The sequence below is a fragment of the Bacillus xiamenensis genome, from assembly GCF_000300535.1.
GTDB lineage: Bacteria > Bacillota > Bacilli > Bacillales > Bacillaceae > Bacillus > Bacillus xiamenensis.
The window spans coordinates 1-54,729 of sequence record NZ_AMSH01000018.1 but is presented as its reverse complement, the minus strand read 5'-3'; the positions used below and the strand labels follow the sequence as shown (position 1 = coordinate 54,729).

General features: G+C 42.8%; 34 protein-coding genes and 1 riboswitch. Of the genes, 27 read left to right on the top strand and 7 right to left on the bottom strand.

The window, feature by feature from the left end:
- The 5 genes from BA1_RS08210 to BA1_RS08190 form a co-directional block, all read left to right on the top strand.
- Positions 1–1,463: condensation domain-containing protein (locus tag BA1_RS08210; RefSeq protein WP_008357662.1), on the top strand; the 1,463-nt coding region annotated here is incomplete at its 5' end.
- A gap of 45 nt (positions 1,464–1,508) precedes the next feature.
- A complete protein-coding gene (locus BA1_RS08205) occupies positions 1,509–5,342 on the top strand; it encodes a non-ribosomal peptide synthetase (RefSeq protein WP_008357659.1) in 3,834 nt (1,277 codons plus the stop codon).
- A 62-nt stretch (positions 5,343–5,404) separates the two neighbouring features.
- The gene (locus tag BA1_RS08200; protein ID WP_008357658.1) at positions 5,405–15,541 is read left to right on the top strand and encodes a non-ribosomal peptide synthetase; all 10,137 of its coding nucleotides are present in this window, start codon (positions 5,405–5,407) and stop codon (positions 15,539–15,541) included.
- Between the two features lie 14 nt (positions 15,542–15,555).
- The gene (locus BA1_RS08195; RefSeq protein WP_008357656.1) at positions 15,556–23,754 is read left to right on the top strand and encodes a non-ribosomal peptide synthetase; all 8,199 of its coding nucleotides are present in this window, start codon (positions 15,556–15,558) and stop codon (positions 23,752–23,754) included.
- Positions 23,755–23,760: 6 nt separating this feature from the next.
- Complete coding sequence (locus BA1_RS08190) at positions 23,761–24,501, top strand: thioesterase II family protein (protein WP_008357654.1); 741 nt, start codon at positions 23,761–23,763, stop codon at positions 24,499–24,501.
- Positions 24,502–24,689: 188 nt separating this feature from the next.
- Here the strand turns inward: BA1_RS08190 and BA1_RS08185 are convergent, their stop codons facing one another.
- Positions 24,690–25,391, bottom strand: coding sequence for a 4'-phosphopantetheinyl transferase family protein (locus BA1_RS08185; RefSeq protein ID WP_008357652.1), 702 nt, complete (start codon positions 25,389–25,391; stop codon positions 24,690–24,692).
- Positions 25,392–25,482: 91 nt separating this feature from the next.
- Here BA1_RS08185 and BA1_RS19465 point away from each other — a divergent pair, with 91 nt between their 5' ends.
- Both BA1_RS19465 and BA1_RS19460 read left to right on the top strand, forming a co-directional pair.
- The gene (locus BA1_RS19465; protein WP_237739202.1) at positions 25,483–25,638 is read left to right on the top strand and encodes a hypothetical protein; all 156 of its coding nucleotides are present in this window, start codon (positions 25,483–25,485) and stop codon (positions 25,636–25,638) included.
- Between the two features lie 73 nt (positions 25,639–25,711).
- On the top strand, positions 25,712–25,870 hold the full coding sequence (locus BA1_RS19460) for a GyrI-like domain-containing protein (RefSeq protein WP_237739201.1): 159 nt from the start codon (positions 25,712–25,714) through the stop codon (positions 25,868–25,870).
- Here the strand turns inward: BA1_RS19460 and BA1_RS08180 are convergent.
- Entirely contained in the window at positions 25,857–26,447 is a 591-nt protein-coding gene (locus BA1_RS08180; protein WP_008357650.1) for a hypothetical protein, read from the bottom strand. The two genes, BA1_RS19460 and BA1_RS08180, sit on opposite strands and share 14 nt — an antisense overlap.
- An 85-nt stretch (positions 26,448–26,532) precedes the next feature.
- Entirely contained in the window at positions 26,533–27,177 is a 645-nt protein-coding gene (locus tag BA1_RS08175; RefSeq protein ID WP_008357646.1) for a YczE/YyaS/YitT family protein, read from the bottom strand.
- A 545-nt stretch (positions 27,178–27,722) separates the two neighbouring features.
- On the opposite strand from BA1_RS08175, the gene BA1_RS08170 reads away from it, so the two are divergent.
- The 3 genes from BA1_RS08170 to BA1_RS08160 all read left to right on the top strand — a co-directional run bounded on the left by BA1_RS08170 (position 27,723) and on the right by BA1_RS08160 (position 32,720).
- Positions 27,723–31,760 carry an isopeptide-forming domain-containing fimbrial protein gene (locus BA1_RS08170; RefSeq protein ID WP_008357644.1) on the top strand — a complete coding sequence of 1,346 codons (4,038 nt, stop codon included), beginning with the start codon at positions 27,723–27,725 and terminating at the stop codon, positions 31,758–31,760.
- Positions 31,761–31,766: 6 nt separating this feature from the next.
- Entirely contained in the window at positions 31,767–32,327 is a 561-nt protein-coding gene (locus BA1_RS08165; protein ID WP_008357642.1) for a class D sortase, read from the top strand.
- A 108-nt stretch (positions 32,328–32,435) separates the two neighbouring features.
- Positions 32,436–32,720 (top strand): AbrB/MazE/SpoVT family DNA-binding domain-containing protein, encoded by a 285-nt coding sequence (locus BA1_RS08160; RefSeq protein WP_008357640.1) that lies wholly within the window; start codon positions 32,436–32,438, stop codon positions 32,718–32,720.
- Between the two features lie 39 nt (positions 32,721–32,759).
- Here the strand turns inward: BA1_RS08160 and BA1_RS08155 are convergent, their stop codons facing one another.
- From BA1_RS08155 to tcyA, 3 genes are read right to left on the bottom strand one after another with little or no spacing between them, the layout of a single operon-like run.
- Positions 32,760–33,503 (bottom strand): amino acid ABC transporter ATP-binding protein, encoded by a 744-nt coding sequence (locus BA1_RS08155; protein WP_008357638.1) that lies wholly within the window; start codon positions 33,501–33,503, stop codon positions 32,760–32,762.
- Positions 33,504–33,515: 12 nt separating this feature from the next.
- Positions 33,516–34,208 (bottom strand): amino acid ABC transporter permease, encoded by a 693-nt coding sequence (locus tag BA1_RS08150; protein ID WP_008357636.1) that lies wholly within the window; start codon positions 34,206–34,208, stop codon positions 33,516–33,518.
- Positions 34,195–35,010 (bottom strand): cystine ABC transporter substrate-binding lipoprotein TcyA, encoded by an 816-nt coding sequence (tcyA, locus tag BA1_RS08145; protein WP_008357634.1) that lies wholly within the window; start codon positions 35,008–35,010, stop codon positions 34,195–34,197. Before tcyA ends, BA1_RS08150 begins: the two co-directional genes overlap by 14 nt.
- 328 nt (positions 35,011–35,338) lie before the next feature.
- A riboswitch (purine riboswitch) is annotated at positions 35,339–35,440 on the top strand.
- A 262-nt stretch (positions 35,441–35,702) separates the two neighbouring features.
- On the opposite strand from tcyA, the gene BA1_RS08140 reads away from it, so the two are divergent.
- From BA1_RS08140 to BA1_RS19855, 9 genes are all read left to right on the top strand, one after another.
- The gene (locus BA1_RS08140; protein ID WP_034738804.1) at positions 35,703–36,971 is read left to right on the top strand and encodes a cytochrome P450; all 1,269 of its coding nucleotides are present in this window, start codon (positions 35,703–35,705) and stop codon (positions 36,969–36,971) included.
- 52 nt (positions 36,972–37,023) lie between these two features.
- Positions 37,024–37,653 (top strand): dienelactone hydrolase family protein, encoded by a 630-nt coding sequence (locus BA1_RS08135; RefSeq protein ID WP_008357629.1) that lies wholly within the window; start codon positions 37,024–37,026, stop codon positions 37,651–37,653.
- A complete protein-coding gene (locus tag BA1_RS08130) occupies positions 37,650–38,837 on the top strand; it encodes an MFS transporter (RefSeq protein WP_008357628.1) in 1,188 nt (395 codons plus the stop codon). Before BA1_RS08135 ends, BA1_RS08130 begins: the two co-directional genes overlap by 4 nt.
- Complete coding sequence (locus tag BA1_RS08125; RefSeq protein ID WP_008357626.1) at positions 38,827–39,273, top strand: hypothetical protein; 447 nt, start codon at positions 38,827–38,829, stop codon at positions 39,271–39,273. Before BA1_RS08130 ends, BA1_RS08125 begins: the two co-directional genes overlap by 11 nt.
- Positions 39,274–39,545: 272 nt before the next feature.
- Complete coding sequence (locus BA1_RS08120; protein ID WP_008357623.1) at positions 39,546–40,979, top strand: amino acid permease; 1,434 nt, start codon at positions 39,546–39,548, stop codon at positions 40,977–40,979.
- Between the two features lie 278 nt (positions 40,980–41,257).
- On the top strand, positions 41,258–41,506 hold the full coding sequence (locus BA1_RS08115) for a hypothetical protein (protein ID WP_008357622.1): 249 nt from the start codon (positions 41,258–41,260) through the stop codon (positions 41,504–41,506).
- A 57-nt stretch (positions 41,507–41,563) separates the two neighbouring features.
- Complete coding sequence (locus BA1_RS08110) at positions 41,564–42,292, top strand: ATP-binding cassette domain-containing protein (RefSeq protein WP_008357620.1); 729 nt, start codon at positions 41,564–41,566, stop codon at positions 42,290–42,292.
- A 640-nt stretch (positions 42,293–42,932) separates the two neighbouring features.
- On the top strand, positions 42,933–43,613 hold the full coding sequence (locus tag BA1_RS19455; RefSeq protein ID WP_237739200.1) for a hypothetical protein: 681 nt from the start codon (positions 42,933–42,935) through the stop codon (positions 43,611–43,613).
- Positions 43,614–43,866: 253 nt separating this feature from the next.
- Positions 43,867–44,241 (top strand): metalloprotease family protein, encoded by a 375-nt coding sequence (locus tag BA1_RS19855; RefSeq protein ID WP_155887858.1) that lies wholly within the window; start codon positions 43,867–43,869, stop codon positions 44,239–44,241.
- Positions 44,242–44,303: 62 nt separating this feature from the next.
- Here the strand turns inward: BA1_RS19855 and BA1_RS08090 are convergent, their stop codons facing one another.
- Positions 44,304–45,797 (bottom strand): peptide MFS transporter, encoded by a 1,494-nt coding sequence (locus tag BA1_RS08090; protein ID WP_008357611.1) that lies wholly within the window; start codon positions 45,795–45,797, stop codon positions 44,304–44,306.
- Between the two features lie 264 nt (positions 45,798–46,061).
- Here BA1_RS08090 and BA1_RS08085 point away from each other — a divergent pair, with 264 nt between their 5' ends.
- The 8 genes from BA1_RS08085 to BA1_RS08050 all read left to right on the top strand — a co-directional run bounded on the left by BA1_RS08085 (position 46,062) and on the right by BA1_RS08050 (position 54,688).
- Positions 46,062–47,846: a right-handed parallel beta-helix repeat-containing protein gene (locus BA1_RS08085; RefSeq protein ID WP_008357609.1), complete on the top strand. Its 1,785-nt coding sequence runs from the start codon at positions 46,062–46,064 to the stop codon at positions 47,844–47,846.
- A 200-nt stretch (positions 47,847–48,046) separates the two neighbouring features.
- Positions 48,047–49,372, top strand: a complete 1,326-nt coding sequence (locus tag BA1_RS08080; RefSeq protein ID WP_008357608.1) for an LLM class flavin-dependent oxidoreductase — start codon at positions 48,047–48,049, stop codon at positions 49,370–49,372.
- A 17-nt stretch (positions 49,373–49,389) separates the two neighbouring features.
- Positions 49,390–49,893 carry a GNAT family N-acetyltransferase gene (locus BA1_RS08075; protein ID WP_008357606.1) on the top strand — a complete coding sequence of 168 codons (504 nt, stop codon included), beginning with the start codon at positions 49,390–49,392 and terminating at the stop codon, positions 49,891–49,893.
- 22 nt (positions 49,894–49,915) lie between these two features.
- Positions 49,916–50,710 (top strand): amino acid ABC transporter substrate-binding protein, encoded by a 795-nt coding sequence (locus BA1_RS08070; RefSeq protein ID WP_008357604.1) that lies wholly within the window; start codon positions 49,916–49,918, stop codon positions 50,708–50,710.
- A gap of 24 nt (positions 50,711–50,734) precedes the next feature.
- The gene (locus BA1_RS08065; RefSeq protein WP_008357602.1) at positions 50,735–51,409 is read left to right on the top strand and encodes an amino acid ABC transporter permease; all 675 of its coding nucleotides are present in this window, start codon (positions 50,735–50,737) and stop codon (positions 51,407–51,409) included.
- Between the two features lie 12 nt (positions 51,410–51,421).
- Complete coding sequence (locus BA1_RS08060; RefSeq protein WP_008357600.1) at positions 51,422–52,168, top strand: amino acid ABC transporter ATP-binding protein; 747 nt, start codon at positions 51,422–51,424, stop codon at positions 52,166–52,168.
- A gap of 73 nt (positions 52,169–52,241) precedes the next feature.
- Positions 52,242–53,360 carry an amidohydrolase gene (locus tag BA1_RS08055; protein WP_193352004.1) on the top strand — a complete coding sequence of 373 codons (1,119 nt, stop codon included), beginning with the start codon at positions 52,242–52,244 and terminating at the stop codon, positions 53,358–53,360.
- Positions 53,351–54,688 (top strand): MmgE/PrpD family protein, encoded by a 1,338-nt coding sequence (locus tag BA1_RS08050; protein ID WP_008357596.1) that lies wholly within the window; start codon positions 53,351–53,353, stop codon positions 54,686–54,688. Before BA1_RS08055 ends, BA1_RS08050 begins: the two co-directional genes overlap by 10 nt.
- Positions 54,689–54,729 lie beyond the last annotated feature (41 nt).

Below are 54,729 nucleotides of genomic sequence, written 5' to 3'. Positions count from 1 at the left end.
TTGCGGAGCTTCGCCCATATATCGAAGAAGCCGATCTTCTCACAGCGGATCAATCACCGGTCGAAGGGGAAGTCATTTTAACACCGATTCAGCGCTGGTTCTTTGAACGGAGGTTCGAAAATCAACACCATTGGAATCTCTCGATGATGCTTCATGCGCCGAAAGGATTTGACTTGGCGATCACAGAACAAGTCCTGCAAAAACTGTTTTCACATCACGATGCACTGCGCATGGTGTACAGACAAGAGCATGGTGACATCCTGCAATATAATCAGCGGGAGCTCACAGAACCGATGTCGATTATTTCTTGTGATGTTTCAAAAGAGAAGGACGTGAAAAAGGCCATCTCCACATATGCCAATGAGTATCAGCGTCAGCTGAATCTCGAAAAAGGTCCATTGATGAAAGTGATTTGTTTCCATACAGAACAAGGTGATCACTTACTCATGGTCACGCACCATCTTGTCATTGACGGTGTTTCATGCCGGATTTTACTAGAGGACTTTATGACTCTTTATCATCAGGCAGAACAAGGAGAAGCGCTGGTTCTGCCGCCAAAAACCCACTCCTTCAAAGAATGGGCAGAAGCGATTGAACGATACGCACAGTCACAGCCGCTCAAAAGTCAAAAGGAGTATTGGGCAGAGATTGAGAGCATGCCATTTATCACTTTACCTGTTGACCATGAAGTGAAAGAAAGAAAAGTCACCGATACGAGAGCGGTTAAAATGCAGCTGACAGAAGCAGAAACCGAGCATTTGTTGACCGATACTCATCTTCCGTACACAACAGAAATGAATGATATTCTTCTGTGTGCTCTTGGGCTTGCCGTTCAGGAATGGACAGGGCAATCTCATGTACACGTGCAGCTCGAAGGTCATGGAAGAGAGGATATTTTATCAGGGTTAGATGTATCCCGCACGGTTGGCTGGTTTACGAGCATGTATCCAGTCGTTCTTGAAGCGAAGCCGAATCAGACAATAGCAGATGCTATTAAAGGAACGAAAGAGATGCTGCGGCGTGTCCCAAATAAAGGAATTGGCTACGGTATTTTAAAATACATGACAGCATCTGATCCGTCGGCCAAACACGTACACCCTGAAATCAGCTTGAACTATTTGGGGCAGATTGATCAGGAAGTCGCGACAGAACTCTTTGGGCCGTCAACCTATGATATGGGCCGACAAGCAAGCCCTGAATCAGAAGCTGTTTATAAGCTGAACATTAGCGGGCTTGTTCAACACAACCAATTCATTCTGTCATGTTCCTATTGTGCAAGTGAATACGAAGAACAAACGATACAGCAGTTCATCGCATTGTTGAAGGAGAAAATTAGGTCCATCATCACCCATTGCTTAGCACTTCACGAGCGGGAATTTACGCCAAGTGATTTCTCTGCTGCGGATCTTGAAATGGATGAAATGGATGAAATCTTTGACATGCTTGAGGAGAAATTGACCTAACACCACTAGATCAGTCATGAAAAAGGGAAAGGAGGAATGGAATAGATGAGTCAATTTAAAAGGGATCAAGTTCAAGATATGTACTACCTGTCGCCAATGCAAGAAGGAATGCTGTTTCATACCCTCCACCATCAAGAAAAGGGCTTTTATGTAGAACAAATGGATATGAACGTGAAGGGCACACTTCGCCATGACTTGCTTGAGAAAAGCATGAATATCATCGTGGAACGGTACGATATTTTTCGTACCGTGTTCCTCCACGAAAAAGTGAAGCGTCCTGTCCAAGTTGTCTTGAAAAAACGACCTTTCCAGCTTGATGTTGTGGACATACAGAACCTTTCTGAAAGTGAACAGCTTGAGCGTATTGAGCGCTTTAAAGAACAGGATCAGCTAAGAGGATTTGATCTCTCGAAGGATCTGCTCATGCGGGCATCCGTTTTTCAAACGGGCCCTTCAAGCTATCGCTGGATATGGAGCTATCACCATATCCTTCTAGATGGCTGGTGTTTTGGCCTTGTCGTGCAGGAGTTATTTGCGATTTATCATGGGCTTTTGCATGGTACGCCTTACAAGCTGCAGCCAGTTAAGCCATATAAAGAATATATTCAATGGCTGGAAAAACAAGATAAACAAGCATCACTTGAATATTGGACGCAATCGTTAGCCGGGTTTGATGGACAAACAACCTTTAAAGAACAGCGAAAGCAAACAAATGAGCATGAATTAGGCGAAATCGAATGGTCCATGAGTAGAGAAGAAACGGCTGCTTTATCAGAGTTAGCCTTGCAGCAAAATGCCACGTTAAGCAGTGCGCTTCAATCGGTTTGGTCCATTTTATTGAGCAGGTATCAGCGGTCAAATGATGTTTTGTTTGGAACGATTGTGTCAGGACGTCCGGCAGATTTGGCTGGTGTGGATCGGATGGTGGGATTGTTTATCAATGTCATTCCAAGAAGAATTCAGCTGACAGACCAAATGACGTTCCGTTCTCTATTATCAGAGACGCAGCAGCAGTCTTTAGCAGCTGAACCGCACCAATATATCCCAATATATGATATCCAGGCCAAGACAGGTCAGCGGCAGCTCATTGATCATATTGTGGTGTTTGAAAATGTCCCCGCTGCTAAAAAAGACGAGCAAGAGTCGCTGTTAGGCTTTACCGTAGAAGAAATGAAGGTATATGAAAAATCGAACTATGATCTCAATTTGCTTGCATCGCCCGGGGAACAATTGCAGTTGAAGCTGGCCTTTAACCAACGTGCATTTAATCCTGCATTTGTTCATCGATTAAAGGAGCAGCTGATTCTGTTGATCAAAGAGGCCATCGAGCATCCCGATCAATCAGTTCACACACTCACACTTGTGACGAAACGGGAAAAGCAGCGGATTCTTGAGGACTGGAATGCACCTGAGCTTGAACATGATCAGCTCTATTTGTCTAAGTGGTTTGAGCATAATGTCCGCAAACAGCCGAATGCGGTGGCATTATCAGCAGAGAATCACACAATGACCTATGCGGAGCTGAACGAACAGGCGAACCGTCTGGCAAGGCATTTGCAAAAACACGGAACCAAACATCAAACGGTTATCGCCATTTTAGCAGAGCGCACGCCTGAACTCATTGTGAGCTTGCTTGCCGTTTTAAAAGCAGGCGCAACCTATGTGCCAATTGATCCTGATTATCCAGAAAGCCGCATCCAATATATGCTGAGAGACAGCGGAGCGACGCATCTTCTCACTCATTCATCCTTTATCAGTCAAACGAAGGCGCTCGCGTTTAATGGTACGTATCTTTTTGTAGATGATCAGGAAATTTCACTGATGAGCTCAGAGAATCTGCCGCTTGAAGCTGGCTTAGATGACACAGCATACATCATGTATACCTCTGGCACAACCGGACAGCCAAAAGGTATCATGACGACCCATTCAAATATTGCCCGAGTGGTCAAAAATACGAACTACTTAACCATTTCAGAAACAGATACATTGCTGTCGTTATCAAATAGCGTATTTGATGGCTTTACATTTGATGTATATGGCGCGCTTTTGAATGGAGCAAAGCTAGTCCTGCCGAAAAAAGACACCATTTTAGACATGCACGAGCTGACCAGGCTGATTAGGGGAGAAAATATCTCTGTCATGTTTGTTCCAACGGCTTTATTCCACCTTCTTGTTGATGAAGGAACAGACTGGATGCGCGGTGTGCGTAAGGTGCTGTTTGGAGGAGAGCGGGCATCAGTCCGGCATGTGAGAAAAGCCTTTGATGTGATGGGGAAAGGCAGATTAATCAATGTTTACGGTCCAACCGAATCGACCATCTTTGCGACCTATTATCCTATAGATGAAGCCATTCCGGCAGAGGCACGTTCAATTCCAATTGGAAAGCCGCTCAATCAGACGGGTGCTTATATATTAAGCAAGCAAGGACAGCTTCAGCCGATTGGCATGGTTGGCGAGCTTTGTCTGAGCGGCAAAGGGCTGGCGAAAGGATATGTGAATCGGCCTGATCTGACGAAACAAGCCTTTATCGCTCATCCATTCGCTGCGGGCGAGCGGCTGTATCGCACGGGAGATTTAGCTTATTTTCGAGAAGACGGTCTCATTGAGTATGCAGGCAGAGTTGATGATCAGGTGAAAATTCGCGGACACCGAATTGAACTGACAGAAATTGAAGCCCATCTCCTCCTGCATCCAGGTGTCAAACAGGCTGCACTTATTGCGGATCAGGATGAAACCAATCATACAAGGCTGTTTGCTTATATCACATGTGATGATGAATGGAAGGGCAAGCTCGATGAGATCGAATCAGGGCTGAAAGAGCGTTTACCGGCTTATATGCTGCCTCATAAGCTGACGGTGCTAGAGAACCTCCCGCTCACGCCAAATGGAAAAATTGATAAACGCAAGCTGCCAAAGCCAGAGGCGCCGCAAGGAAACCGCCATGTGAAACTGCCGGTAAATGAAGTAGAACAAAAGCTGCTGGTCATGTGGCGGGAAGTACTGGAACGAGATGATATTAGCACGGACGATCATTTCTTTGAGCTTGGCGGACATTCATTAAAAGCCATGTCTCTTTTGTCTAAAGTGTCAAAAGAGTTCGGGGTTCAGGTGCCTATTCACTTGCTGTTTGAGACACCAACGATAGAAGCGCTCAGTCGTTTCATTCAACAGCAGGACCAAGAAGCTGCTGGCTATCTTGTATTCAATGAATCTCAATCATCTACGGTCTTTGCTCTCCCACCATTACCAGGCTATGGCTTTATTTATCAGGAAGCAGCAAAAACGCTTGATGATGTTCGTTTGATCGCCTTTGATTTTATTGAAACGGATCAACGAATAGCGCAGTACGTTCAGCATATTCAGCAGCTTCAACCAGAAGGGCCGCTGACTTTGATGGGGTACTCTGGCGGATGTTACCTTGCCTTTGAGCTTGTTCAAGCGCTTGAACAAGCAGGGAGGACAGTCGAGAAGGTTATCATGATCGATTCCTATAAGAAAATTGGAGAAAGTAATTTAGAGGGGCGGAGCATTGATGACGATATAGAAGCGATTGTCCATCAGTCGAAACAAAGTGAACTTGCTCAAAGCGAGCTTGTCCAAGAAGCGCTTGCACAAAAGACGCGTGCCTACTATGAAACGTTTGTGAAGGGGGTGAATCAAGGAGCGATACAGGCAGATATTGCATTCATCCAATCTGAAGAACAAATCTCGATTCCGGACTGGATGGAGGGCTGGGAACATGCGACGACCGGTGCTTTTAGCCAGTATCAAGGCTGCGGTCGACATGCTGATATGTTCAAAAACAAAGAATGTGCAGCCCAAAATGCACAGCTGATAAAAAAGATACTGAATCAAAAAAATAGAGAACCAGTCTTGTAAACTTTAGATTAGGCAGGATGCAGTCTTGTACTCCTGCCTAACAAAAAAGGAAAGGAACTCATATGAAACCATCAACCATTAACCAAACGAGTGTACATGAATCAATGGATGCTATTTTACAAGATGTAAAGACAGCCATATTACAAACCAACGAAATCGAACGCTTCGCTGTTTTTTCACGTGAAAAAACCATTCGACCGCGGCCATATCACCTCTCTCATTTATTTCTCGACAAGCATATTGAGCAGGAGGCCGCAGCTGAATCTATACAGACGCAAACGGCTGAGCCTGCTTTGGCAGACATGCCGCCCGCCCTTTCTTATGGAGGAGATTTAGATGTTACAAGAGGTGCACAGACCTTACAGGAAGTCTTAACAGAGGCGGCAAAAACGTCAAATGGGCTTACGTATATTGTGAACAGTGAGAACGAACTCACGCAATCCTATGCGCAGTTACAGGAAGACGCCGAGCGGGTTTTGACTGGTTTAAGGGCACTGGGTCTTGAGGCAGGCGATCCTGTTTTCTTCCAATTTTCATCGAATCATGCTATGGTCACTGCCTTTTGGGCATGTGTATTAGGCGGATTTGTTCCAACACTTGTATCCGCTGCTCCCACCTATCGAGAGATGAATGCGGCAGTGAAGAAGCTTCATCATGCTTGGAAGCTGCTAGAGCATCCGCTCATCCTAACAGATGACTCACTGATCGACGAGGTGCAAGGATTAGCTTTATTGTGGAACACAGATCAATTGCGTGTCGCGGCAGTCGAACCGATGCTTTCTTTAGAACGGGATACAAGGGCTCATCCTGCCGCGCCAGATGATTCCGTCTTCTTTATCTTAACGTCTGGAAGCACAGGGATGCCAAAGTGCGTAGAGCATTCCCATAGAAGTGTGCTTGCGAATGTCAAAGGCACGGTGGCAGCCAATCAATTTACACAAGAGGATGTTTCGTTAGACTGGATGCCTTTAGATCATATTGGCGGTATCGTGATGTTCCACCTTGTCAATGTGTACACAGGGTGCGAGCAGGTACGGGCGAGAACAGATGATTTTATCGCTCAGCCGCTGCGCTGGCTGGACTGGATGGACCGCTACCGTGCAACGAAGACATGGGCACCTAACTTCGCATTTGCAATGATCAATGATTATGAGAAAGAGATTTCTTCAGGATCTTGGGATCTTTCTGCCATGACCTGCATGATCAATGGGGCAGAGGCGGTCGTACCAAAAACCATTCACCGATTTTTACATCTGCTTGCTCCGCATGGTTTAAAGGGAGATGTCATCAGGCCGGCTTTCGGCATGTCCGAAATCTCATCAGCGGTTGTCTTTTCCTTTGCGATTGAGCGGGGAGATGAAAACAGCGGGGTATTAACCTTTGAAGAAACTTCGCTGACAGAGCAGTTGAGGCCGGCGGAGGCACGTGAGACAGGAACCGTCAGCTTTACAGAGCTCGGAAGACCGATTCCAGGCATCACCATCCGCATCGTCAACCATCAGCACGAGCTTCTTCCAGAAGATCATATTGGTTGCGTGCAAATAAAAGGGCCAACCACAATGAAGGGCTATTACCAAAATGACGAAGCGAATGAAGAAGTATTTCAAGCGGATGGCTGGTTTCATACGGGGGATTTAGGTTTCCTTCACGAAGGAAGGCTGACATTAACCGGTAGAGAAAAAGACATGATCATCATCAACGGGAAAAATTATCACAACTATGAAATTGAAGCCATAGCAGAGGAAGTACCAGGCGTAGAAACGAGCTTTGTGGCTGCCTGCTCCGCTCGAATGGAGGCTTCTGCATCCGATGAACTGATTCTCTTTTTTACACCGAAGCTGTATGAGCCGTCTTATATTATGAGGGCAAGCCAGCACATCAAATCCCATATTGCGACAAAAATGGGTTTGTCTACAGCGCGTATCATTCCTGTCCAGAAGCATGCCTTTCCAAAAACAAGCTCTGGAAAAATAGAAAGGGCGCAGCTGAAGACGCGATGGCAGGAAGGCGAATTCGATGAAATCATCAAGGAAATGGACATAAGGCTTGAAAATGAGCATACCTTGCCTGATTGGAGTTATCAAAAGCAGTGGACACCTGCTCCGCTTGATGCAGCAGCTGACAAGCAAACAATAGGCGACATGGTGATCTTTGCAGACACATTAGGGCTGGCAGATCAATTGAGATCTCTTTCAAACAGCGAACAAGCATCTATTACGGTTGAACCGGGTCAAACATTCAAACAACTCACACACACACACTTCATCATCCACCCGAATCGGCCGTCTGACTACGAACAACTCTTTGAGACGCTCCGTTCGTATGGCGTTTCGGTGAAACACATCATTCACCTTTGGAACTATACAAACCAAGAAGACAAGCTTCATGTGGCCAAGGCGAAACAAGCGCAGAAAACGGGCAGCATGAGTGCATTATTTTTAACAAAAGCGATTTCCGTCTATGAGGAACCTGTGGCCATCACCTTTGTCTCAGCTCATGCAATGAATTTGCCTGAAGATCATACACATGATGTAGAAAAGGCAACGACAGCCGGGCTGTTGACAGCGGTTCAGCATGAATGGCCGTTTATTCAAGTGCAATGTCTTGATTTTTCTCTGACAGAATCGGCATCAAGTCATTCTCATGCATCAGCGATTATGGCAGAACTCACACATGACAAAGACAGTCATGTGACTGCTTATCGTGAAGGTGTTCGTTATATTCCCCTTTTAACCCCTCTTCATTTGGAAAAGGAACAGAGGGTGAAGAAGCCGCCATTTGAAGCATCTGGGCTCTATGTGATCACAGGCGGGCTTGGCGGAATTGGGCGTATGCTTAGTGAACATCTGCTCACAACCTATCAAGCACATCTCGTATTGCTTGGTAGAAAAGAGCAAGAGGCTTTATCTGCAGAGCAGCAAGAGACCCTGTCTTTACTGAAGGAACAGGCAAAAGTCTATGGCGGCACGGTTCTTTATGAGAAAACGAACATCACCGATGCAAAAGAGATTGAAGCCGCCATCTCAAGACATGAGGTCACTCGAGATCAAAGGCTGGATGGCATCATCCATTTCGCAGGCATTATTCAAGAAGAGCTGCTTGCTGATATGACGTCTGTGTCGCTAAATAAAATGTACGAAGCGAAGGTATATGGAACGATTGCGCTTCATGAGGCTGCCTCCAAACGGCAGAACGTCTTATTCCTTTCCAGCTCGTCAGCACGTACATTAAAGGGCGGAATGACGGTCGGCGCCTATTGTGCGGCGAATGAGTTCGTTGAACAATTTGCTCATTATCAGAAGATGACGTCTACAGTGAAGCCGTATTGCTTTAGTTTCAGCATGTGGGACGAGGTCGGAATGAGCGAAGGCTCCATGATCAAAGGCATTTTAAAAGAAAGAGGTTATCTTTCGATGTCCAAACAGGCAGGCTTCCGAACGATATTGGCATGTCTGATGACAGATGCTCCGCTCATTTATACGGGATTAGACCGGTCAAAGAAAGAGATTCAAGAGATGGTGGATGCGGAGATGCAAACAGAACAAGCCATTTATGTCTTTTTCAAAACCGATCAAACAAATGCGGTTGAAGAACGACTGTATCAATCAATTCATACCTGCTTACAGTCCCGGCTGTCTGGTGAATACACGGTGCATCTGTATCCTGAAGAATATTGGAAAGAAACAGAAGATGGCATGCCGGACGAGGCGTATTTTCATGAATTAATAGAAGAAAGCGGACTAGATTCAGAGAACAGAGCACCTCAAACAGAGACAGAGAAACTGCTCGCACATATTTGGGCAGAGCTGCTCGATGTCTCAGATATCAGCTGCGGTGATCATTTCTTTCTACTAGGAGGTCATTCGCTGAAGGCAACGCAAATGCTGTCTGCAGTGAGACAAAGAACCGGTTTTGACGTGTCGCTTGCAGTTCTTTTTGAACATACGAGACTTGGAGAATTAGCGGACTGGATCGATTCACATGCGAAAGCAGATGAAGCAATTCCGATGAGAAAAATGGAAAAGGGTCAGGAGATTCCGATGTCTTATGCCCAGCAAAGACAGTGGTTTCTCTATCAATTAGAGCCCGATCTGCCATTTTACAATAATACGATTTCTTTTCGAATGAACGGACCTTTAGATATAAAGGTGCTTCAGGACAGCCTGCATCAAATGGTGGAAAGACATGAATCGCTCAGAACATCCTTTGCAATGAGCGGGGATGAACCGGTGCAAATCATTCATGACCATATGACCCTTCCAGCGCTTGAAGTGATAGATGTATCAGACCTGGAATCGCAGGAAGAAAAAGAACAAAAAGCGGCTGAATGGGCGAAAAAAGAGGCATCTACCCCTTTTCAACTAGAACGTGGAGCGCTCTTTCGAGTGAAGCTGATTCGGCTTTCACACGCAGATCATTTGCTGCTCATGTCCATCCACCATATCGTGTCAGATGGCTGGTCGATTGGTATTGTCGCAAGAGAATTATCCGAGTGGTACACAGCGGCCATCGAAGGAAGAGAGCCTCACCTGCCGCCGCTGCCGATTCAATATGCAGATTACGCATTATGGCAGAAAGAGTATTTGACAGGAGAGCCGCTCGATAAGCAGCTTTCCTATTGGAAGGAGCAATTTGCTACACCTGTTGAAGAGTTGGTCTTACCGTATGATCATCCGCGGCCGGCCGTTCAATCCTATAAAGGAAAAACGAAAACGTATCAGTTGTCGACGTCGCTGTCTGAACAGATTGTAGCCCTATCCAAGAAAACAGACAGCACACTCTATATGACTTTGCTGTCAGCCTTCTCTACGCTTTTACATCGGTTGTCTTCACAGGATGAGTTTGTCATTGGCTCGGTGATTGCTGGGAGAAATCGAGCGGAAATCGAGCATTTAATAGGGTTTTTTGTGAATACATTGGCACTTCGGATCGACCATAGCGGGAATCCAGCTTTTACAGAACTATTAGAGCGAGTGAAGGAGACGACAGTCGGCGCTTATGCGCATCAGGATGTGCCGTTTGATATGGTGGTCGATGAACTGAATATTGCACGTGATGCCAGTAAGCAGCCGCTGTTTCAGGTCATGTTCGTTCTGCAAAACTTACCGCTGGAAGCTTCTCCAATGGGAGAGGCAACATCGGTTTTAGCCATTGAAGATCATGATACAGCCAAATTTGATCTATCCTTGTTTGTTTTTGAAGGCGCTGAAGGTCTCCAGTTAAAGCTTGAGTATCATGCGGACTTATTCTCTGATGACACGATGGAGCGATTCCTCACATACTACGAGCACCTGCTCGAAAGGATTTGTGAGAATCCAGCGCAGCCGATCAAACAACTGAATTTCCTCCCAGAGAAAGAAAAGCATCAATTGCTCTATGAATGGAGTGGAAAAACAGATCAACCAAAAGGCCCGCTTCTCATGACGGAACGATTTGAAGCGCAAGTGAAAAAGACACCTCATGCAGTGGCTCTTGAATTCCAGCGAGAGCAGTGGACGTATCGTGAATTACAAAAGAAAGTCGACCGACTTGCCGCTTATTTGCAGCAGCGAGGCGTCACGCCGCATGAACCAGTCGGACTGCTCATCGACAGATCGCCCGAAATGATTGTTGGGGTGCTTGCAATTGTGAAAGCAGGCGGGGCTTACGTGCCGATTGATCCTGAATATCCAGATACACGCATTGACTATATGCTGAGGGATACAGGCATTAAACTTTTGCTGACAAAAAATGAATGGCTGAAAAAGGTGTCCATCAATCAAACTGAACTCATTTGTCTGGATCAGGGGTATGAAGAATTTTTACCAGAAGCAGAGGTCATGCCTGCTGCACTAAGCCCTGATGGACTTGCTTATATCAATTACACATCGGGGTCGACTGGACAGCCAAAAGGGGTCCTCATTCCGCATCAAGCGGTCATCCGGCTTGTATGTGAAACGGACTATGTCACCCTTGATGAACATACACGAATTTTACAAATCGCCAGCTTCTCTTTTGATGCCTTTACGTATGAAATATGGGGAGCGCTTTTAAACGGGGGTAGGCTCATACTCACAGATCGAAATACGATTTTATCAATGGACGCACTGGCAGATACGCTGAAAGCTTATCAGATTACAACAGGTTTCCTGACTGTGCCGCTGTTCAACCGTTTAACAGAAGAGCATCCAGAAGCCTTATCTGGATTTCATGCATTATTGGTCGGCGGAGATGCATTATCAGCCGCACATATCCGAAAAGCACTGCCGTATTTGCCTGAAGGGCTTTTAAACGGTTATGGACCGACGGAGAATACGACGTTCTCCTGTGTGCATCATATTCGAGCATTGGATGAAGGGCAGGCGACGGTCCCCATTGGACGGCCAATAGCTTATTCACAGGCTTATATATTAGACGACCAGCTGCAACCAGTCCCGCAAGGCGTCATCGGTGAGATCTACGTTGGCGGAACAGGGCTTGCACTCGGTTACCTTGGAGATGAAGAAAAAACAGCGCAATCATTTATCCCGCATCCTTTCCAAGAAGGAGCGCGTTTATATAAAACAGGCGATATGGGCCGCTGGCTGTCAAATGGCCTCATTGACTGCCTTGGAAGAATGGATCATCAAGTGAAAATTCGTGGACACCGCGTCGAATGTGGAGAAATTGAAGCCGCTATGCTGACATTTGATGACATCACAGAATGTGCCGTTATCCCGCATCAGCACGAGAGTGGTCATAAGCGGTTGATCGGTTATTTTGTCCAAAAAGGTGACATGACCCCGCAGGACATTCGCCAAAACCTAAAAGATATACTGCCAGATTATATGGTGCCAAGCCTATTGATGGAGCTTTGCGAACTGCCGCTTACGCCAAACGGGAAGGTAGATCAAAAGCGTCTCCCGCCGCCGGAGTGGAGACAGGAAGAAGTAGAAACAACAACTGACAGAGCAGTCACTGAAGAAGAACGAGTGCTAGAAAAAGTATGGTCTCAACTGCTCGGTGCTCCTTCTATCGGCGTCCATGATAACTACTTTGAGCTTGGCGGAGATTCTATTATTGTCATACAAATGGTGGCGCGCTTAGCACAGGAAGGCTACGTCATCCAGCCGAGAGATGTTTTTGAAAAACAGACCATCTCGCAGCTTGCCAAGGCGATGAAACAGGCAGATGTCTCCGTGTCCTATGATCAGTCACCTGTGACAGGAGAGGTTCGTCTGCTCCCGATCCAATCTTGGTTCTTTGAGCAATCCATGACCAACCAAGATTATTGGAATCTATCGGCACATATTGAATTCAAGCAGTCAGTGACGCTAAAGCAGTTGACACAGGTTCTCTCAAAGCTTTTCGATCATCACGATATGCTGAGAGTGGTGTATACAAAAGAGGCAGATGGAACGTGGATACAAACAATTCGTGAGCCGGGCATCCTCCCGTACATCACATGCTTTGATTTGACGAATGTCTCTCAGGAGGAAGCGGTTGAACAAATTCGTTTAGAGACAGAGGCTTGTCAAGGTACATTGTCCTTAGAGCGTGGAGAAGTGATCAAAGCCATTCTTTTTCACACAAGTCATGACACGTCAGAGCTTTTCATTGCTGCACACCATCTCGTCATGGATGGAATTTCATGGCGCATCATACAAGAAGATATATTAAATGGACTGAAGCAGCTTGCTGCGGGGCAGGACGTGGTCCTTGCAAAGAAAACCGCCTCCTATAAGCAGTGGGCAGATGCGCTATATGAATATGCACAAACAGAGCAATTACAAGAGCAGGCCTCTTTTTGGCAAAAGATCACAGATCAAGAGGAAGTGGGCTCTCCTTTTCAACCGCCTGCGCTTTCTAACATAGAAGAACATGCAGAGATTCTGTCTGTTCAGCTCACAAAGGAACAAACAGATATTTTACTAAGACAGGCATCACAAGCGTACCGGACAGAGATAAATGATTTGCTGTTATCAGGACTTGTACAAGCCGTTGGACAGCCGGTGCTTATTACGTTAGAAGGGCATGGACGCGAGGATTTATTTGAACAGATGGATTTGTCACGGACAGTCGGCTGGTTTACGAGCTCTTATCCTATTTTTATTCCTTTTATTCAAACCGATGTTGAAAGACAAATCAAAGACGTCAAAGAAACCTTGAGAGCTGTGCCGCAAAAGGGAATTGGCTATGGCTTGCTTCAATACATGACAGAGCCTCGTCTGCTGAAAACGGCAGCGCCGCAGATAAGCTTTAATTACCTCGGTCAGTTAGATCAGACAGATGGCGATGCAAAGCTATATATAGCAGACGAGCGAAATGGGCATGTACACGATCCGAAGGCAGAAAGACAGCATTTAATTGATGTGTATGGGTACGTGATACATGGTCAGCTTCAGATGAATTTTATGATCAATCGTGAATTGCTCCAACAAGAAAAGGTGCGCCTGTTACCTGAACGATTCAAAGAGAGAATGGAGGATATTCTGACGCATTGTGTAGAAACGAAAGGCGGTTTTACGCCATCTGATTTTCCTATGGCTCAGCTCACGCAAAAGCAAGTAGATGAGCTTCCAGACAATGTGGTAGATGTGTATCCGCTGTCTCCAATGCAGCAAGGGATGCTGTTTCATGCACTGCTGGATCAAGCATCACAAGCTTATTTTGGTCAGGTGCATATGACGCTCGAAGGCTTAACTAACGGCGATGCCTATGAACAAGCTTGGAATCTGCTTGTAGAGCGTCATTCCATTTTGAGAACAAAATTCGCTTGGGAAGGGCTAAAGGAGCCTGTCCAGTTCATTCAATCAGAAGGAAGCATTCACCTCACTCAGTACGATGTGCGCCACCTGAGTGATTTGGAGCAGCAAGAGACAATCGAACAATTTCTAGAATCTGATCGTTCAAAGGATTTCAATTTAGAACATATTGATGAACCACTCATTCGTATTGCTTTATTCCATTGTGATGAGAAAAAAAGCACGTTTGTCTTTAGCTTTCATCACATTTTAATAGATGGCTGGAGCTTGTTCAGCTTTATAGAAGAATCCTTTGCATTGTATCGCTCTCTTGTGGACGAACGAGAGATTCGCCTTCCTGCTGTCCGCCCATATAAAGATTTTATTGAATGGCTGCACAAGCAGGATCAAGAGAAGGCGCAAGAGTTCTGGCAGCGTTATATGTCAGGCGTAGAGGAAGCAACACCGCTGCCTGGAGACGGTGAGCATGCTTCGGATCAAAGAGCAGGCACTACGCAGGTGAGCGTGAAACTAACGCCGCAGATGCAGCAGAAGCTGGAAGAAATGACTGGCACGCAGAAGGTCACGTTGAGCACACTGATTCAGTCAGCGTGGGGGCTGCTCCTGCATCTTCATTCAGGATCAGAGGAAGTCATATTCGGCGTGACAGTATCAGGCCGGCCAGCGGACTTACCAGAAGTGGAAAGCATGACAGGTCTCTTTATTAACACATTGCCGCTCCGTTTGCCGATCACTTCAGACAAGACCATTGCGCAATTGCTGGCCTATACGCAGGAAACTGTTTTTCACATAAGAGAATTCGAGTATACTGTACTGCCAGATATTCAGCAGATGACCAAGATTCCGAATGGAGAAGCTTTGTTTCACAGCATTGTCGTGTTTGAAAACTATCCGATTGAATCCATTGAACCGTATGGTGTACGCATTTTAGACATTGCAAGTCATGAAGAAACGAACTATGACTTAACCCTTGTTGCAGTGCCTGGAGATACGCTTGAGCTTCGGGTCACATATCACTTAAATCAATATACAGAAAAGCAAATACAAACGCTGATGCAGCAGCTGATTCACACACTTGAGGCCATGACAGAACAAGTGAATACACCGCTCTCTTCCTTCACGATTGTGACAAATGAAGAAAAAGAACGGATGATCAGTGACTGGGCGCAAAACGCACAAGTCAGCGTGCTGTATCCAGACCAAGCAGAGGTCTATGCAGGAGTAAATGATCCTGCCTATGAAACAGAAATATTTATCCTGAATGAAGAGCATCAGCTCATGCCGGTAGGATTTCCTGGGGATATTTTTATCGGTGCAAAGGAGATTAAAGCACTTTGTGGGGAGCTTGCCGATTGGATGGAGACGCATAAAATTCCGCATCCATTCAAACATCAAACAGGCGAATTCCTCTATCCGACAGGGGATGTCGGCGTTTGGACTGAAAAAAGCAAGATTCAGATTTTGGATTGGATGTAGGAGGAGAAAAAAGAATGCTAGTAAGTAGACGAAAAGGAAATGCAGCAAATCATATTGTCAGGATCAACGGAAAACGAATCGATCTTAAAGCACTAGAGAGAGTCATGATGCTTCATTTTCCACTAGAGGAATGTGCTCTCATCCCGAAGAAAAATCAAGAGGGAGGCCTATCGCTTGTGCTATTTGCACAGGCGAAGGACCCTTCGCTGACAAGAGAGGATCTGATGAAAGGCCCGCTTCATCCTTATGAAGTGCCAGCCGCGCTCGTCTTATTACCTTCCTTGCCAAGGGCAGAAAGCGGAGCGGTCGATACAGAAGCGCTCCTTTCAATTGATGTACTAGATGAAGAGGAAGTAAGAAAGATAGAAGAACGCACCAAAGCAGTAGATGGAGTAGAGGAAGCGGCCGCTTTCATTGAGAGTCAGACAGAAAAACAAACACCCTATCATTTAGATGACTTATTTCCAGATAGACAGCGTACGAATGGAAATGAATCGTTTTCAAAAAATGAAGTCAGCCAAACAATAAAATCCTCCGCACAAGAAAAACCACCAGCTCTTGTTTATGGAGGTGATGTGATTAGAAAACCTGGTACACCAGTCACATTGACAGAGGTACTGATTCGAGCCGCCTTTATGTCACCAAATCGCGGAGTCACGTATCTCAAAGAAGGCGGTCAGACGGTGACCCAGACTTACCCGGAATTGCTCACAGGAGCGGAACGTGTCCTGTCTGGATTAAGGGCAGCCGGACTTTCAAACGGCGATCAAGTGTTGCTTCAATTGAAAGATCATCATGATTTTATCACGGTGTTCTGGGGCTGTATTCTCGGAGGAATTATTCCAACCCCAGTCTCTGTACCGCCTGTGTATGATGAAATGAATCAAGGGGTGAACAAGCTGAAGGGCGTGTTTCAGCTGCAAAATGAGCCATTCATTATTACAAACGAAGCGAGTGCTGAGGACATTGCAGGACTGCATGAAACATTTGAATCAAAAGCGATTCCGATTTTAACAATCGAAACATTACTCGCCTGTAATCCAGATGAACAGCATTATGAGCCAGAGCCGGATGAGCCTGTGCTTCAGTTGCTGTCCTCAGGAAGTACGGGTGTACCAAAGTGTATCCGGCACAACCATCAAAGCATTTTATCTAGAATCATCTCCTTTGAGCAGGCAAACGGCTTCACGCATGAGGATGTATCATTGAACTGGATGCCGCTTGATCACGTTGGGGGCATTGTCATGTTTCATGTACATGATGTCTACCTCGGCTGTCAGCAAATAAGTCCATCCATTGATCAATTTATCGAACGGCCGATGGTGTGGCTGGATTGGATAGAAAGATACGGTGTCACCAGGACGTGGGCGCCAAACTTTGCCTTTGCCATGATGAATGAATATGAAGACGACATTCGCAAGGGTAGATGGGATCTTTCCACCTTGACTTATATCATGAATGCAGCTGAAGCGGTTGTTCCAAAAGTAACACAGCGATTCATGCACATCATGGGTCAGCACGGATTAAGCCGTCATGCGATGGTGCCTGCTTACGGCATGTCAGAAACATCCTCAGCCATTGTTCAGTCAAAAGAATTCATGCGTCAAGATGATCAGGATGGACAGCTGACCATTGATCAGACCTCATTAACAAGTGAGATTCAATATGTGGCGCATGATCATCCGCACAAGATGACCTTTACAGAGGTAGGCGTACCGATTCCGTCTGTATGGATTCGAATTGTAGATGAGCATCACCACGTGCTGCCAGAAGATCAGGTGGGACGATTGCAGGTGAAAAGCCCAACGATTATGATGGGCTACTATCAAAATGAGGAAGCCAATCAAGAAGTATTTGCAGAAAACGGCTGGTTTCACACAGGAGATCTAGGGTTTATTCATGAAGGGCGCCTTGTTCTCACAGGCCGTGAAAAAGACATCATCGTCATCAACGGAGCGAACTATTTGAATTATGAAATTGAAGCCGTTGTGGAAGAAGTCGAAGGGGTGGAAGTCACCTTTGCCGCTGCGTATGGCATTTACAACCCAGAATCAAGCAATGATACACTCGCCGTCTTTTTTGTCTCGCAAAAGGAATCAATAGAGGAACAACTGACAATGATTCAGCAGATTAGAGAGGCGGTCATTCGGAAAATAGGGATCGAACCTGACCACATCATTCCGGTGAAAAAAGACCAGTTTCCGAAAACAGAAAGCGGAAAAATTCAACGTGCCCAGTTAGGTGCGGCACTAAAAGATGGAATGTTTCATGATATTGAACGTGCACTTGATCTGGCTTCGGAAAATGAACAAACCCTCCCAGATTGGTTCTTTAAGCGTATTTGGGTAAAAGAGAATATCGGTCCATCTCAGCCGGTGTCAACTGATTATGTACTCGTATTTGAGGATGAAAAAGGGCTTTATCAATCGCTTTATGCACAATTTGAACAAATGAACCTGCCTTATGTTTCTGTGAAAAAGGGTCATGAATTTTTACGCCTGTCAAAAGGGATGTATCAGATGAATCCTCGAATCAAGGGGGATTACGTCAGGCTTGTGGCGGCGCTTGAAGCAGATGAATTAAAGATCGACCGAATTCTTCATTTGTGGAATGTATCAGACAAGCAGATGATTGCCAGCCCTGCGCAGTTCAAAGAACTGAATGCGAGCACCAGTCAATCCATTTTGTATTTGTATCAATCGCTGAGACAAGAAAATAAAGAGCCGATGCGTCTCGCTGTTGTGACAAACGGTGGTCAATTTGTGAAGGCGCAAGATGAGCTTCATGTGGAGAAAACATCTCTTGTCGGTTTATTAAAAACCATCCCGCAAGAATGGGAAGGAGCAGAAGTGTCTCATATTGATATTGAAGCGGAGAATGTGGAACAGGATGCCAAGCACATTGTGGACGAACTCAGTGCGGTTCATATGAAAGCAGAAGTGTCCTATCGACAGGGGCAGCGCCTCGTACCAAAACTGGAAAAAGTCAATATGTTGGAGGCACCTCAAACAGAAGGATTTTTAGAATATGAAGGCCTGTACTTGCTGACTGGCGGACTTGGTGGCATTGGGTTTGAACTGTCTAAGCAAATGCTCCAATTTGGCTTAAAGCTCGTGTTAATTGGACGGACATCACTTGAAGTGGATAAGGAAAAAGAGGAGGCGTTCTCACAGCTTGAAAGAATGGGAGACGTCATCTATGTACAAGCGGATGTGACCGATTTATCTGACGTCGAGCAGGTAATTTATGAAGCAGAAAAGCATTTCGGACAATCAATCCGGGGAGTCCTTCATTTAGCCGGGGCCGGCAATGTGTCTGAGCATTTTCAGCATGTGGACAAGTATACACTGGCTCATACAACGGAAGAAGATTTCACAAAAGAACTTTCAGGTAAAGCAGACGGTGCTTGGGTGCTGCAGGAAGCCTTCAAGCATGACCCGACAGTACCGCTTGTCTTTTTTGGATCAGTGAATGGCTTTTTTGGCGGCACTACATTTGGGGCATATTCTGCGGCGAACAGCTTTTTAGATGGACTCGCGCATGTCCTTACCCATCATGAAGGAAGAAGAGCGATCTCTTTGAACTTCAGCATGTGGGATAACCTTGGTTTGTCAAAAGGGCATACTGGAGCAGCGCTAACCGTTCGCAAGGGCTTTCAATTGATTGGAAAGAAACAAGGTCTCCATTCATTATGTCTAGGTACTCGTCTAAAAGAAGCGCATCTATTTATCGGCCTGGACGGGGCAAATCAAGAAATCGCTGGACATCTTAAGCCGGCTCCGATCCCGCGTTTTGAAAAGAAGCTTTACTATACGGTTCAACCAGGCAAAGAAGTGCATGTGGGCAAGATCGCAGGCATCATAGAGGGGAAATGGGACATCAAGCAAGTGCCGGATATACCGAAAAAACAAGATGGCTCTATTGATCATCAAGCCCTCAAACAGCTCCATCACAAAAACGCACAGCCGCTTGAAAAGCAATTGCCAGAAACGAAGACAGAGCAGGTGCTTGCGGCAATATGGGAGGATATTTTAGAAGTAGATCGTGTGTACAAAGAGGATCAATTTTTTGACCTTGGCGGACATTCATTAAAGGCGACTCAAACGATTTCCCGCATCAATCATGAGTGTTCAATCAAGGCACCGCTAAAAATTTTATTCGAAAGCAAGAATCTGGCACACTTGGCGCAAATGGTGGATGACATTCAAGGAGCACCAGCCATTCAGGAAGCTGGCATTCCTAAGCTAGAAAAGCAAACAAGCTATGAGTTGTCACATGCCCAGCAGCGGATTTGGTTCTTATCCACATTAGAAAAGAGCCATCATTACAATATTTTAGGTGCTTGGAAGCTGACAGGCCGATTACACATTCAAGCTTTAACGAAAGCCATTGGACTTTTGACCAAACGACATGAGGCATTGCGTGCAACATTTCAAACGCTTGGCGGCAAGCCGGTTCAACTCATTCGAGAAGACCTGCCGCCATCAGTAACAGTGGCGAATTTTTCATTATTTAATGAAAAAACAAGAGTGAGAAGATTAGACCAGCTCATTCATCAAGAAGCAAATCGTATCTATGATCTAGAAAGAGGTCCGCTTGCACATTGGACGATTGTGGATATGGGCAAAGAAGAATATTATCTGCTTTGCGCGCAGCATCATATCATTTCAGATGCATGGTCGCTCAGCCTGCTCATTCAAGAATTAGAAGTGGTGTATGACGCTTTGCTTTTAGAAAAAAAACCTCAGCTTCCGTCGCTTGAGATTGAATGGACAGATTATGTCCATTGGGAAAATGAGCAATTAAAGAACCATCAGGACGACCAGAACTATTGGCTTGATACCTTACAAGGAGAGCTTCCGGTGTTAGAGCTCCCATTTGACCGCCCTCGTCCGCCGGTTCAAACATTCAGCGGGGCTACAGAACAAATCGTGATAGATGAACCGCTTGTCCGGCGCTTACAGGCCTTGTCTAAGCAGCAGGGCACAACGCTGTTCATGACGATGCTGTCAGCGTATTATGTCCTGCTTCACAAGCTGTCTGGACAAACAGATGTCATTGTTGGATCGCCGATCGCTGGCCGTGATGTCGAACAATCAGAGCAGCTCGTTGGAATGTTTGTCAATACACTTGCGCTGAGACAGGATGTCTCAAAAGCGGGTACATTTGCTGATTTGCTGGCAAAGGTGAAAGAGATGACGTTAAAAGCCTTTGAACATCAGCATTATCCATTCGACAAGCTTGTGGATGACCTTTCGATTGATAGAGATTTAAGTCGCTCACCGATCTTCCAAGTCGCCATGGGATATGTAACCGACTCGTTAGATATTAACCTAAAAGGGCTGACATCTGAACAAGTGATGGTCCATCATACAGTATCTAAATTTGATCTCACCCTGCATGTATTTGAGCAGGAAGACAAGCTGTCTATTCACGTAGAATATAATACGGATTTATTTGATCAAGAAACCATCCATCGTTTTATGAAGTATTATCTAAATCTGTTAGATGGCATGACGGCTCAGCCTGAACGGACATTTGTTGATTTTTGCCTAATGGACAAAGCAGAACAGGATGCCATGATCATTGGAAAAAATCAAACCGATACATCTTATCCAAAGCGTACGCTTCAAGAATTGTTTGAAGAACAAGTGCAGCGTGATCCGCATCGCATTGCTTTATCCTATATGGAAGAACACATGACGTATCAAGTTTTAGACGAGAAGGCGACACAGCTTGCTGCCTACTTGCAGTCAAAAGGCATTGGACCCGGTTCCCTTGTCCCGATGCTCTTTGATCGTTCCTTTGACATGATGGTCTCGGTGTTAGGGATCGTCAAGTCGGGTGCAGCTTATGTTCCGATGTCACCCGAGTATCCAGATGCCCGTATCGGTCTGATCGTCCGAGATACACAAAGTGATCTCATCTTAACCCAGTCTCATCTGATCAATCGTTTAGAGGGTCTGACCGGTACAAAGATTGAAATGGACAAGCCGTTACCAGAAACAGGCGCAGTGTATCAAAGGAATCAATCGATTGTCGGAGAAGACCAGCTTGCCTATGTCAACTACACTTCAGGGTCAACAGGCACACCTAAAGGCGTGATGCTTCCTCATGCAGGAGTTGTCCGCTTGGTGAAAGAAACAAATTATATTGAAATAGGTTCAGACGATAAAATGCTTCAGCTGTCTAACTATGCATTTGATGCCTTTACCTTTGAATTATGGGGAATGCTGCTAAATGGCGGTCAACTGATTCTGATTCCAAAATATGCCGCACTAAATATGGACGAATTAACTCGGTTAATCAAAACACATCAAGTCACATCCAACTGTCTGCCAACCGCGTTATTCAATCGATTGATTGAGCATGACCCTAAAAGTGTCGCTGGCTACCGCACACTGCTCGTTGGCGGAGAAGCCATGTCTAGTGAGCATGCACGAAAGGCATTGCCGCATATGAAAGGTGTGCTGATCAATGCTTACGGCCCAACAGAAAACACGACGTTAGCAACCACTCATCAAGTCACACACGTACCGGAGGATGCAAGATCAGTACCAATTGGTGTACCAGTCGCAAACTCAACAGTCGTCATACTAGATGAATACCTCAATCCAGTACCAATAGGCGTTAAAGGAGAAATCTATATTGGTGGAACTGGACTGGCGAAAGGGTATCTCCATGACCCAGAGCGGACGCAAGAAAGGTTTATTGACAATCCATTCCCGCAATTAAAAGGGGACAAGCTCTATCGTTCCGGTGATCTAGGGAAATGGCGGTCTGATGGCAGTATTGAATACCTTGGCCGAAAAGACAACTTGGTCAAAATTAGAGGCTACCGAATTGAATGTGGAGAAATTGAGACAGCCCTGCTCAAGCATCCGCAAGTAAAAGAATGTACCGTTATCGCCAAAACGTATGGCAGCTCAAAACGGCTGGCAGCCTACCTTGTCACAGACGGGGAAAATCCGGTTCCCGGCTGGAAAGCCTTTTTACAGGAAAGCCTGCCAGGCTATATGATCCCAAGCTACTTTATCGTACTTGACGCAATCCCCGTCACAACGAATGGGAAGGTCGATCAAAAAGCACTGCCAGAGCCAACAGAAACGCTTTCTTCCTCACATGAGGACGATCAGCCGGCAACGGAAACAGAACAACTCATTGTGGCAGCTTTCAGGGAAGTGCTTGGTGTCAAACGAGTAGGAATTCATGATTCATTCTTTGATTTAGGCGGAGATTCGATTATGAGTATCCAAGCCGTTGCCAAATTAAAAGAAAAGGGTGTCCGTGTGGATCCGAAATGGATTTTCATGCACCCAGAGCCAGCACAGTTAGCGGCATATTTGGACACAGTGCCAGAAACAGGCGAGCCTGTCGAAAGAGCGCCGAAAGACTATGTGATCGAGTTGAAAAAAGGGGATCCGGCTGAACCGAGAATTTTCTTTGCACCGCCTGCTGGTGGAACGGTGATGGGGTATATCGATGTGGCCAAGCTCATGACACATGAAGGAGCTGTTTATGCCTTGCAGTCTCCGGGCTTGTATGAGGATGAAGAACCACAATTCCTTCATTATACAGAGCTTGTCACCATTTTTATTGAAGCCATTGAGACATTCTATCGACCAGGCATTGATTATCTGGCAGGGCATTCAATGGGCGGACATCTTGCTTACGGAATGAATCAGAGACTCTGTCATGCAGGAAAAGCGCCAAAAGGATTGATCATTTTAGATACGGTTCCGGTATTAAGAGATGAGGCAGATGAGGCGCTTCATGCCGATATGAACGAAGAAGAAGTGAAAATGCTCGCCCTCGTCCTAGGTATGGGGAACCTCGTCGGCATCAAACCAGAAGCATTACAAGGGCTCAGTTTCCAAGAAGTGAAGCAGAAAATCCTCAAAGAAGCAGAAAAGGATGAAGTCGTTCATCAATTTATGAATGATCACTATTTAGATAAATACTTGCAAATGCAAACGCATAATACCATCATGTCACAAGCCATTGAATTAGAAAAAGAACCATTCTCTGTGCCGTTTTATATTGTACAGAGCAGTGACCACGCCACAGATTTTCAGAAGAAGTTTGCCGACTGGGAGGCTTATACGAAAGGGACGTGCACGTATTATCACATCAAAGGCGACCATGTCACCATGATGAAAAGACCTCAGGCAGATCATCTTGCACAGATTCTTGAAACGATTGTAAAGGGGTAAGGACGTATGAATCCATTATTTAAAACCTTTGAAAAAAAATCAGATCTCATTCAGCTTATTTGTTTTCCTTTTGCAGGCGGATATTCCGCCTCTTACCGTCCGCTCTTTGAACAGCTAAAGGGTACGGCCGAAGTGACAGCAGCAGAGCCTCCGGGTCATGGAACCAACCTCATGCCGCTAGAAACCAGCATTGACCGGCTCGCTGAATTGTACAAAGAAGGACTGACCGACCAATTGAACCGTCCATTTATCTTGTTCGGACATTCAATGGGCGGACTAGTGGTGTATAGACTCACCCAGCTGCTAGAAAAGGAAGGCATCTATCCTGAAGCAGTTGTCATTTCTGCCATTCAGCCGCCGCAAACAAAAAGACAGATCCTGACCCATCTGTCCAATGAAGCATTTGTTCAGCATATTGCTGAAATGGGCGGGATTCCAAAGGAATTGTTGGATAACAAACCAATGATGGATTACTTTACACCGTCCTTACGTGCAGACTATCAAGCACTAGAAACCTTTCAGCATACGGACAAATCCATCATCGAATCACCCGTTTATTTATTCAACGGTAAGCAAGATAAGAAATGCATGGAAGATGCAAACGGCTGGTTAAAATGGGCCAACACCATCGAACGCACTGATTTTGATGGAGGCCACATGTATATCAACACACACCTCGAGCACTTCGCAGAGCATATGAAGCACGTCATTGAGCATACAACAAAGCATCAATTCATCAGACAATAAAAGAAAGCGGCCCTCGTTTGACGGGGCCGTTTTCTTTTATAAATTTCTCACCATATTCAAGCCTATGACCAACACAGTACCAATGAATCCTATCAATCGATGAGCACCCCAGCGGCGATTGTAATAAAAGCAGAAAGATTGTTAAAGATCCTGACCTTTGCCACTTTAGCATGAGAAAGAAGAGCAAATCACACGTTATGAAGGCGGGCCAGTATTTCCTTGCAAGTGAGTATCTCGACGCTCTCAGCTGCAGCGGGCTTTCTTGTACATACAGCCATTTGGTAGGCAGGGTCGAGCGAGTACGTTTGAACCACACAAGGAGCTTCATGATCAGGCAAGGTCAAAGAAGCCTGTCCATCCTCTGACAGACGGGCTGTAAAGGACGAAAGACCATAGGATAATCCCTTTCCAGTCAGCTTAATAAAGGCTTCCTTCATTGACCAAAGATGAAAGAAATAAGCTTCCTGGCGCTCTGCCGGCTGCGAGAGTAAATCCTGATATTCATCAGCTGAAAAAAACCGTTTGGCAATGGCTAAATCAATGGGCTTGATCTCTTCAATATCTATACCAACAGGCGCATCATCTACTGCACAAACCACCCAATCGCCAGAGTGAGAAAGATTAAAATGAAAAGAAGGAATGTGCCGGACAACTGGCTTGCCGTTTTCTTCCGTTTCAAAAGTGATCTGTTTCATAGGCAGATCGTACATTTCATGAATGATTTGACGAATCAGTACCTCACCTAACAGCGTTCTTCTTGCATCTATCAAAAAACGAAAGCGCTCAGCGGCCGCGCGTTTTTCAGATGACACAAAGGGTTTGAGCTGATCTATTTGTTTTCGTGCGTTGATTTCATCTAAATGTTGCAATTGGATAGCGAAAATCTTCATAACGGACCTCAATTTTTTACATTTATTGTACCATTGGAGGAACCTCTGCAAAAGAGAAACAGGCATCCTGTTCAATGAAAGCACAACAATTATGGACAGTATTCAGTATATGGAAGAGAGGCTCGATCAGCCTGTACTGATTGAAGAAATGGCGGAGGCCGTCTGTATGTCGACATGCCATGATCAGCGGCTGTTTCATTTGCTAACGGGAATTCCCTTACAGAATACATTCGAAAAAGACGGTTAACGCTTACAGCTAAAGAAATGTTTTTCAAGCAAATGGACCTGTCGAACACGCAGTTCATTCAACATGGACACGCATGTTCACTGAATGGTTTCCCGCCTCAGGATATGAACATGCTGGGGGAATGGAAACGTATCCCGTTGGTAGAGATATACTTTCTCAAGATCATGTGACGTTGATTTGGATCCCAATCGGCAAAGCAGCATATTCCGCTGCTTTTTTTATGTTTGTTTAAGGACGTGAACACCGTTCGGATCGATGGTATTCTTACAATTTGCATCCTTTATCATCACTTTCAGTAAGGAGAGGCGTTCTCCCTTTTCCCAGTGGATGGGCTGTATCAAACCGTCCAGCAGCTGATCCACGTTAGGTGTATGAGTCAAATCAGGCACTGCGATTGTCATCCCGCTAAGTGCTTCCTCTCCCGTTTCAATTACATCTGTCCGTCGCTGCAATTCAATTCTTAACCGAATCGGTGTTGAAAGAAATGTTCTTCGTTCCCCTGTTTGAATTCCCCAATGCTGCTTTTTCGCCTGTATTAGTAGCTGGTGATATTCATCGTCAGTCACAAGAAAGCCAATGTGATCAAAAATCACTTTTTTGCTATACCCAAATGTGACATTGATCTGTCCCTTTCTCATTTCAACGATACGAAAAACTGGGTTCTTTTCTCTAAAATCATCCCATGTCAGCGGAGGATGAAAGGAACCTTCCTTTGTGAAACGACTTTTTACGTCAAAGCCTAATGAAGTGTATGCCTTCTCCGTCTCTTCAACAAAGGGTGTCCAGTAATGATAGTGAAAAAGCTGCATCCTAGGATCAACTCCAATTGTAAGAATTATTTGTTTATTTAGTTTAGCACAAGAAAAGCCATTCTTTTAGAAGAATGACTTGTTCTTATCGGATAAGGGTTTGAACGGGTTTCTCTGCCGTTTTTGTAATGAGCAGCTGCAAGAGCCGTGTCGATTGCGGCAAGGAGAAACGGAGGACGAGTCCTGTAAAGATGGCGGTCAGAATCGTTCCAATACCGATCGGTCCGCCGAGCATCCATGCAAATACAAGCACGGTTAACTCAATTCCATTTCGAACCCACTGTACGTTCAACCCTGTTTTTGCGGAGATGAGCAGCATTAATGAATCTCTTGGCCCGGCGCCAAGATTGGCTGAGACATAAATACCAACGCCATATCCAGACACAACAACACCCGTCATAAACACATATAAAGCAGGTAAATACCCATGTGGTGCAGGTAATACCGCGTTAAAGAAATCAATAAACACACCAATCAGCACCATGTTCAGTAAAGCGCCGACCTTTGGCCATGATTTCGTAAAAACAGAGGTCAGTGTCACAATCAGTGCACCAATCAGAATGGACCATTGTCCAATGGTTAAACCAAAGTGCTGAAACAGCCCATAATGGAAAGCGTCCCAAGGACCAATCCCAAGAATCTTTCCTTTCACTGTCAGCGATAGTCCAAAAGCAAGTACGATCAATCCAACAAAATAAAAAAACCAACGTAAAAGATGTTCCCGCTTCAAAGCATTCCCTTCTTTCTTAAACACTCGATTTTCATCGTAACATACTCGCACGCCCCTTTAAATGGCATTGCTCAATTGTAATCGCTTACTCGAAAAAAAGAATTTATTCAATAAAAAGAGTGAAAAACATCAAAAATTGGAGCAAGACTTTTAGATTGTTTTTTTTAGCAAAGTGAACCAATTATTAACTTTTTTTATAATAATAAGAAAAAAATTCATTATAAATTGACAAAAAAACAACCTTTATCCAATTAAAGATTCATTCATATAAAATAGAAGAGGTTGTATGTAAATTGCGTTATTAGGCCTGTTTGAATGACTAGATAAACTATTTATCACACGATAAAAAAACGTTCATTGTTGGAAAAAACATAGATGAATCATATGTTGAGAGTTGTATATGACCAAAAGACTATTTTTGTCGAAAATAGTCTTTTAGTCATGTTGAGGGTTCTGAAATGTTACTGATATTCTTTACCAAAGTATAGGAGGTGAGCTGGTACATACCTTTACTCGATGAACCAAGAAAAAAGGGAGGTCAAAGAATGAATATATTAAAAAGAACGAGTCAATTATTTCTTATATTGGTGCTGATTGTTGGAAATCTATTAACGGTCTCACCACCTATCTCAAAGGCTGCAGGAACGGTTGTAGTGAACAACACAGATTCCTATATGATTGGAAGTAGCCCATTAATTCTTTATCAGCTCGATGGGAATAACCCAACTAACGTAAAGGCTAGTGTTCAAGTGAAAGGAATCAATTCGACTTTAGTGAACGGTGTTGCCGTCAATGATCAAGAGAACGTTGTGTATGCAACGACATCAGTAAGCGGAACTCCTGTTCTTTATAAAATAAATGCAACTTCTGGACAAGCACAAGAAGTAGGTGCTTTAGCTGGAGCAGCGTCTAATGCAGTTGTGCACAATGGAAAATATATACACTCTTATTCTTCAGGTGGAGAGTACTTCCTTGGAACATATGATCTAACAACTGGGCAAAAAACGTCTAAAAAAATTGTCGGCTATGACATCGGCTCTGGTGTTGGCGGGGACCTTGTTGTTGATAAAGACGGTTATCTTTGGTTCGCATCAAATGGGAGTGGAGCCATTGCACAAATGAATCCAGATACGGCTGAAGTCATTCGTGTGATTCCAATTAAAAGTGCGGATGGTAAAAGTATTGATGGAGGCGTTCGAGGAATCAGCTTTTTGCCAAATGGGCAAATGCTGTTGCAGTCAGGATTAAATGCATCTATTGGCCATTCTACTCTGTATACACTTGATGCAAAAACATTAAGCACGACTTATATGGGCACTGTTGGTGATTCATTATCTTATGACTTAGCTTCACGAGTAAAGCCAGAATTTGATCCATATCCTCCAAAGCTTGAATCAGAAAAATCTGTGGTCTTACAGAAAAAAGCAGAGGGTAACACAGATGAGAAGCACCCGGAAGTGGGAGATACATTACTCTATACAATTAAAGCAAGAAGTACTGTTCAATATGGTATTGTTAAAAACTTAGTCATATCAGATAACCTTCCGAGCAGCTTAACCTATGTTCCAGGTAGCCTTAAGGTAGATGACGTAAGCGTGACAGATGCAAAAGACCAAGACAAAGGTGACTATACAAACGGCACCGTGACGGGTCAAATAGGCGATGTGAAAAATACCGCTTGGCATACAGTCACATTTGAAGCGAAAGTAGGAACAGGTCAAGCGGGTAAAGACATTCAAAATACGGCCAATGTCAAAGGGGAAAACACACCGCCAGATAAACCAACAACAAACATAGAAATTTATCCTCGTGATCCCAAGCTTGAATCAGAAAAATCAGCAGTCTTACAGAAAAAAGCAGAAGGTAATACAGATGAGAAGCACCCTGAGGTAGGGGATACGTTACTGTATACCATTCAAGCACGTAACGCTGTTGAAGACAGTGTGATTGAAGACCTCGTGATTTCTGATCAGCTGCCTCAAGGATTAGCATATGTACCAAATTCACTTCAACTAGATGGGAACCCAGTAACCGATGCAGTAGATGACGATAATGGCGATATGACAGATGGAATCATTACTGGAAAGTTCGGTGAGGTGAAAGATGCGAAATGGCATCGTGTGACGTTTGAAGTAACGGTTGAAAAAGGCCAAGCAGGCAAAGACATTCAAAATACGGCCAACGTTACAAGCGGTAACACACCACCAGACAAACCGACAACGAATATAGAAATCTATCCACGTGACCCAAAACTAGCTTCAGAAAAAACAGCGGTCTTGCAGAAAAAAGCAGATGGCAACACAGATGAGAAGCATCCAGAAGTGGGGGATACCCTTCTTTATACGATTCAAACAAAGAACACGATAGAAGATAGCCTTGTTGAAAACTTAGTGATCTCAGATGAACTGCCAGAAGGATTATCGTATGTGCCGGATTCACTTCAAGTGGATGGAGAGGCAGTCACAGACGCAAAAGATGACGACAATGGAGACTTCACAGACGGAACCATTTCAGCTCAATTTGGTGACATAAAAGATACAGATTGGCATACCGTGACGTTTGAAGTGACGGTTGAAAAAGGTCAATCGGGCAAAGACATTCAAAATACAGCCAGCGTCACAGGCGGCAACACACCACCAGATGAGCCGACAACGAATACAGAAATCTATCCTCGTGACCCAAAGCTTGAATCTGAAAAGTCAGCGGTCTTGCAGAAAAAAGCAGAGGGCAATACAGATGAGAAGCATCCAGAAGTAGGAGATACCCTTCTCTATACAATTCAAACAAAGAACACGATAGAAGACAGTCTCATTGAAAATCTAGTAATCTCAGATCAATTACCAAAAGGGCTAAAGTACGTCACTGGATCACTTCAAATCGACGGGAATGCAGTCACAGATGAGAAAGACAATGATAACGGTGACTATACAGATGGAACGGTCACAGGTTATTTCGGTGATATCAAGGATACAGACTGGCATACCGTGACGTTTGAAGTGACAGTTGAAAAGGGACAAGCTGGTCAAAACATTCAAAATACTGCCGAAGTAACTGGTGAAAACACGCCGCCAGATGAACCAACCACGAAGACAGAAATTTATCCTCGTGATCCAAAACTAGAGTCTGAAAAAACGTCCGTTATTCAGAAAAAAGCAGAAGGCAACACAGATGAAAAGCAACCACAGGTAGGAGATACCCTTCTTTATACGATTAAAACAAAGAATCTTGAAGAAGATAGCTTCATTGAAAATCTAGTGATTTCAGATGAACTTCCAGAAGGACTTGCGTATGTTTCAGGCTCTCTCAAAGTAGACGGACAAGCGGTGACAGATGCAAAGGATGACGACAACGGAGACTACACAAAAGGTACGGTGACAGGACAATTTGGTCAGATCAAAGATACTGATTGGCATACAGTAACGTTTGAAGCGAAAATTACCAAAGGCCAAGCAGGTAAAACCATTCAAAACACTGCCAAAGTCACAGGCGATAATACCCCGCCAGACGAACCGACAACAGAAACGAAAATTGATCCAAGAGATCCAAAGCTTGAATCAGAAAAAACATCTGAGATCTCTCAAAAAGCAGAAGGCAATAAAGATGAAAAACAAGTACAAGTAGGCGACACCCTTCTTTACACGATCAAAACAAAAAACAGTGTAGAAGACAGTGTCATCAAAGATTTAGTCATTTCAGATGAACTTCCAGAAGGACTTGCATATGTCAAAGGTTCATTAAAAGTAGATGGACAAGCATTGACAGATGCAAAGGATGACGACAACGGAGACTACACAAAAGGTACGGTGACCGGTCAATTTGGTGATATCAAAGACACAGACTGGCATACGGTTACTTTTGAAGCGAAGGTTGCTAAAGGCCAATCAGGTAAAAGCATTCAAAACACAGCGAAAGTAATAGGCGAAAACACGCCACCAGATGAGCCGACAACGGAAACAAAAATTGATCCAAGAGATCCAAAACTTGAATCAGAAAAAACATCCGAGATTTATCAAAAAGCAGAAGGCAACACAGATAAAAAACAAGTGCAAGTAGGCGACACCCTTCTTTACACCATTAAAACAAAAAACAGTGTAGAGGATAGTGTCATCAAAGATCTAGTGATCTCAGATCAGCTGCCAGAAGGTCTTGCATATGTCACAGGTTCACTCAAAGTAGATGGACAAACAGTGAGCGATGCTAAAGATGATGACAAAGGAGACTATACAAAAGGTAAGGTGACGGGACAATTTGGCGATATTAAAGATACCGATTGGCATACTGTGACGTTCGAGGCAAAGGTTGTCAAAGGTGCTGAAGGTCAGACAATCACGAATATCGCAGATGTGAAGGGCGAGAATGTAGACGAACCAGATCAACCAGAAAACACGACAACAGTTGAACCTCCTCATGAACCAGAGGTGCCGACTGTACCAGATCAGCCATCTGAGCCTCACACTGAAACACCCGGTCATCCACTGCCGAATACTGCAACCGTCATGTACAATCTTCTGCTTGCAGGATTTGCTCTAGTTCTCATTGGTGCATCTCTAATGGTGTGGAATAGAAGAAAAAGAAACGGATAATCCGCCATGTTTCAAAAAATCATTTCTACTGTATTGATCACAGCGGGCTTTTGTTTGTTGATTGGCGGGTATATAGGTATGATAGGTGGACAGAGGGAAATAGAGACATCGTTTCAGTCTGCTCAAGCAGTCGTTCAGCATCAGGTGCAAAAGGATTCATCTTTTGCGCCGCAGGCTGGTGAAACCATTGGGCTTTTGCACATTCCAAAACTAAAGGCTGAGCTGCCGATCGTTGAAGGAACAGCAGCAGATGATTTGGCAAAAGGTGTTGGACATTATCAGAAGAGCTATTTCCCTAATGAGCAAGGACAAATTGTGTTATCTGGACATCGTGATACCGTATTTAGACGAACAGGAGAGCTTGTGAAGGGGGATCAGCTTGTCATTGAGCTTTCATACGGTCGATTTGTTTATGAAATAGAGAAAACAAAAGTTGTTAAAAAAGACGATACAAGTATTGTGACACTGCAGCATGAAAAAGAAGAACTTGTCCTCACGACATGTTATCCTTTTTCTTTTATTGGGCCTGCACCAAACAGATATATTATATATGGAAAGCGTGTGTAGTCACTGATCCAGCCTGCGGCGGCTCCTTCATTTTCATGCCATCGAGCAGATCGCCCGATAAGGAGGTGATCGTCCATATAGTATCTATAGATGCAGGAGGGGGTCAATTTGATAAATGAAGACTATGTAAGGCATATAGATAAATTCGGGAGAGTTGTCCTTCCGACAGATGTTAGAAAACGATTAAAAATTCGACCGCAAGACTTTATAGAAATCTATCAAGAAGAAGGTCGCATTGTGATAAAACCTTATTGGCAGGATAAGCCTTGTATCGTCACAGGGCAAGTCACCTGTTCCAATAAGGCGCTGTCAGGCGGAGTAGTTGTCAGCCCAGAGGGAGCGAGACTGCTCCTTCAAGACTTATTGGCGCTTCGCCTGCAAAAAGAGATATAAAAAAAGGCTGTTCTCATCAATTGAGAACAGCCTTTTTCATCATACTGGATTCAAAATCCGGTTTAAAAATTGCTTTGTTCGTTCTTCCTTTGGCCGTTTGAAGATTTCTTCAGGAGGACCTTGTTCAACGATGACGCCGCCATCAATAAAAATAACTTCGTCCGCCACTTCTTGGGCAAACTTGATTTCATGTGTGACCACCGCCATCGTCCAGCCTTCTTTGGCCAGATCCTTCATGACCTTTAAGACCTCACCGACAAGCTCAGGATCAAGTGCAGAGGTTGGTTCATCAAAAAGCATAAGCTCTGGCTGAATGGCAAGTGCACGGGCAATGCCGACACGCTGCTTTTGACCGCCTGACAGCTGGAAGGGATACAAATCTTTTTTATCCTCAAGTCCTACCTTTTGCAGGAGCTGAATCGCTTCTTTTCGCACCGCTTCTTTCGGACGGCGCTGGACTTGGACTGGACCTTCCATCACATTCTCAAGAACAGTGCGATGTGGAAACAGATGATAATCTTGAAACACCATGCCTGACTTCCGGCGAAGTTTCAGCAAATCAGCTGGTTTATTTTTTTTCGAAAAATCAATCGAGAAATCATCGAAGGTAAAGGAGCCGCCATTTGGTATTTCAAGTGCATTTAAACAGCGAAGCATCGTTGTTTTTCCTGAACCTGATGGACCAAGGATGGCCACAACCTGCCCTTTGTTGATCGTAAAATCTATTGACTTTAAAATCTCATTTTCACCAAAGGATTTGTTTAAGCCTTTGACTGTTAGCATGTCGTTCCCTCCTTACCTTGCGACATATCGATCGAGTCGTTTTTCAATGCGGTGCTGCACGAGTGATAGAATGAAGCAGAATACCCAATAGATCAGGGCGGCTTCCATATAAATAAATAAGATTTGATCCAAGTTTGCCGCAGCAATTTCCTGTGATTTACGGAACATCTCTGCCACGAGGATTTGGGAGGCAAGGGATGTGTCCTTCACTAAGCTAATAAATGAATTAGACAGCGGCGGAATGGATACACGCACTGCCTGCGGTAAAATCACACGGACGAGCGTTTTGCGATGGGTCATCCCGATCGAATAACCCGCTTCCCATTGCCCTTTTGGAACAGAAAGGACGGATGCCCGGATGATTTCCGACGCATACGCACCTACGTTTAAAGAAAAAGCGATAATGGCACTTGGATATGGATCAAGTGTGATATTAAAGGTCGGAAAGAAATAGAAAATAATAAACAATTGCACAAAAAGCGGCGTTCCACGAACAGCCGACACATAAATGGAAAAAATCCATCTGAGCGCTTTGATTTTAGACATTCTAGCAAGAGCTGTTACAAGTGCGATAAAAAGACCAATGATAAAGGCAATGATGGCTAAGGGAATTGTATAATAAATTCCCTGCATCACCATTGGCCAAAAAGATTGCTGAAGAAGATCCCAAGGAATGACGACTCCTAGGGTATTACTTTGTAACATCTTCACCAAACCATTTCTTAGAAATCTTAGCAAGTGTACCGTCTTTCTTCATTTCTTTTAGTGCGCCATTCACTTTGTCAACGACTTCGCCGCTGCCTTTTCTGAAGGCAAAATAAGTTTCTTGAGGATCTCCTGTTTCAAATGCAACTTTTAGGTTTTTGTTCCCGCTTGTTTTCAAGTAATTCAAGACAGCCAGCTTGTCATTGAATGTCAGATCAGCACGTCCTTGCTGAATCAATTGAATGGATTGTGCAAGACCTTCGACGCCTTCAATCTTCGCACCAGCATCTGTTGCAAGTTTATTGTAGTTACTTGTTAATGATTGTGCTGCTTTTTTGCCTTTCACATCAGAAAGTTTCTTGATGTCGTTGTTATCCGATTTTGTCACAACAATGGCTTGAGACGTTGTGTATTTATCAGAGAAATCATATTGATTTTCACGTCCAGTTTTACCAACTTGGTTTGCTATCACGTCAAAACGTTTAGAATTCAGACCAGCAAACATGCTGTCCCATTGAGTTTCTTTGAATTCTGGTTTTAAATCAAGGCGTTTAGCTACTTCTGTGATAACCTCAACATCATAGCCAGTTAATTTATCTGTCTTTTTGTCATGGAATGTGAAAGGAGCATAAGTACCTTCTGTCCCTATTGTTAAGACGCCTTTATCCTTTATAGATTTCCAAAGGTCACCTGATTCCTTAGACTCAGATTGTTTATTAGCGTTGTCATTTGCAGCTGATCCACATGCTGTGATCAATGCAACACAAGCGCCTAAAATAATGGCAAACAACATCTTTTTCATTTTATTCCCCACTTTTCTTGTTGGTATTTACAACATATGATCTTACAGAGAAGCAACCTAAAAGTAAAGCATTTGAAACTAGCTTGAGCGAATCTCACCAACTTTATGCCTGCTGTTACAGCCTTCTAGTAAGAAATAGGCCAACTAATGCCGCTATCCATATACCCGAATTAAAAGAGAGATCAAACTAAAATCGAGCAAATAGCGAAATGATCGTCAAGATATTTGAAAAATGTAATCATTTTTTGAACCATTTCAGAGTCAAATATGCTATGATAAAAATGTAAAAATAAAGTATTTTATTGTATTTTTTTACATTCGATTCGAATTTGATGTAGGCAGCAATACTCGTATACCTTCAGAAATATGGTCTGAGAGTCTCTACCTAATTCCCGTAAAGAATTAGACTACGAGAAGATTGCTACTTAATCTTACTTATAGGAAAAATGACAGGAACTATAACATTTTATATTGTTAGATTCCTCTAACTAAAAGCCTCTGTGAATCGTTTCAATCATACATTCTTTAAGACCAAGATCAGGTAGAACTTCTCACGCTATTCAGCGATGGTGGCAGGTTCTTTTTATCTTGGTTTTTTTATATGCCCCAGACTGATGAGAAGAGAAAGTTGTCATATTTCCACCAATCTCAAAAATGAATCGAAAATTTTGTATGTGAAAACAGAAGGGATGATGTTGAAATTGAAGACAGAACAGAGTGTGGAACAGTTGAGTTTGTATAGTAATGAATATTTTGAACGGCGATATGACATTTATAAGCAATTAAGAAATGAAGCCCCTGTGTGTTGGAATGAAGAGATGAAGTCTTGGTTCATCACAAGGCATGCTGACATGACCACAAACCTTCCAGGTGATCGGTTTATTTCTAGTCAAGTTATTCCTTTAAAGATGAATAACCTAGAAAAAGGTGAAGATCAGCACTTTAAAGATATCATTGACATCATTAAAACATGGATGGTTTATCATGACCGTCCTGACCATACAGAGCTAAGGGGGTATATGAATCGTGCGTTTTTAGTAAATGAAATTGAACTGATCACTCCTGAAATTAAAAAAATTGTTGCTACAATTATTGACCGTGTTCTTGAGAGCCACACAGAATCATTTGATTTCGTAGAAGAAATCGCACATCCTATTCCAGCGATGGTTCTTTGTAAAATGCTTGGTATTCCAGGAACAGAAGTAGATAAGTTTATCAAATGGTCTGATGATATTGCTCTTTTTATGCAAAACTTTGTTGTATCTCATGTACCTAGTAAAGAAATAAGCGAACAAGTCAGAGGAAGTGTGAAAGAGATTTATGCGTATTTATCAAATGCTATAGCTGAGAGAAGAAAAGAGAAGAAGAATGATTTGTTAAGTCGGCTTATTTCTGAGACACCGGGTGTTAATGGTGAGTTAACAGATGATCAATTAATTGCCCAGACGATGCATCTCATTTTTGGTGGGCATAAAATTCCGCAGTTTGTTCTCAGTAACTCGCTGCATTTGTTATTTAAGAATCCAGAGATCCTCAAAATGTTGAAAAAGGATATGTCATTATTACCTAAAGTTTTAGATGAAACAATGAGGTTAGAAGGCCCCATCCAATATATTGTCAGACATGCATCCTCAGATATTGAGTTGCATGGTAAGCAAATTAGGAAGAACGATTCTGTTTACTTTTTCTTGGCATCTGCTGGAAGAGATGAAAGAGTTTTCGAACATCCTGACAAAATGGATATCACAAGAAAGGGGTTTCGTCATATGGCCTTTGGCGGGGGGTATCACACATGTATCGCAGCAGCATTTGCTCGTGCGGAAATTATGGAAATATTAAAAGAAGTCATTTCACGTTGTCCTGATATACAGCCTTTATATGATCTTGAAAATCCAGAATGGACTTCTAACCCTACATTTACAGGTATTTTACACATGGAAGTAAAGGTGAAGAGGAATTAAGAGTGGGGAAAGTCTTCTTGTTTTGCACTCTTAAGAAGGGAATGATGGACATTTGCAAACATTACATCAAAAACCCGTCATCATCTTGATACATGAGATTTATGGCATAAATGATCACATGGAGACTACGATCAAACATTTTGAAAGGGCTGGTTTTGAAGTCTATTGTCCTGAGCTATTAGGTCCAATCAAACCATTTGGTCGTGATAGTGAAGGCGATGCGTATCGCTATTTTATGAAAGAAGTAGGTTTTGACCGATCAGTCGACAAAGTCCTTCATTTAGCAAGAGAATTAAAAGCGAAAGATAAGAGTGTCAGTCTTTTTGCATTAGGTTTCAGTGTGGGAGCAACAGTCGCTTGGCTATGTAGTCGATATGATGGTTTATTTACTGGAGTCATCGGGTTCTATGGTTCCAGGATAAGAGATTATATGACGATTTCGCCTAAATGTGAAACGTTGTTGTTTTTTCCGACCATTGAAAATGCTTTTAAACCTAGGGAAATTGTAAGTGTTTTGGAGAAAAAGAAAGGAGTTCATGTGATGATGGTAGAGGGAAGACATGGATTCGCCAACCCATATTCAGAGGCTTTTAAAGCTCCCTCTAAAGATCGCTGTTTTCAACACATGAGTGAGTTCATAAAAGTACAATTGAATAAAGTCAGATCGGCAGAGAGAGTATGAATGCTAACAAATGGATGTCTATGCAGTTTTTTGGATTCTTTTTCACATTTGGTATATTTGTTCCCTATTGGTCGATTTGGCTTGTTGCAGATAAGAACTTTTCACCTGATCAAGCCGGCATAATTATTGCGATTGGATTACTGACCCGAGCGATGACCACCTTTTTTCTATTTCCTTTGGCAAGTCAGTATATGGGCTTGGCTCGTTTAAATCAATGGGTGGTTTTTTTATCGGTGCTCCTCTTTGTTCTTCTTATACCGGCAAATAGCTTTTTAGCGGTCATTGTGACCACGTTCTTCATTAGTCTTCTCTATCCAATGCCTTTAGCTATGCATGAAGCGATGGCCTCTAGACTGATGAAGAAAGGAGAGATTGCTTATGGGCGCAGCAGATCCTTTGGCTCTTTTGGATACATTGTGGCATTGCTACTTATGGGGATTATGATCTCCATATTGGGAGAAAGAGTCATTATTTATGTGATGATTGGGGGGCTGCTGTTATTTGCCTTATTGGCTTCTTTACGAGCTCCTAGTACCTTGCGAGAAAAAAATGACCCAGCGGGAATGAGCATAAAAAAACTATTTCAGTCAAAGTCCTTTGTGTTTGTTCTGCTTCTTTGTGTCATCTTACAGTCTGCGCATGCTGCATATTACAGTTACGCTGTGCTTTTTTTAGGCAATTTAGGGGTACGGCCAGAATATATAGGATTTCTTTTGTTAATAGCGGTCATTGCAGAAATTGTCTTCTTTTTTATTTCGGATTCGTTGTTTAAAAAAGGTTCAGTGACCACTTTATTGATGTTTAGTGTAACAGCATCAATTGTAAGATGGATGTCGCTCTTCCTTTTCGGGAATGTTTTCATTTTCATCCTGTCTCAACTACTTCATGCCTTTACGTTTGGCCTTACTCAAGTGGCCTTTATGAAATACCTAGATAGGCATATAAAAAATCAATTTTTCCCATATGCTCACGGGCTGTACGCAGCTTTAGGATTAAGTCTTGGTAACGGTCTGTTAACCATAGTGAGCGGGTACTTATTTTCTATATCTCCTTCCTATGCATTCTTAGGAATGGCTATTATTTGTCTGCCATGTTTTCTTTTGATTTATTTGTTGAAAGTAACTTTGAAAAATCACAATGATCATAAAAAAAGTAATGAGGAGCGACAAATGCATGCGAATTAAAAAAGAGAAGGAGTTCCAAGAGGTAGATGGCCAATTAGATCAAGTGATGAAAACGGATGTGGTTCATTTTTCAAATGAGCAGTCGATACAAGTTAAAATCCATCATACAGCGTCTTCACGTAGACAGGGAATTGTTCTTTTATCAGAAAATGGTTTTATTGTAGGGGGCGACAAAGTCTCTACTTTGATATTTTGGGAGAATACAGAAAATGATGAACACATGGTTACTTGTGTTGGAGGTACTATGAATTTATTCAATATCTGGGAAGAGGAAAGAATGCCTGGTTATCATGATCGAGGGTCAGGGATGAAAGTTGAAAAAAATCAAAATGGCTTTGTTTATCATTGCTATGACAAGTACACGAAAGAAAAAGACACTTCTATGATATTCTCCATTTCCTTCTTGTCAGAGGGCTTCTGCAAAACAGATGAATAGAAAAATAAACTACAGACCAGTGTGAAAGTCTTCAACAGACGCACACTGGTTTTTATATTTAGGTATTCATGGAGCAGAAATATCACTTTCAAGGTGAGGATCTTCTTTGAGTTGTGCGAACATTACTAAAATAAAGACTTTGTGACAGTGACGTTAGAAGGAAGCATATTTATTATAAAAGATGTATAATTAGTAGGTTGTTTTGAAAATGGAATAATCACATGGAGACATGTTTTGATAACAGAACATCTTAGAAGAAGGAGGGCATCATTGTGGATGTTGGACAAAATCAGCCCGAACAATTGAAAAGGGCGATGACCTCCCGCCATTTATTTATGATTTCTCTTGGCGGTGTCATTGGGACAGGCTTTTTCCTTGGAACAGGCTATACGATTGGACAAGCAGGGCCAGTTGGAGCTGTTCTTTCCTATATTGTGGGCGGATTGATCATGTATTTAACCATGCTGTGTCTTGGAGAGCTGTCAGTCGCGCTTCCTGTGTCGGGGTCGTTTCATACGTATGCGACCAAATTTGTCAGTCCTGCCGCAGGCTTTGCTGTTGGCTGGATTTATTGGCTTGGCTGGGCAGCCACTGTGGCGCTGGAATTTTTATCAGCAGGGCAGCTGATGAGACGCTGGCTTCCACAAGTGGATGTGTGGATTTGGTGTCTCATATTTGGGCTGTGTTTGTTCTTATTAAATGCCAGGTCAGCAAAAGCGTTCGGGGAGTCGGAGTTTTTCTTTTCAACCATTAAGATTGTTGCCATCTTACTATTTATTGGCGTAGGCGGAGCGGCGATGTTTGGTTTTATTCAAACGACGAGCGGGGAACCAGCTCCTTACTTTAGTCATTTTGTGAGTGACGGTCTGTTTCCGAATGGCTTGCTGGCCGTTGTCGTCACGATGATCACGGTGAATTTTTCGTTTCAAGGGACGGAGCTGATCGGGATTGCGGCAGGAGAAAGTGAAAATCCAGAGAAAACCGTGCCTCGTTCGATTCATCAGACGGTTTGGCGCACCCTTGTCTTTTTCGTTTTATCTATTTTTGTCTTAGCGGGCATGGTGCCTTGGAAAGAAGCGAGTGTGCTGCAAAGCCCATTTGTCACTGTGTTTGAGAGAACGGGCATTCCTTATGCGGCAGATATCATGAACTTTGTCATTATCATTGCTTTATTATCTGTGGCGAACTCTGGTCTGTATGCTTCGACAAGAATGCTGTACTCCTTATCGAAGGAAGGAATGGCAGGGAAGGCGTTTAGACGAGTCAATCAGCGCGGTATCCCAATGAATGCGCTGCTGCTTACCTTTCTATTTACAGGTATTTCGCTATTATCTGGTTTTTTTGCAGAGAAAACCGTCTTTGCCTGGATTGTGTCTATCGCCGGCATGAGTGCCCAGACCGGCTGGATTACAATTACATTATCACAGCTGCTTTTCCGCAGAAGATATGTGAAAGCAGGCGGCAAGCTGGAAAACTTAAAATTTAAAACCCCTCTTTATCCGGTACTGCCGATCATTGCCATCACGCTAAACTCGATTGTGTTAATCAGCCTTGCCTTTGATGCGGAGCAGCGGATTGGGCTATATGTCGGTGTCCCGCTTATGATTATTGGGTATGTCGTCTATCACCGCTATGTGAAAAAGCATCAGGCGAAAAGTGAACCGCTCAAGCTGCAAATCCGCGGAGAAGATGAGATTCGGTTTTAAGATCAAAAAAGAAATACTAAATATGTGAGTATGAGATATTTTAAAACACCTCTGATATAAATCTGAAGGTGTTTTTTTCTTGTGATCAATTGGGAAAATTTCATATTCAATCAGTCTATTGGACTTAATAATTATTGAAATAATGGATCGAGGAAAGGGTGATCTTTAAGAATAATAGATTAAAATAACCTTAAAATTGTAAAACAACCTTGAATTTTCCATATAATAAAATTAATATTATCTTGTATTTTGGAGAACAGCAGTTAGGAGAGAATAAAGTGTTTGTCATTAGTAAAATTGAGAATAAATTAATGTCTGGCCTATATAAAATGGGATCTTATTTAAATGAGAAACATAAGAACGTTATTGAAAATAAATGGATAGTATGGGTTATTATTTTAATAGCATTACTTTCGGGTATTGCTTATGCATTTTATTGTACAAGTAAAGGCTACAGTTTCTCTGGTAAAGTTAAGTGGAATTGGCCAAAGGTTTGGGATATCGGGATAGGCTGTAACGCAAAATAAATTAGTATATATGCTGTTCTTCAAAATCGCTATTAATCAAAAATAGGAATGATAAAAATGATTACTATAAATGAATTAGAAAAAAACTATAATGGTAGCCCTGTTCTGAATAACTTAAGTATAACGTTTGATTCTAAAGGAATCGATATCATTGTTGGAGTAAATGGATCAGGAAAAACTACACTTCTAAATTGTATATGCGATATAACGTCCTTTCAAAAAGGAGATATAAAAATTAATTCAGTTAGCAGAAAGGAAAAAGAAGCAAAACTTAAAATGTTCTATATACCATCTGACTTTTATTTGCCTGAATATCTGTCTGGTAATGAATATGCTGATTTTATTTTTAGGAGATATAGGGATGTAAATAAGAAATTATTTGAGTTTATTACTGAAATGTATCATCTGACATCATTTTTAGACGAAAAAATTAGCAATTATTCTTATGGTATGAAAAAGAAATTACAAATAGGGATTGCTTTGGCTTTAGAAGTTGAATATGTATTGGCGGATGAAGTATTTAATGGACTCGATTATGAAAGCTATTTATTGACAGAGTATTTAATAAAAAAATACTCTGCACTCAGAAAATTCATCTTAATTTCACATAACATGGATTTTATTATGCGTAACGAACAGGCCAATGTTTATTTACTGAGCAAAGGCACCTTGAGCACTATTAAGAATGTTGGAGAAATTGAAGGGATCGTAATAAATAATGGAGAATTACAAAAATACTATGAAAAAATTGATGGATTCATTTCTCGTAACAAAAGTCTTGCTTAATGAGATTTGTCATAATTTGTTATCAAATAATATTTTCAAAAAAAGGCATAATAGATATCTGTTATTAGGTCTTATCTTAGCTGTTTATATCATGTATTTCTATTTAAATATGACTGAATTAAATAAAATTTTTATAAACAGGAATGAAGTTTCTAATGAACTGAGAAACTCGTTGTTCTCTAGTCTAACTAATATGATCATTATTATCACTGGTGTTATTTATTTAATTGTAACCCTATCCTTCTCTCTTACAAAAAAAATGCAATTTCTGCTAAAGATCCTTCCTTTTGAAAAAGGGAGTATATGGTTTGGTAGCGTTATTTTCAAACTATTATTAAGTTATTGGTCTTTTTTAATTGTTTTTGCAATAATGATCCCTATGTTGAGGTTATTCCACTATAGTATAGGATTAAATTTTTTAATTTTGATATATTGCCAGCTTTTATTCGTTGCAAGTATCTGTTTTTATTATTTAATTTTTTATTCTTTAAGTCGACTTGTTAGGTTAAATTTTTTTAATATAAATAATGGGTTATTAGTGTTGTTTCTTTTCCTTTATTATTTCTCTTTTCGTTTTAGAATTGACATGAAATTTCAGACATTTAATATGATTATTGATCATGTCTTAGTGGTTAAGTTCATGCTTATTTTAAGTATTTTAATTGCTCTATTTGTGCTATGTATCCATTATCTACACACAAAGATTGATAATGATATATATACTACTAATGATTTTTATATTTTAAAATTGCCTTTTAATATGAAAATGAATAAATTAAATTTAATTATACTCGGAACTATTAGGAGTAAATTAACTATAAGGCTTTTAGGTGTAGTATTTTTAGTCTTTGTATTATCCCTTTTTGATACTAAAAATATCCTCATTTCATTGACTACACTTGCATACATATATCCTATTATTTCATTTTCATCTATTAGATATTTTAATACAACTGTATCATATCGCAAAATGAATTCTTTTTTTGGGATAACTTCTTTAAAAGAATCTTTTATTACAACATTTATGAATTTAATAATCAATTTCCCACTTGTAATCACATCATTGATGTTATCAGGTGATTTCGTAAAAAGTCTCTATTATGGTGTCATTTTATTTGAAGCAGGGCTGATAATGAGTATTATATTTCCGAAAAATAAGAGTTCTTTAAATGAGTTCTCTGCTTCTGTACTATGTATTGTAATGGCTGTAGGACTTTACCTAATTTCAAATAGTGTGCTTATTTTTGTCTCTGTATATTTGTTGCTATTCTCAGTTAAATATTATTTGTTGGAAAGGAGTTATTTAGATGAGACTGCCTAGGTGGATATTTTTAGGTACAATTTTATATTTAGTTGCTTTTTTAATTGATTATATAACGACTCTTTTTTCTATTGATGAGACTGGCGTATATATGTCAAAATTAGGGCTGAAAATTGATATGACAATTAATAAAGAAGAATTGTATACGAATTTTTCATTTACATCTCAAATTTTAATTATATATATGATATATATTCTTTTTATTATTGCGCTATTTGCTATTATAAAGTCTAAAAAAACAACGAAATAAAGTATGGAAAACATGATTTTATTTATAAAAGGGTTTATCCTTTTTTATCTTATATTGATGAGTGTGCTTATAATCCATGAAGCTATTCATTTGTTGTTGATAAAAAAATTTCAAAAGAAGATATTAGGGCTGAAGCTTAATATATTTGGAGCTAGTGTTTCATACCTAAATGATAAAAAATATCTTCATATTTTTGTCATTTCAGTAGCACCTAATATTATTTTACCGATTAGTGGTGGGCTCTTATTATACTATGATATCAGTATATACTGGAATGCATTTGCATTTATTTGTATATTAAACCTTATGAATTTGTTCCCTTTTACTGCTGATGGATCCATCATATTATATTCCATAATGAAGATGCTGAAAAAATGAAGGATTATTATGAATAAATAAAATAAAAAACTGAACATGAGTACTTCATGTCCAGTTTTTTATTAATGAACACCTTTCATCGCTTTCTTAATCACCGGTGTAAACAGAAGCATGACAACACATAAAACGATGGCGATGAGGCCGATGATCCCGAAATAGACGGTTTCTGGCACTTTATCAAACAGTTTGACCACCTGTGCATTGATCGCCTGTGCCATCGCATTTGAAAGGAACCAAAGGCTCATGGTTTGCGCTGAGAAAGCAGCAGGTGCCAGTTTTGTTGTAGCTGAAAGTCCAACCGGTGATAGGCAAAGCTCTCCGATCACGACAAGGAAGAAGCTTAGAACAAGCCATATTGGGCTTACAAGTGTATTTGGACCAGACATGTATGCAGGAATGATCATGATGATGAAGGATAACCCTGCAAACAGTAGACCAAGTGAGAACTTAACCGGGGTAGACGGCTGTTTCTTACCGAGTCTGACCCATAACCAAGCAAATACTGGTGACAGCAGCACAATAAAGATCGGGTTCAAGGATTGGAACCACGAAGAGGCTAGTGTCATTCCAAGGAAATTCAGATTGGTTCGTTGGTCTGCATATGTGGCTAAAATGTTTGAGCCTTGTTCTTGAATCGCCCAGAACATGACCGCAGCTAAGAATAATGGAATATAAGCGAGTACCCTGGATTGCTCCACTGCGCTCGTTTTTTTACTAAAATACATCACAATAAAATAAACAATCGGAATGAGGACACCAAGGACACTGACAAACCAAGTGAATAGATTAATGGTGAGTGCTCCTGTTTGGATGCCAATGACAGCAAAAACAACGAGAACAATCACAATCAATGTTCCGAAAATTTTGAAGTTCTTGCGTTCAGCAGCTGTTAGTGGATTTGTCACATAAGTGCCGGCAAGCCCAAGATTCGGCTTTTTCGTGATCACAAACGTAATGAGTCCAATAAGCATACCAACGGCAGCAAGTGAGAAACCAAGATGGAAATTCACTTTTTGACCGAGTGTTCCGACAATTAATGGGGCAATAAAACCACCCATGTTGATCCCCATGTAGAAAATACTAAAACCAGAATCTCTGCGAGGGTCCGTTTTTGTATACAGGTCACCGACAATGTTTGAAACGTTCGGCTTTAGAAGACCTGTCCCAATAATAATCAGCCCCATACTAATAAAGAGTGCTGTTACTCCGCTTGGCAGTGCTAAAATCACATGACCAAGCATAATGAAAACCCCGCCATAAAAGACCGTACTAGATGAACCGAATACCCGGTCGGCGAGCCATCCGCCAATAATTCCTGACATGTAGACAAGGGCACCGTAAACAGACATGATCGAATTGGCTGTCGTCTGGTCAAAGCCAAGACCGCCTTTTGTCACCTCTGTGTACATATAATAGATGAGAAGTGCACGCATGCCATAATAAGAAAAACGCTCCCAAAATTCAGTGAAAAACAGTGTGTAAAGTCCTTTAGGGTGTCCAAAAAAACCTTTTTGTGGAACACTTTTAACAATTTTATCGTGGTCAATTGTAGACATGGCATAGATCCTTTCTTAAAAAAAGAGATATGAGAAAAATGATATTCTTGTATAGTTCTTGTGTCAATATAAAACTATTCTAAAACAGGAAAATGTTAGTTCAATAGGCGAAAAGACTCAAAAAAATTTAAAAAATTCAATCAAATAAAAATCATCGAAAAATTATTCCGAAAGAATTTATCTAAAATTTTAAGTAATGTACAAGCAAACCTTTTTCACATGCATAGGATGACGAGAGAACATGTGGGAAAAGGAGGGGTTTGGTTGGGGGAATTGAATGAATCTGATCTGAAGAAGCCCATTGTCAATGTATTAGACTTTGGCGTGATTGCAGACGGGAAAACGGACTGTACGGTGAAGCTGAACGAATGCCTAGAATGGACAAAAGCACAAGGCTACTCCCACGTCTGGCTGCCGAGTGGTACGTATGTAATAGATGCGGTGTACAGAGGAGATCCATTTTTTCCTTTTCGGAATGCCGGCATACGGGTGCCTAGCCATATTTGTATTGATATGGCATCAGATGCCGTGATCAAAGTAAAACCAAATGATTCATGGGGATATGCGGCATTTTATATAGGAAAAGTTCAGCATGTGACCATTCGAGGCGGACGGATTGAAGGAGACCGGGATACGCATGTGTACAAGTCACTCCCTTCTGAAAGAAAAACCCATGAATGGGGTTTTGGTGTGTGTATCGAAGGTGCTTCCCATGTGAATGTGCATCATGTACAGATTCAAAATTGTACGGGAGACGGCATCATTGTCAGTCCGCACGGTTTATTGACCCATATCGAATCGTACTCACCTGCTTCGTCTATTCATATTTCTGGCTGCACCATCACGGATTCAAGGCGGAACAATATATCCATTACAGGCTGTGACGGGGTCATTGTTGAGGATTGTTTAATTGAAAGAGCAGGGGTCAACGGGGTCGAGCCAAAAATGGGGATTGATATTGAAGGATATGGAGAAAATGCGACCAATCTGGAGGAACCGCTGAATATTCAAATCCGAAACAACATTGTGAGAGGCGGGGCAGCAAGCGCCATTTATAACTTCAACGGCTATGGTGTGATCATTGAAGGCAATCAAACGGACAGCAGTATCTCCTATGGCTTCGCCACTGAAACGATCATCGCAAATAATTTGATTCGTGCAGTGGGAGGGGGCGTGACAAAAGCAGGGATTACGAGCTTAGGTGTCTCGCTTGATCAAACGGAAAACAATGTCATTATTATTGGCAATATGATTGAAGGGTTTGAAAAGGGCATTGACGTAAGGGGAGACAGCGTGCACATCACAGGGAATAAAATCAGTCTTTTCGAAGATGCGGCTGTGTCCGTATATATGGCGAATCGTATTTTAATAGAAGGAAATCATATTGAGTCAGGGACAAACACACGGCTCAGAAGTGCATCGCTTCGTATTTATCAATCAGATAGCATTGTCTTTTCAAACAATACCATCTACTCTGTCATCGATGCAGCAATTGTCAGAGGAACAAATATCCTGATTCGACATAATCAATTCAAGGAATTCAGCAGAGGGATATGGGTGCAGGGTGGAGAAGCGGGGATTAACGGCAATCACTTTATTCAAGAAGGAGTATCAGAGCTTACGTCTTCTTATACGATCAGTGTCACAGGAAATGCAAAGGCTCTCATTTGGCGGAATCGCTTTAAACAGTATCAAAACTACGCCGTATACAGCAACACCACAGGACCTTTAGAAATTAAAGATAATTCCTTTGAAGAAACATCCTTATATGTGGTGATGTATATTAAAAACGGTTCACCCCAAATCGGAGATAACCGCTTTTATTTAAATCGTTCCATCGGACAGCCGACAGCGATTTTTCTGGACCAGACCGTCTCAGCACGAGTGCTGAGGAATAATATCATCAATTTCTCGCCTCAAAAAGCGATTGCCTTCCGCACCATGTCTTCCACTCATTCGGTGATTGCCCATAACGTGCTGGAGCGCAGTCAATGGATGACACACAACACAGACCGGCTCATCGGAAATATTGAAATCGACCCACCATAAACGCCCTGTGAAATCCCTTTTTTTGGAGGTTTAGAAGGCGGTTGACAATCATGTAAAAAGGGCATATAGTAATAATTATTTTTCATTTTTCACAACATTTGCCCTTTTTTTATGGATAAAACCGATTAATTCAATCAGAAAAATGTATCTTCTGATGGTTTCAGTTTGATACAGTAGGATATAGAAAGGATGAAGAACAAGTGTCACAGCCAAAATGGAAGCTCAAGCTAGGCGTATTCATCGCAGGAACTGGACATCATGTCGCCTCTTGGAGACATCCGAAAGCAGTACCAGATGCAGCCATGAATCTTGATTACTTTAAACAATTAGCGAAAAAGGCAGAGGAAGGAAAGCTGGATTTGCTCTTTTTAGCCGACAGCTTATCCATTAATCATACCTCTCATCCGAATGTATTGACAAGATTTGAACCGCTCACACTGCTTTCTTCCATTGCAGAGTCTACCTCTACAATCGGCTTAGCAGCAACAGCATCGACTACATACAGTGAGCCATTCCATATTGCGAGACAGTTTGCTTCACTCGATCATTTATCGGGCGGCAGAGCGGCATGGAATGTGGTCACATCTTCTATTGAAGAAACAGCGAAAAATTTTAGCGGAGAAGAGCATTTAGCGCATCACAAACGATATGAGCGGGCAGAGGAATTCGTAGATGTCGTTAAAGGTCTTTGGGATTCTTGGGAAGAAGGCGCACTTGTGAGAAACCAAGAAACGGGAGAATTCTTTGATCCTAGGAAGCTCCATGAGTTGCATCACAAAGGTGAGTTCTTCTCTGTTCGAGGGCCGCTCAACGTATCACGTACGCCGCAAGGGCAGCCGGTGATCATTCAAGCAGGATCTTCCGAAGATGGTCAAAAGCTCGCAGCTAAAACGGCTGAGCTCATTTTTACGGCACAAAACGATCTTGCCAAAGCGAAGGAATTTTATCAAAGCTTGAAGGGGAAAGTAGAGGCAGCTGGACGTGCTAGAGAGGATGTCAGCATCATGCCGGGCATCTTCCCAATCATTGCCGATACAGAGGAAGAAGCAAAAGCAAAGTATGAAGAATTACAAGAGCTGATTGTTCCAGAGATTGGCCTTAGTATTTTACAAAACTATTTAGGTGGAATTGATCTGACGCAGTACCCATTAGACGGGCCGCTTCCAGAGATTGATCCAAGCATGTCCAATGCGGTGAAAAGCCGTTTTGATCTTGTCATGAATATGGCGAGAAAGGACAACCTGACCATTCGCCAGCTCTACCAATCTGTTGCCGGCTCTCGCGGTCATCATATTTTCATTGGAACACCTGAACAGCTGGCAGATGTAATGGAAACATGGCTCACTGAGGAAGCAGCAGATGGCTTTAACGTCATGCCGCCATTATTGCCAGAAGGACTCGATGTATTCGTAGATCGCGTCGTTCCGATCCTTCAGGAAAGAGGCTTGTTCAAAACAGAATACACAGGACAAACCTTACGAGAAAATCTCGGATTAAAACAGCCAAAAAATCGTTACACGACATAAGGGTGAGGTGACTAACGTTGGGATACACGTTTCGTCTGGCAACTGAGGAAGATATAGAGGCGCTGCTTGAACTGACAACAAGAGCCTACGAGCCGATTCGTGAGCTCGGCATCCAGTTCCAAGCAGCACATGCAGATTTCGCTCTCGTTCAGAAAAATGTACAAAAGAACCTTTGCTATGTAATGGAAGAAAACGGAGAGCTTCTCTCCACCTTAACACTCCGTATGCCTTGGGGTGAACAGCCAGGACCGTTCGGCGTTCCACACATTTGGTGGTTTGCCTCAGAACCATCGGCGAAAAAAGGGACAGGCTCTGCTTTACTTGAGTGGGTTGAAACCGAAGTGCTGAGGGATACACTGAAGGTACCGTATGTGTCTCTCGGTACAGCTGATAAGCATCCGTGGCTTATGGATATGTATCAGCGCAAAGGCTACGTCAAAGCAGGTGAAAAGGATTTAGGCAAAGGTCATATCACCATTTATTTCAAAAAACAATTAAGATCAGATATTACACAACCATAAAAGGAAAGAAGGGTTTACGAACATGAAAAACAAAAAGTGGCTCGTTGTTTTATTTGCGGCAATGCTGGCGGTGTTAGCAGCTTGCGGCGGGGGCAAGCAGAGTGAAGGCAAAGACGATAAAGTACTGAAAGTAGGCGCTACAGGCCAAAGCTATCCATTCGCTTATAAAGAAAACGGCAAACTAGTAGGGTTTGATGTCGAAGTCACAGAAGCTATTGCGAAAAAGCTAGGCTACAAACTAGACTGGCAGCTGAGTGAATTCAGCGGACTGATGGGACAGCTGACATCTGGTAAGCTGGATACAGTATCAAACCAAGTAGCGATCACAGATGAGCGTAAACAAACGTTCAACTTTACAGATACGTATGCGTACGCAGGAACTCAAATCATCGTGAAAAAAGACAACAATGACATTAAAGGGCTTGACGACTTAAAAGGAAAAACAGTTGCGGCTGTTCTTGGCTCAAACCATGCCAAAAATCTAGAGAGCAAAGACCCAGACAAGAAAATCAAGATCAAAACATATGAAACACAAGACGGCGTATTAAATGAAGTGGCAAATGGCCGTGTAGATGCGTACGTCAACGGACGCAGTGTATTATTGGCTCAAATTGAAAAAACAGGTCTTCCACTGAAAATCGTAGGCAATCCAATTGTTTATGAAGAAGTGGGCTACCCATTTGCCAAAGATAAAAAGCATGACAAGCTAAGAGAAGAATTCAATAAAGTGATCAAAGAATTAAGAGAAGACGGGACACTTAAGAAATTGTCTGAGAAATATTTCAAAGACGATGTGACAGTGCCAATTAAAAAATAAAGACAGCGGCGGTGAACAGCAGACATGAATCACATTGATTGGCAGTATATGGTGACGGTTTTTCCGACCTTGATTCAATACTTGCCGATAACGATCTTCATGGCGATTGTCTCCATGGTATTTGCCATTATCATTGGTGTGGTATTCGCGCTCATTACAAAGAACCGGATACCTGTCCTATACCAATTTGCCAAGCTGTATATTTCTTTCTTCAGAGCGGTTCCAACTTTGGTTCAGCTCTTTCTCATTTATTTTGGTCTTCCGCAGCTATTCCCTGCGATGACCTCAATGGATGCCTTAACAGCGGTCATTATCGGATTAAGTATTAAAAACTCAGCGTACTTAGCAGAAATTTTCAGAGCGGCACTTAACTCTGTGGATGAAGGGCAGCTTGAAGCCTGCTTATCTGTCGGCATGACAAGATGGCAGTCTTACGTGCGAATTATTTTCCCGCAGGCAGTCAGAAATGCGATTCCAGCGACGGGGAATACCTTTATCGGTCTTTTAAAAGAAACATCTCTTGCCTTTACCATTGGGGTGGCAGAAATGTTTGCACAAGGGAAGATGATTGCATCAGCCAACTATAAATACTTTGAAACGTATTTAGCGGTTGGGATTGTGTATTGGGTGCTGACCATTATTTATAGCTCCCTGCAAGACCTATTTGAACGAAAAATCAGCAAACCTTACCGGAATTAAGGAGGTGTGGACATGATCAAGCTCACCAATTTGAAAAAATCATTCGGCGATCTTGTTGTGTTAGACGGAATCAATCTCGATGTACAAAAAGGGCAGGTTGTGGCCATTATCGGACCTTCTGGCTCCGGTAAATCAACATTGCTGCGCTGCTTAAATTTATTAGAGACGCCAGATGAAGGTATGATTGAAATTGGCGATGCAAAGCTGAATGCGGCCAAATATACACGCAAAGAAGCGCATCACCTGCGTCAACAAACAGCTATGGTGTTCCAAAACTATAATTTATTCAAAAATAAAACAGCTCTTCAAAACATTACAGAGTCACTGCTTGTGACGAAGAAAATGACGAAACAGCAGGCAAATGAGATCGGTATGGAGCTATTAAAGCAGGTAGGTCTAGAACAAAAAGCTGACAGCTACCCAGTCACGTTATCTGGCGGCCAGCAGCAGCGGATTGGGATTGCCCGTGCGTTAGCGGTCGATCCACATGCCATTTTGCTGGATGAACCGACGTCAGCCCTAGATCCAGAGCTCGTCTCAGGCGTGCTTCAAGTCATTAAATCCATTGCCATTCAAGAAACGACCATGATCATCGTGACACACGAAATGGCGTTTGCAAGAGAAGTGGCGGACCATGTGATTTTTATGGCTGATGGTCATATTATCGAGCAGGGGACACCAACAGAGCTATTTGATGAAACGAAGAATGAACGAACAAAACGATTTATCCAAAAAGAAGCAGCGGCTGAAGAAGCATAAGTTGCTTTTTATTCTTAAAAGGGGTGAAAATGCAGTGAAATCAATCGAAAAGAAAGACTTAAACAAACGTTTGATGAACATTCGCCGATCGCTTCATGAACATCCAGAATTGTCATTTGAAGAATATGAAACGACCAAAAAACTGCGCCGCTGGTTAGAAGAAGAAGGAATGACGGTTCTCGATATCCCTGCCCTTCAAACAGGGGTTGTCTGCGACATCAAAGGAGAACAAGAGGGGCCAACGATTGTCCTTAGAGCGGATATTGATGCACTTCCGATTAACGAAGCATCTGGCGAACCATTTTCTTCAAAGATACCCGGAAAAATGCATGCATGCGGTCACGATTTTCATACGGCTTCGATTTTTGGTGCGGCGGTCTTATTAAACGAACGTAAGCACGAAATAAAGGGAACGGTCCGCATTTTGTTCCAGCCGGCTGAGGAAGTCGCTCAAGGGGCCAAACACGTCATAGAGGCAGGCGTTTTAGATGGTGTGGATGCGATATTCGGTATGCACAATAAACCCGATCTGCCAGTCGGCACCATTGGCATCAGAGAAAAGGCGTTAATGGCGAGTGTCGATCGGTTTGAAATTGATATTCAAGGAACGGGTGGTCATGCGGGGATTCCAAATCACACGGTCGACCCGATTGCCATCAGCGGACAGATCACAAGCGCCCTTCAGCAAATTGTCAGCCGCCGCATTAGTTCTTTGCATCATGCGGTTGTCAGTATCACACGTATTCAAGGCGGCACATCATGGAATGTAATACCTGATCGTGTCGAGATGGAAGGAACCGTGCGAACGTTTGAGCCGGAAGTAAGAGCAATGATTCCAGACCTCATGAAACAAATCGTCAGTGGAATTGCCGAAGGGTTTGGAGCAAAGGCAGAAGTGAGATGGCATCCGTATTTGCCTTCTGTCATGAATGATGAACGCCTGACAAAGGTTGTAGAAGAAACGGCTGGTGCGCTTGATCTGACAGTCGTTCAGGCAGAGCAGTCACCAGGCGGGGAAGACTTTGCCCTTTACCAGGAGCGCATTCCAGGCTTTTTTGTATGGATGGGGACAAGCGGTACAGAGGAGTGGCACCACCCTGCCTTTACGTTAAATGAAGACGCACTTCCAGTCGCCGCCGCTTTCTTTGCGGAGCTTGCAGTTCGGGCATTGGAGTCACGATCATGGAACTAACCAAACAATTGGCAGAGTCTGTACTGTCTGCTCATCCACTTCAAGATCAGCGGGCGGTAGAAATGGCTCGAAATGGTCTATTAGATGCTGCGGCGGCAGCGCTTGCCGCGAAAGAGGATGAAGGAATTCAAAAGCTCATGGCACTTGTGGAACAAGAAGGCGGAGCAGCTCAAATTCCCGTCATTGGACAAGGGAAGAAGGTCAGCCGCCAAGCAGCAGCCATGCTAAACGGCTACCTGATTCACGCCCTTGATTATGATGATGTGCATTCAGATGTGAGAGGACATCCAAGTGCGGTCATCATCCCTGCCTTGCTTTCCCAGCTAACAGACGGGGAGGCATATGGTGACCGATTTTTAAGTGCCTACATCACAGGTGTTGAAGTGATGGCAAGGCTTGGGGAATCCATTGGTAAGGCGCATTATGAGCGGGGCTGGCACAATACGGGGACTCTCGGAGCCATTGCAGCAGTCTGTGCCATTGGTCATTTGAAACAAGTTTCACAGAAAGAGCTTGCGAAAGCGATCGGCTTTGCTGGTGCGCAATCAGCAGGAATGCGCAAGCAATTTGGCACTGACATGAAGCCATTACAAGCCGGCCTAGCCGCTAAAACAGCCGTATGGTCCATGGATTTAGCTTGTTCAGGTTTTGGCGGGAGTGAATCGGTTCTGGATGGAGAGCTTGGCTTCTTTTCTCTCTATGGAGATCAGAAACTAGCGGAAAGACGTTTGCTAGAGGGCTATGGTGCGGCGTGGCGTATTGTTTCGCCAGGTCTATGGTTCAAAGTGTATCCGTTCTGTTCAGCGGCGCATCATGCTGCCGATGCAATCCTATCCTTATTAAAAGAGCATACTTTCTCACTGGAGCAGGTGAAACAAGTAGATGTCATATTCCCGCCAGGCGGAGATGCAGCGCTAATTGAGAGGACACCTTTGACGGGTGAAGAAGGACGATTTAGTGTCGAATACGTCATCGCACTAGCGGTGTTTGGACAACCTTTATCACTGGATGCCTTTACGAAAAAAGCCATTTCACCAGAGATGCGGGCATGGATGAAGCGGGTAAATAGAGTGTATGATCAAACGACAGAACCCCATCCAGACGCAGTGCCAAAAGGACGCTTTACGATTGTGAAGCTCACCTTATTTGATGGCACGACCATCAGCAAACGGGTCGATATCCCGCGGGGAGCACCAGGACATGCGCTATCGACAGAAGACATTATACAAAAATTAAACAGTGTCACGGACGCATCTTATGCACGGCAGATTTTACATGTCATTGAAGAGGATAATGAAATCTTCTATTTGCATCTTTTGTCGTTGTAAGAAAGAAAAAAGGGGACTGACCCCCGTTTTTGAGACAGGGA

Excerpts from the sequence above, each read along its gene's own strand:
- BA1_RS19460 (WP_237739201.1), top strand. The coding sequence starts at position 25,712 with ATGTTCACTGAATGGTTTCCCGCCTCAGGATATGAACATGCTGGGGGA.
- BA1_RS08140 (WP_034738804.1), top strand. The coding sequence starts at position 35,703 with ATGTTGAAATTGAAGACAGAACAGAGTGTGGAACAGTTGAGTTTGTAT.
- BA1_RS19455 (WP_237739200.1), top strand. The coding sequence starts at position 42,933 with ATGCTTATTTTAAGTATTTTAATTGCTCTATTTGTGCTATGTATCCAT.
- BA1_RS08165 (WP_008357642.1), top strand. The coding sequence starts at position 31,767 with ATGTTTCAAAAAATCATTTCTACTGTATTGATCACAGCGGGCTTTTGT.
- BA1_RS19465 (WP_237739202.1), top strand. The coding sequence starts at position 25,483 with ATGGACAGTATTCAGTATATGGAAGAGAGGCTCGATCAGCCTGTACTG.
- BA1_RS08110 (WP_008357620.1), top strand. The coding sequence starts at position 41,564 with ATGATTACTATAAATGAATTAGAAAAAAACTATAATGGTAGCCCTGTT.
- BA1_RS08065 (WP_008357602.1), top strand. The coding sequence starts at position 50,735 with ATGAATCACATTGATTGGCAGTATATGGTGACGGTTTTTCCGACCTTG.
- BA1_RS19855 (WP_155887858.1), top strand. The coding sequence starts at position 43,867 with ATGGAAAACATGATTTTATTTATAAAAGGGTTTATCCTTTTTTATCTT.
- tcyA (WP_008357634.1), bottom strand. The coding sequence starts at position 35,010 with ATGAAAAAGATGTTGTTTGCCATTATTTTAGGCGCTTGTGTTGCATTG.
- BA1_RS08090 (WP_008357611.1), bottom strand. The coding sequence starts at position 45,797 with ATGTCTACAATTGACCACGATAAAATTGTTAAAAGTGTTCCACAAAAA.
- BA1_RS08070 (WP_008357604.1), top strand. The coding sequence starts at position 49,916 with ATGAAAAACAAAAAGTGGCTCGTTGTTTTATTTGCGGCAATGCTGGCG.
- BA1_RS08180 (WP_008357650.1), bottom strand. The coding sequence starts at position 26,447 with ATGCAGCTTTTTCACTATCATTACTGGACACCCTTTGTTGAAGAGACG.
- BA1_RS08130 (WP_008357628.1), top strand. The coding sequence starts at position 37,650 with ATGAATGCTAACAAATGGATGTCTATGCAGTTTTTTGGATTCTTTTTC.
- BA1_RS08190 (WP_008357654.1), top strand. The coding sequence starts at position 23,761 with ATGAATCCATTATTTAAAACCTTTGAAAAAAAATCAGATCTCATTCAG.
- BA1_RS08125 (WP_008357626.1), top strand. The coding sequence starts at position 38,827 with ATGCGAATTAAAAAAGAGAAGGAGTTCCAAGAGGTAGATGGCCAATTA.
- BA1_RS08150 (WP_008357636.1), bottom strand. The coding sequence starts at position 34,208 with ATGTTACAAAGTAATACCCTAGGAGTCGTCATTCCTTGGGATCTTCTT.
- BA1_RS08050 (WP_008357596.1), top strand. The coding sequence starts at position 53,351 with ATGGAACTAACCAAACAATTGGCAGAGTCTGTACTGTCTGCTCATCCA.
- BA1_RS08195 (WP_008357656.1), top strand. The coding sequence starts at position 15,556 with ATGCTAGTAAGTAGACGAAAAGGAAATGCAGCAAATCATATTGTCAGG.
- BA1_RS08060 (WP_008357600.1), top strand. The coding sequence starts at position 51,422 with ATGATCAAGCTCACCAATTTGAAAAAATCATTCGGCGATCTTGTTGTG.
- BA1_RS08185 (WP_008357652.1), bottom strand. The coding sequence starts at position 25,391 with ATGAAGATTTTCGCTATCCAATTGCAACATTTAGATGAAATCAACGCA.
- BA1_RS08205 (WP_008357659.1), top strand. The coding sequence starts at position 1,509 with ATGAGTCAATTTAAAAGGGATCAAGTTCAAGATATGTACTACCTGTCG.
- BA1_RS08170 (WP_008357644.1), top strand. The coding sequence starts at position 27,723 with ATGAATATATTAAAAAGAACGAGTCAATTATTTCTTATATTGGTGCTG.
- BA1_RS08200 (WP_008357658.1), top strand. The coding sequence starts at position 5,405 with ATGAAACCATCAACCATTAACCAAACGAGTGTACATGAATCAATGGAT.
- BA1_RS08155 (WP_008357638.1), bottom strand. The coding sequence starts at position 33,503 with ATGCTAACAGTCAAAGGCTTAAACAAATCCTTTGGTGAAAATGAGATT.
- BA1_RS08055 (WP_193352004.1), top strand. The coding sequence starts at position 52,242 with ATGAACATTCGCCGATCGCTTCATGAACATCCAGAATTGTCATTTGAA.